The sequence below is a fragment of the Massilia sp. 01N417 genome (assembly GCF_056399645.1).
In genome coordinates this window covers 168,960-218,089 of sequence record NZ_JBFTRS010000008.1, presented here as the reverse complement: position 1 = coordinate 218,089, position 49,130 = coordinate 168,960, and the positions used below count along the sequence as shown (strand labels likewise).

At 66.4% G+C, this 49,130-nt stretch carries 51 protein-coding genes and 1 pseudogene (1 of these 52 only partly in view); 16 read left to right on the top strand and 36 right to left on the bottom strand.

All coding sequences use genetic code 11. The features are described from left to right. Nucleotides 1-1,140, bottom strand: a pseudogene (locus tag AC1DOQ_RS11575) (hypothetical protein); the annotation flags it as partial. On the opposite strand from AC1DOQ_RS11575, the gene AC1DOQ_RS11570 reads away from it, so the two are divergent. After that, nucleotides 1,133-1,558 carry a hypothetical protein gene (locus AC1DOQ_RS11570; RefSeq protein WP_477363587.1) on the top strand — a complete coding sequence of 142 codons (426 nt, stop codon included), beginning with the start codon at nt 1,133-1,135 and terminating at the stop codon, nt 1,556-1,558. The pseudogene AC1DOQ_RS11575 and the gene AC1DOQ_RS11570 overlap by 8 nt on opposite strands. 263 nt (nt 1,559-1,821) lie before the next feature. On the opposite strand, the gene AC1DOQ_RS11565 is transcribed toward AC1DOQ_RS11570, so the two are convergent. After that, nucleotides 1,822-3,156 carry a sigma-54 dependent transcriptional regulator gene (locus tag AC1DOQ_RS11565; protein WP_477363584.1) on the bottom strand — a complete coding sequence of 445 codons (1,335 nt, stop codon included), beginning with the start codon at nt 3,154-3,156 and terminating at the stop codon, nt 1,822-1,824. A 322-nt stretch (nt 3,157-3,478) separates the two neighbouring features. Here AC1DOQ_RS11565 and AC1DOQ_RS11560 point away from each other — a divergent pair, with 322 nt between their 5' ends. Next, nucleotides 3,479-3,928: a pyridoxamine 5'-phosphate oxidase family protein gene (locus AC1DOQ_RS11560; protein ID WP_477363581.1), complete on the top strand. Its 450-nt coding sequence runs from the start codon at nt 3,479-3,481 to the stop codon at nt 3,926-3,928. A gap of 59 nt (nt 3,929-3,987) precedes the next feature. Here the strand turns inward: AC1DOQ_RS11560 and AC1DOQ_RS11555 are convergent, their stop codons facing one another. The 14 genes from AC1DOQ_RS11555 to AC1DOQ_RS11490 form a co-directional block, all read right to left on the bottom strand. Next, nucleotides 3,988-5,958 carry a peptidase U32 family protein gene (locus AC1DOQ_RS11555; protein WP_477363578.1) on the bottom strand — a complete coding sequence of 657 codons (1,971 nt, stop codon included), beginning with the start codon at nt 5,956-5,958 and terminating at the stop codon, nt 3,988-3,990. 93 nt (nt 5,959-6,051) lie between these two features. Next, on the bottom strand, nt 6,052-6,303 hold the full coding sequence (locus AC1DOQ_RS11550; RefSeq protein ID WP_477363575.1) for a DUF6582 domain-containing protein: 252 nt from the start codon (nt 6,301-6,303) through the stop codon (nt 6,052-6,054). Further along, nucleotides 6,300-8,600 (bottom strand): FdhF/YdeP family oxidoreductase, encoded by a 2,301-nt coding sequence (locus tag AC1DOQ_RS11545; protein ID WP_477363573.1) that lies wholly within the window; start codon nt 8,598-8,600, stop codon nt 6,300-6,302. The genes AC1DOQ_RS11550 and AC1DOQ_RS11545 overlap by 4 nt, the downstream gene beginning before the upstream one ends. Nucleotides 8,601-8,689: 89 nt before the next feature. Further along, the gene (locus AC1DOQ_RS11540) at nt 8,690-9,040 is read right to left on the bottom strand and encodes a hypothetical protein (RefSeq protein ID WP_477363570.1); all 351 of its coding nucleotides are present in this window, start codon (nt 9,038-9,040) and stop codon (nt 8,690-8,692) included. 48 nt (nt 9,041-9,088) lie between these two features. After that, nucleotides 9,089-10,492, bottom strand: coding sequence for a serine hydrolase domain-containing protein (locus AC1DOQ_RS11535; RefSeq protein ID WP_477363567.1), 1,404 nt, complete (start codon nt 10,490-10,492; stop codon nt 9,089-9,091). A 12-nt stretch (nt 10,493-10,504) separates the two neighbouring features. Continuing rightward, nucleotides 10,505-11,413: a DUF2145 domain-containing protein gene (locus AC1DOQ_RS11530; protein WP_477363564.1), complete on the bottom strand. Its 909-nt coding sequence runs from the start codon at nt 11,411-11,413 to the stop codon at nt 10,505-10,507. Further along, on the bottom strand, nt 11,413-11,877 hold the full coding sequence (locus tag AC1DOQ_RS11525; protein WP_477363562.1) for a hypothetical protein: 465 nt from the start codon (nt 11,875-11,877) through the stop codon (nt 11,413-11,415). Before AC1DOQ_RS11525 ends, AC1DOQ_RS11530 begins: the two co-directional genes overlap by 1 nt. A 145-nt stretch (nt 11,878-12,022) precedes the next feature. Further along, on the bottom strand, nt 12,023-12,811 hold the full coding sequence (locus tag AC1DOQ_RS11520) for a transporter substrate-binding domain-containing protein (protein ID WP_477363559.1): 789 nt from the start codon (nt 12,809-12,811) through the stop codon (nt 12,023-12,025). A gap of 11 nt (nt 12,812-12,822) precedes the next feature. Beyond that, entirely contained in the window at nt 12,823-13,749 is a 927-nt protein-coding gene (locus AC1DOQ_RS11515; protein WP_477363556.1) for a glycosylasparaginase, read from the bottom strand. After that, complete coding sequence (locus tag AC1DOQ_RS11510) at nt 13,746-14,480, bottom strand: amino acid ABC transporter ATP-binding protein (protein WP_477363553.1); 735 nt, start codon at nt 14,478-14,480, stop codon at nt 13,746-13,748. The genes AC1DOQ_RS11515 and AC1DOQ_RS11510 overlap by 4 nt, the downstream gene beginning before the upstream one ends. 1 nt (nt 14,481) lies before the next feature. Next, nucleotides 14,482-15,153, bottom strand: coding sequence for an amino acid ABC transporter permease (locus tag AC1DOQ_RS11505; RefSeq protein WP_477363550.1), 672 nt, complete (start codon nt 15,151-15,153; stop codon nt 14,482-14,484). Nucleotides 15,154-15,164: 11 nt separating this feature from the next. After that, nucleotides 15,165-15,824 (bottom strand): amino acid ABC transporter permease, encoded by a 660-nt coding sequence (locus tag AC1DOQ_RS11500; protein WP_477363547.1) that lies wholly within the window; start codon nt 15,822-15,824, stop codon nt 15,165-15,167. Nucleotides 15,825-15,873: 49 nt separating this feature from the next. Next, entirely contained in the window at nt 15,874-16,605 is a 732-nt protein-coding gene (locus AC1DOQ_RS11495; RefSeq protein ID WP_477363543.1) for a copper homeostasis protein CutC, read from the bottom strand. Beyond that, complete coding sequence (locus tag AC1DOQ_RS11490) at nt 16,598-17,497, bottom strand: ROK family protein (protein ID WP_477363539.1); 900 nt, start codon at nt 17,495-17,497, stop codon at nt 16,598-16,600. Before AC1DOQ_RS11490 ends, AC1DOQ_RS11495 begins: the two co-directional genes overlap by 8 nt. A 67-nt stretch (nt 17,498-17,564) precedes the next feature. On the opposite strand from AC1DOQ_RS11490, the gene AC1DOQ_RS11485 reads away from it, so the two are divergent. Beyond that, the gene (locus AC1DOQ_RS11485) at nt 17,565-17,954 is read left to right on the top strand and encodes a hypothetical protein (protein ID WP_477363537.1); all 390 of its coding nucleotides are present in this window, start codon (nt 17,565-17,567) and stop codon (nt 17,952-17,954) included. Nucleotides 17,955-18,010: 56 nt separating this feature from the next. Here AC1DOQ_RS11485 and AC1DOQ_RS11480 read toward each other — a convergent pair whose 3' ends face one another. After that, nucleotides 18,011-19,174, bottom strand: coding sequence for a tyrosine-type recombinase/integrase (locus AC1DOQ_RS11480; protein WP_477363534.1), 1,164 nt, complete (start codon nt 19,172-19,174; stop codon nt 18,011-18,013). Between the two features lie 243 nt (nt 19,175-19,417). On the opposite strand from AC1DOQ_RS11480, the gene AC1DOQ_RS11475 reads away from it, so the two are divergent. Together AC1DOQ_RS11475 and AC1DOQ_RS11470 are read left to right on the top strand one after the other, a co-directional pair. Beyond that, the gene (locus AC1DOQ_RS11475; protein WP_477363532.1) at nt 19,418-20,629 is read left to right on the top strand and encodes a DUF2252 domain-containing protein; all 1,212 of its coding nucleotides are present in this window, start codon (nt 19,418-19,420) and stop codon (nt 20,627-20,629) included. A gap of 3 nt (nt 20,630-20,632) precedes the next feature. Continuing rightward, nucleotides 20,633-21,118, top strand: coding sequence for an MgtC/SapB family protein (locus tag AC1DOQ_RS11470; RefSeq protein WP_477363529.1), 486 nt, complete (start codon nt 20,633-20,635; stop codon nt 21,116-21,118). A gap of 15 nt (nt 21,119-21,133) precedes the next feature. Here AC1DOQ_RS11470 and AC1DOQ_RS11465 read toward each other — a convergent pair whose 3' ends face one another. Further along, nucleotides 21,134-21,583: an efflux RND transporter periplasmic adaptor subunit gene (locus tag AC1DOQ_RS11465; protein WP_477363526.1), complete on the bottom strand. Its 450-nt coding sequence runs from the start codon at nt 21,581-21,583 to the stop codon at nt 21,134-21,136. 1 nt (nt 21,584) lies between these two features. Then, nucleotides 21,585-21,893, bottom strand: a complete 309-nt coding sequence (locus tag AC1DOQ_RS11460) for a hypothetical protein (protein WP_477363524.1) — start codon at nt 21,891-21,893, stop codon at nt 21,585-21,587. Nucleotides 21,894-22,154: 261 nt separating this feature from the next. Between AC1DOQ_RS11460 and AC1DOQ_RS11455 the strand changes: the two genes are divergently transcribed. After that, nucleotides 22,155-22,433 carry a hypothetical protein gene (locus AC1DOQ_RS11455; protein ID WP_477363521.1) on the top strand — a complete coding sequence of 93 codons (279 nt, stop codon included), beginning with the start codon at nt 22,155-22,157 and terminating at the stop codon, nt 22,431-22,433. Between the two features lie 13 nt (nt 22,434-22,446). Then, entirely contained in the window at nt 22,447-22,833 is a 387-nt protein-coding gene (locus AC1DOQ_RS11450) for a hypothetical protein (protein ID WP_477363518.1), read from the top strand. On the opposite strand, the gene AC1DOQ_RS11445 is transcribed toward AC1DOQ_RS11450, so the two are convergent. The 4 genes from AC1DOQ_RS11445 to AC1DOQ_RS11430 all read right to left on the bottom strand — a co-directional run bounded on the left by AC1DOQ_RS11445 (nt 22,834) and on the right by AC1DOQ_RS11430 (nt 25,806). Next, nucleotides 22,834-23,178, bottom strand: coding sequence for a four-helix bundle copper-binding protein (locus AC1DOQ_RS11445; RefSeq protein WP_477363515.1), 345 nt, complete (start codon nt 23,176-23,178; stop codon nt 22,834-22,836). A 74-nt stretch (nt 23,179-23,252) separates the two neighbouring features. Further along, nucleotides 23,253-24,560 (bottom strand): Xaa-Pro dipeptidase, encoded by a 1,308-nt coding sequence (locus tag AC1DOQ_RS11440; protein WP_477363512.1) that lies wholly within the window; start codon nt 24,558-24,560, stop codon nt 23,253-23,255. Then, the gene (pnuC, locus tag AC1DOQ_RS11435) at nt 24,557-25,201 is read right to left on the bottom strand and encodes a nicotinamide riboside transporter PnuC (protein WP_477363509.1); all 645 of its coding nucleotides are present in this window, start codon (nt 25,199-25,201) and stop codon (nt 24,557-24,559) included. The genes AC1DOQ_RS11440 and pnuC overlap by 4 nt, the downstream gene beginning before the upstream one ends. Nucleotides 25,202-25,305: 104 nt before the next feature. Beyond that, nucleotides 25,306-25,806 carry a pyridoxamine 5'-phosphate oxidase family protein gene (locus AC1DOQ_RS11430; protein WP_477363506.1) on the bottom strand — a complete coding sequence of 167 codons (501 nt, stop codon included), beginning with the start codon at nt 25,804-25,806 and terminating at the stop codon, nt 25,306-25,308. A gap of 191 nt (nt 25,807-25,997) precedes the next feature. On the opposite strand from AC1DOQ_RS11430, the gene AC1DOQ_RS11425 reads away from it, so the two are divergent. The 6 genes from AC1DOQ_RS11425 (at nt 25,998) to AC1DOQ_RS11400 (ending at nt 33,239) form a co-directional block, all read left to right on the top strand. After that, nucleotides 25,998-27,239, top strand: coding sequence for a glycosyltransferase (locus AC1DOQ_RS11425; protein WP_477363503.1), 1,242 nt, complete (start codon nt 25,998-26,000; stop codon nt 27,237-27,239). Between the two features lie 12 nt (nt 27,240-27,251). Further along, complete coding sequence (locus tag AC1DOQ_RS11420; protein ID WP_477363500.1) at nt 27,252-28,424, top strand: glycosyltransferase family 4 protein; 1,173 nt, start codon at nt 27,252-27,254, stop codon at nt 28,422-28,424. Nucleotides 28,425-28,555: 131 nt separating this feature from the next. Beyond that, a complete protein-coding gene (gene nadB, locus AC1DOQ_RS11415; protein ID WP_477363497.1) occupies nt 28,556-30,184 on the top strand; it encodes an L-aspartate oxidase in 1,629 nt (542 codons plus the stop codon). Nucleotides 30,185-30,330: 146 nt separating this feature from the next. After that, the gene (locus AC1DOQ_RS11410; protein ID WP_477363494.1) at nt 30,331-31,230 is read left to right on the top strand and encodes a DMT family transporter; all 900 of its coding nucleotides are present in this window, start codon (nt 30,331-30,333) and stop codon (nt 31,228-31,230) included. Between the two features lie 96 nt (nt 31,231-31,326). Next, nucleotides 31,327-32,229 carry an NAD-dependent protein deacetylase gene (locus AC1DOQ_RS11405; RefSeq protein ID WP_477363491.1) on the top strand — a complete coding sequence of 301 codons (903 nt, stop codon included), beginning with the start codon at nt 31,327-31,329 and terminating at the stop codon, nt 32,227-32,229. Continuing rightward, nucleotides 32,226-33,239, top strand: a complete 1,014-nt coding sequence (locus tag AC1DOQ_RS11400) for an alpha/beta fold hydrolase (RefSeq protein ID WP_477363488.1) — start codon at nt 32,226-32,228, stop codon at nt 33,237-33,239. Before AC1DOQ_RS11405 ends, AC1DOQ_RS11400 begins: the two co-directional genes overlap by 4 nt. Nucleotides 33,240-33,242: 3 nt before the next feature. Here the strand turns inward: AC1DOQ_RS11400 and AC1DOQ_RS11395 are convergent, their stop codons facing one another. The 9 genes from AC1DOQ_RS11395 to queE all read right to left on the bottom strand — a co-directional run bounded on the left by AC1DOQ_RS11395 (nt 33,243) and on the right by queE (nt 41,236). Next, nucleotides 33,243-33,494: an NUDIX hydrolase gene (locus AC1DOQ_RS11395; protein ID WP_477363485.1), complete on the bottom strand. Its 252-nt coding sequence runs from the start codon at nt 33,492-33,494 to the stop codon at nt 33,243-33,245. A gap of 282 nt (nt 33,495-33,776) precedes the next feature. Continuing rightward, on the bottom strand, nt 33,777-34,655 hold the full coding sequence (gene nadC / locus AC1DOQ_RS11390; protein WP_477363482.1) for a carboxylating nicotinate-nucleotide diphosphorylase: 879 nt from the start codon (nt 34,653-34,655) through the stop codon (nt 33,777-33,779). Beyond that, nucleotides 34,652-35,794 carry a quinolinate synthase NadA gene (gene nadA, locus AC1DOQ_RS11385; RefSeq protein WP_477363479.1) on the bottom strand — a complete coding sequence of 381 codons (1,143 nt, stop codon included), beginning with the start codon at nt 35,792-35,794 and terminating at the stop codon, nt 34,652-34,654. The genes nadC and nadA overlap by 4 nt, the downstream gene beginning before the upstream one ends. A 102-nt stretch (nt 35,795-35,896) precedes the next feature. After that, nucleotides 35,897-37,498, bottom strand: a complete 1,602-nt coding sequence (locus tag AC1DOQ_RS11380) for an ABC-F family ATPase (protein ID WP_477363476.1) — start codon at nt 37,496-37,498, stop codon at nt 35,897-35,899. Nucleotides 37,499-37,617: 119 nt separating this feature from the next. Next, entirely contained in the window at nt 37,618-38,535 is a 918-nt protein-coding gene (gene ldcA / locus AC1DOQ_RS11375) for a muramoyltetrapeptide carboxypeptidase (protein ID WP_477363473.1), read from the bottom strand. Beyond that, nucleotides 38,532-39,455 carry an alpha/beta fold hydrolase gene (locus AC1DOQ_RS11370; RefSeq protein ID WP_477363470.1) on the bottom strand — a complete coding sequence of 308 codons (924 nt, stop codon included), beginning with the start codon at nt 39,453-39,455 and terminating at the stop codon, nt 38,532-38,534. The genes ldcA and AC1DOQ_RS11370 overlap by 4 nt, the downstream gene beginning before the upstream one ends. Before the next feature lie 173 nt (nt 39,456-39,628). Then, nucleotides 39,629-40,132, bottom strand: a complete 504-nt coding sequence (gene tadA, locus AC1DOQ_RS11365; protein ID WP_477363467.1) for a tRNA adenosine(34) deaminase TadA — start codon at nt 40,130-40,132, stop codon at nt 39,629-39,631. After that, entirely contained in the window at nt 40,125-40,571 is a 447-nt protein-coding gene (gene queD, locus AC1DOQ_RS11360; protein ID WP_442121390.1) for a 6-carboxytetrahydropterin synthase QueD, read from the bottom strand. The genes tadA and queD overlap by 8 nt, the downstream gene beginning before the upstream one ends. Before the next feature lie 29 nt (nt 40,572-40,600). Further along, entirely contained in the window at nt 40,601-41,236 is a 636-nt protein-coding gene (gene queE / locus AC1DOQ_RS11355) for a 7-carboxy-7-deazaguanine synthase (RefSeq protein WP_477363465.1), read from the bottom strand. Nucleotides 41,237-41,395: 159 nt separating this feature from the next. On the opposite strand from queE, the gene AC1DOQ_RS11350 reads away from it, so the two are divergent. From AC1DOQ_RS11350 to AC1DOQ_RS11340, 3 genes are all read left to right on the top strand, one after another. Next, on the top strand, nt 41,396-41,881 hold the full coding sequence (locus AC1DOQ_RS11350) for a hypothetical protein (RefSeq protein ID WP_477363462.1): 486 nt from the start codon (nt 41,396-41,398) through the stop codon (nt 41,879-41,881). Between the two features lie 170 nt (nt 41,882-42,051). Beyond that, the gene (locus AC1DOQ_RS11345) at nt 42,052-43,035 is read left to right on the top strand and encodes a sensor domain-containing diguanylate cyclase (protein ID WP_477363459.1); all 984 of its coding nucleotides are present in this window, start codon (nt 42,052-42,054) and stop codon (nt 43,033-43,035) included. Between the two features lie 84 nt (nt 43,036-43,119). After that, nucleotides 43,120-45,972 carry a M16 family metallopeptidase gene (locus tag AC1DOQ_RS11340; protein WP_477363457.1) on the top strand — a complete coding sequence of 951 codons (2,853 nt, stop codon included), beginning with the start codon at nt 43,120-43,122 and terminating at the stop codon, nt 45,970-45,972. Between the two features lie 66 nt (nt 45,973-46,038). On the opposite strand, the gene AC1DOQ_RS11335 is transcribed toward AC1DOQ_RS11340, so the two are convergent. The 4 genes from AC1DOQ_RS11335 to AC1DOQ_RS11320 form a co-directional block, all read right to left on the bottom strand. Then, nucleotides 46,039-47,727, bottom strand: coding sequence for a DUF2382 domain-containing protein (locus AC1DOQ_RS11335; RefSeq protein WP_477363454.1), 1,689 nt, complete (start codon nt 47,725-47,727; stop codon nt 46,039-46,041). 22 nt (nt 47,728-47,749) lie between these two features. Then, nucleotides 47,750-48,175 carry a YsnF/AvaK domain-containing protein gene (locus tag AC1DOQ_RS11330; RefSeq protein ID WP_477363451.1) on the bottom strand — a complete coding sequence of 142 codons (426 nt, stop codon included), beginning with the start codon at nt 48,173-48,175 and terminating at the stop codon, nt 47,750-47,752. Nucleotides 48,176-48,267: 92 nt separating this feature from the next. Continuing rightward, a complete protein-coding gene (locus tag AC1DOQ_RS11325) occupies nt 48,268-48,546 on the bottom strand; it encodes a hypothetical protein (protein WP_477363448.1) in 279 nt (92 codons plus the stop codon). Next, nucleotides 48,543-49,130 carry the 3' portion of a DNA/RNA non-specific endonuclease gene (locus tag AC1DOQ_RS11320; protein ID WP_477363445.1) on the bottom strand. 264 nt of this gene lie beyond the right edge of the window, so the window shows 588 of its 852 coding nt (coding positions 265-852); its start codon lies off the right edge, out of view; the stop codon is at nt 48,543-48,545. The genes AC1DOQ_RS11325 and AC1DOQ_RS11320 overlap by 4 nt, the downstream gene beginning before the upstream one ends.

Below are 49,130 nucleotides of genomic sequence, written 5' to 3'. Positions count from 1 at the left end.
GCCGGCAGCACCTGCACCGCCTGCGCCGCCGGTGCCGGCCGCGCCGCCGCTGGTGGTGCCGGCGGTCGAGCTGTTGGCGCCCGAGCTCACGGTGCCGCCGGTCGCGGTATGCGAGCCGCCGGTAGCAGCGCCGCTGGCGCCACCGGTGCCCGGGTTGGTGTCGGTGCCGCCGGCTGCGCCGCCTGCGCCGGTCGAGGCCCAGCCGCCGCCGGCACGGGTATTGCCGTTCGAGGCGCTGTTGTCGCCGGTCGACGAGCCGGCATTGCCGGCGTTGCCGCCGGCACCTGCGTAGCCGCCATTGCCGCCTCCACCGCCGGTGCCGCCGCTGCCGCCTGCCGCACCGCGACCGCCGTCGCCGCCCGCACCGCCGTTCGCCATGCCGGTACGGCCGCCGTTACCGCCGTCGCCGGCCCATGCGCCGCCGGCGTAGCCGCCGTTGCCGCCCGAGTTGCCGCCGGCATAGCCGCCATTGCCGCCCGAAGCCCGGCCGCCGTTGCCGCTGTCGCCGCCGTAGCCGCCGTAGGCCGACGAGCCGCCGCCGGCCGCACCCGCGCCGCCTGCRCCGCCGTAGCCGCCCGAGCCGCCCGAACCGCCGGCGCCGGTGGTCGATGCCGCGCTGCTGCCGCCTGCGCCGCCGGCGCCGGAGGTCGAGCCGCCCGAGGTGGCGCCGCCGGCAGTGGCCGAGCCGTTGGTGGCATAGCCGCCAGCCGCGCCGCGGGCGCCGTTGGCATTGCCTGCCGAGGCACCCGCGCCGCCGGTGGCGGTCACGCCGCCAGCCGAGCCCTGGGCGCCGGAACCGCCGTCGCCGCCGGCGMCGTTGGCGTCGCCGGTGTTCCTGGCGACGTTGCCGATGCCGTTCACATGGTTGTTAGCCACGGTGCCGGTCAGATTCGAAGTAGCGTTCGCGGTCGAGGTGTTATAGGCATTCGACAGGTTCGAAGTCGCGTTGCCGGTATTCGAAGCAGCAGCGCCCGCAGCCGAAGCGCGTGCGGCGCCGTTCCTGCCGTTGCTCTGGTCGCGGTTGTCGTGCGTGCTGTTGTCCGAATTGTCGGTGGTGCTCATGTCGCGGTTGTCGTTATTCGAATTACGCATGCTCATGTCGCGCGAATCGCTCGTGTTGTTCGAGTGATTCGTGCTCATGTTGCGGTTGTCGTTGTTCGAATCACGGGTGGTGTTGGTCGTGGTGTTGGTCGTGGTATTACGAGTGCGGTTGGTGCTGTTGTTGCTGCTGTCGCTGGAGTTGTTGCTGTTGTTGGTGCTGTGGTTGCTGCTGTCGCTGGTGTTGGTGCTGTTGTTGCTGTTGTCGGTGCTGCGGTTGCTGTTGTCGTTTTGCGACCCATTGAGGCTGCTGTTGCTGCGATTGCTGCTGTCGGTATTCGTTTGCGTCCACTGGCTATTGTCCGTGTTGTTCGTCGTGTTGGTACGAGTCGTAGTCTGCGTAGCAGTGCTACCGCCGCGGGCCACAACGGAATCATCGGCCTGCGCGCTCAGCGAGAAAGCGAGCGAGATGGCGGTTACGAGCAAAGTCTTGTTCATTCGATTTCCCCTCTGGGTCTGATTGGTTGGTGACAGGTCGGCCGTATCGCCGACTCATTTGTCTAATGCACAACCAATGCCAGCTTTACTGTAGTGTTCGCTAAGTCTCTGTTTTTGTTGACTTTGTCCGTTTCGTCCTACGACGCGATCAGCTCTTCTCCGGCACGATTTGCCGAATTTGACGACAAACTGTTTCAACGTTGGTACAGAGGTGTCAACTTTGGTACGGCAACGTACCTTCCAGTGCTTACACCTGTGTCACTTCCTGTTACAGGCGTGAGGCCGTCACGGCCGCATTCCATGCTTGCTCAGCAAGCGATACATCGTGGTGCGCGACACGCCCAGGTCGCGCGCCGCGCGGCTGACGTTCTGGCCGCTGCGGTCGAGGCAGTCGCGCAGGGCGACCCGCTCCGAACGCATGCGGGCATCGTCCAGTGCGGCCGGGGTCGGCGCCGGGATGCCGCGGCTCAGGCCGAGGTCTTCCGGCGTGATCAGGCGGCCGTCGGACATCACCAGCGCGCGCCTGACCCGGTTGATCAGTTCGCGCACGTTGCCCGGCCAGTCGTGGTCGAGGATGGCGGCGATCGCGCGGTCCGAGAAGCCCTTCAGGCGCGGCGCCTTCTCGCTCGAGTACATGAGGAAGAAGTGCTCCGCCAGCGCGACGATATCCTCGCGCCGCTCGCGCAGCGGCGGCACCGTCACCGGCAGCACCGCCAGGCGGTAGTACAGGTCTTCGCGGAAGTCGCCCGCGTTCACCGCCTGCTGCAGCTGTACGTGGGAGGCGGCGATGACGCGCACGTCGACGCGGATCTGGCGGGTGCTGCCGAGCCGGCAGATGGTCTTCTCCTGCAGGAAGCGCAACAGGTTGGCCTGCAGTTCCTTGGGCAGGTCGCCGATCTCGTCGAGGAACAGGGTGCCGCCGTCGGCGGATTCGATCAGCCCGGCCTTGCCGCGGGTGGCGCCGGTAAAGGCGCCGCGCTCGTAGCCGAACAGCTCCGACTGGATCAGGGTGGGCGCGATCGCCCCGCAATTGATCGGCACGAAGGGGCCGCCGGCGCGCTCGGACTGGGCGTGGATGGCCTGGGCGGTCAGCTCCTTGCCGCTGCCGCTTTCGCCCCAGATCAGCACCGGCGCCGCCACCTTGGCCACGCGGTCGACCTGGGCCCGCAGGCGCACGATCGCATCGCAATGGCCGATCAGCGGCGAGTCGGCGTGGGCATGGTCGATCAGCTGCTGGCGGCGGCGCTTCAACATCGCCCAGCCATGGGCGTGGCCGAGGGTGTGCGACAGGCGCAGTGGATCCACCGGCGCGGTGTGGTAGTCGCACAGGTGTTCGACCACCAGGTCGCGGCACGGCGTCGACTCGAGGTCGCGCGGATTGAACACACCGACCCACTGCATCTGGCTGTGGCGGCGCAGGAAGCCGTCTACTTCGCTGGGGCGCTGCTGTTCGCGGTCATGGACCAGCAGACCGACCAGGTAGTGGCTGTTTCGTAGTTCCCGCCCGGCTTCGGCGAGGCTCGTGACGCTGCAGATCTCCCAGTCCGGCATGGTGTCACGCAGCATCGTGCCGGTATCCGTATGCTCGGGGGCGATGCACAGCAGGCGTTTATGTGCCATCTATCCTCCATGTAAGGCGGTCGGCCGGCCCGTCTCTCACCGCGGCTGACGTGCATGAAGACCGGCCCAGCTGTCCCGCCAAGTGTAACTATCCGTAAGAAATTGAGTAGTTCAATAGCCAATAGGAAATAAACTTTCGTCAATTGACGTTTATTCAATATTATGCCGCGCGTTTCTGAACGGTGGCGGACGATACAATCCACGCGTGCAGGGGGAAGAAGCACAAACTCACCAGGAGGCGAGATTTCCTGTTGGTATCTTGTGGTTACAAATCCGACCGTTGGCAGCGCGCCACCGGCCGCCGAGTTGTGAAGGAAGTGTGATGGATAAGATACAGAACGACTTCGTCCTGCGGGTGCTGGACACCGCACAGGACCTGACGCTCGCGACCATTCGCCCGGATGGCTATCCGCAGGCGACCACCGTCAGCTTCGCCCACCGGGACATGACGATCTTCGTGGGCATCGGCAAGGCCAGCCAGAAGGCGGAGAACATCCGCCGCAACAGCAAGGTGTCGCTGACGGTGAACCTGCCGTACCACGACTGGCGCGAGATCCGCGGCCTGTCGATGAGCGCCACCGCCGAGCTGCTGGACGACCCGCAGGAAGCGGCGACGGCCGCCGCCTGCCTGGAGCAGCGTTTTCCGGCGGTGGAGGAATGGTGCGGGCCGGACATGGCGCACGAAGTCGCCTTCGTGCGGATCCGGCCGCAGATGGTGTCGGTGATCGACTACTCGAAGGGTTTCGGGCACACCGAGCTGGTGAGCCCCTGAAATGGCCTCATGGCGCCCCTGAGGCTAGTGCAGGGGCTCATGATGCGCCTGACATTGCTTCAGGCGCGCGGGCGCGTGCGGTGGAACACCAGCGGGCTGTAGGGAATGGCCGAAGGCGGCGGCGAGTTCAGGATGTGCGGTTTCATCGCGCCGATGATGTGCATCTCGCAGGGCTTGCAGTCGAACTTCAGGGTATAGCGTTCCTCGCCGCTGACCAGGGTCATCGGTTCGGCCTTGACCTGGCCCTGCACGCCTTGCACGCCCTTGGCCTGTTTCGGGCAGAGGTTGAAGGAGAAGCGCAGGCAGTGCTTGGTGATCATCAGCGAGACTTCGCCCGGCTCCTCGTGCGCCTCGTAGGCGGCGGCGATCAGCTGCACGCCGTGCTTGTGGTAGAAGGCGCGCGCCTTCTCGTTGTAGACGTTGGCCAGGTAGCTGAGCTGGGCCTCCGGATAGACCGCCGGCGGCTCGGCCGGCTGGGCGCGCTCGGGGCGCTGCCAGCTCGCCAGGCGCGCCGCTTCGTGGGCGGCAATCGCGTCGCGGCGCAGCGCGTTGATGGCGCTGGACGGCACGAACCAGGGCTGCGACAACTGCAGGTCGATGCTGCGCGCTTCGAACATCGTGTTGCCGAGCTTGCCCAGGCTGGTGCGCAAGCCGGCTTCGGCCTGTTCCGCCTGCTGGGCCGGCTGCAGCGCCAGCGCGGCATCGCGATGGCTTTCGACGCCATCTTCGTCCGTAATACTCAGGCGCAGCCCGTTCGGCAATTCCGACAATTTCAGCTCGACCGCCACCCGGCGTTCCGACGATTTCTTGGTCAGCGCCGCTTCCCACTGGTGGTCGCGGTTGCGGCTGATGACGGTGCCCACTTTCAAGCCCGCCAGGCTCGATACCGGCTCGTTCGGGAACACGCGCCAGCGCTGGCCCTCGGCATCCTCGCCCAGCTTCTGCACGGTGTTCGCCTGGATGCCGACCGTCTCGCGCTTGAGCATGTAGTTCAGGCCGTCGCCATTCGCCATCGGCTCGTTGGTCACCAGGTCGAAATTGTCGCCGCCGATGCGCGCGACGGTCCCCAGCTCCACGCCCACGTACTTGGGCGTATCGAAGGCGCCGATGGTCTGCTGGCGGCCCTGGGCGAAGTAATCGGTATGGCCGCGGTGGAAGTTCTTGTCGATATCCGGGGTGAACAGCACCTCGGTCCGCCCGCTGGAGGCGCGCGCCAGTTCCGGGCGGCGCTCCAGGATCTCGTCCAGCAACAGGCGGTAGTGGGCGGTGATGTTCTTCACATAGCCCATGTCCTTGTAGCGTCCCTCGATCTTGAAGGAGCGGATGCCGGCGTCGACCAGGGCTTCCAGGTTGCGGCTCTGGTCGTTGTCCTTCATCGACAGCAGGTGCTTTTCGAAGGCGACCACGCGGCCCTGGCCGTCGGACAGCGTGTAGGGCAGGCGGCAGGCTTGCGAGCAGTCGCCGCGGTTGGCGCTGCGGCCGTTGTCGGCGTGCGAGATATAGCACTGGCCCGAGAAGGCCACACACAGGGCGCCGTGGATGAAGTATTCGAGCGGCGTGTCGACCTGCGCGCGCACCGCCTTGATCTGTTCGATGGTCAGTTCGCGCGCCAGCACCAGCTGGGAGAAGCCGACCTGGGACAGGAACTTCGCCTTCTCGACCGTGCGGATGTCGCACTGGGTCGAGGCGTGCATCTGGATCGGCGGCAGGTCCAGCTCCAGCAGGCCCATGTCCTGGATGATCAGGGCGTCGACGCCGGCGTCGTAGAGCTGCCAGATCTGCTGCCGGGCGGTTTCGAGCTCGGCATCGTGCATGATCGTGTTCATGGTCACGAAGATGCGCGAACGATAGCGGTGCGCGAACTCGACCAGGCCCGCGATGTCCTCCAGCGGATTGCTGGCATTGTGGCGGGCGCCGAAGGCCGGGCCGCCGATGTACACCGCGTCGGCGCCGTGCAGGATGGCTTCGCGGCCGATCTCGGCGGTTTTGGCGGGGGACAGCAGTTCGAGCTGGTGGGCGAGCAGTGACATGGGCTTTCCTGGCTAATGGCGCGGGTGCGGGGACCGAAAGGCGGAAATTATAGCCAGATCAAGGGTTTATGTCACCGCTGCTCGAACGCGGCGCTAGGGTTTCTTGTTCTTGCCGAGTTCGCGCCAGCTGCTCTCGTTGACCTCGACGCCGAATTTCTTGGCAGCCGCGCGGATCCGGGTCCAGGCCTCGTCCCGTTCGTGGTCGCTCACGCCCTCCACCTGGTCGAAGCGGGCAATGGCGTTGCGCACGTGGCTCGCGTCTTCCAGCGGCTCCTTGCGTTGCTTGGGAAACGCGAATTCACGGCCGGACATCTCGTTCCGGTCTTCCTGGTCCAGCTTGCTCATGATGCCTCCTTTGAATGTGCCGCTTCGATCCGCACCGCAATCGACTTGGCCGCCGGCACGAAACTCTCCTTCGCATGGTGCCACAGCGGGATCAGCGGATTGCATTCGGGATAGTAGCCGGCGATGCAGCCCGGCGGTATCGGGTATTCCATCACCTTCAGGCCATCCACGCGGCGCTCGACGCCATCGTCGGTGACGGTATGGGCGCTGACGCGGACGCCGTCTTCCAGGCCGCGCGCTTCCATGTCGGCCTTCGACATGAACACCACCATGCGGTCGCCTTCGACGCCGCGGAAACGGTCGTCCAGGCTGTAGATCGTGGTATTGAACTGGCCGTCGCTGCGTACCGTGAACAGGCGCAAGGTGCCGGGGCGGTCGGGCAGGTCCGGATCGACGGTCAGGCTGTCCGGTACCGTGAAGTTCGCCTTGCCGGTCGGCGTGTTCCACTTGCGCTTGGCGGCCGCCACCGGTTTGCGAAAGCCGCCCGGCGTCCACATGCGCTGATTGAAGTCGTGAAAGATTTCCGGGTAGGTGGCGGCGATGGCGTCGCGGATCTTGCCGTAGTCGGCCACCCAGGCGTCCCAGTCGACCTTCGGGTTCGGCTCGAGCAGCGCCTTGGCGAGGCCGGCGACGATGGCCGGTTCGGACCGCAGCGTGTCCGCCGCCGGCTCGGCCATGCCGCGCGAACCGTGCATGCAGCCGGTCGAGTCTTCCATCGACACCGCCTGCTCGACGCCGTTCTGGCGGTCGATCTCGATGCGGCCCAGGCATGGGAGGATGTAGGCGGCCTGGCCATGCACCAGGTGGCTGCGATTGAGTTTGGTCGAGACCAGCACCGTCAGCGGCAGCGCGCGCCAGGCGGCGTCCATCTTGCCGTGGTCGGGCACGGCCCGCACCAGGTTGCCGCCCAGGCTGACCAGCGCCTTGACCTTGCCGTCCTGGATGCCCTTGCAGGCCTCGACCGTGTTCATGCCCTTGTCGCGCGGCGGTTCGAAGCCGTACAGTTCCTTCAACTTGTCGAGCGGCGCCAGCTCCGGTTTTTCCGTGATGCCGACCGTGCGCTGGCCCTGCACATTGGAGTGGCCGCGCACCGGGCAGATGCCGGCGCCCGGCTTGCCGATATTCCCTCGCAGCAGGAGCAGGTTGACCAGCATCTGCACGTTCTGGACGCCGTTGCGGTGCTGGGTCAGACCCATGCCGTAGACGCCGATCACGGCATTCGAGGCCATGTAGACGCGTGCGGCGTCGCGGATGTCCGCGCGGTCGAGGCCGGACTCCTGCTCGATCTCCTGCCAGCTCGTGGCGCGCACCTTGTCCGCGAATGCGTCGAGGCCGTGGGTGTGCTCGGCGATGAAGGCGTGGTCGAGCGCCGCTTCCTTGCCCTGCTTGGCGGCGGCGTCGTCCGCCTCGAGCACGGCCTTGCACAGGCCCATCAGTGCGGCCGTGTCGCCGCCCGCCTTGACCTGGTGGTACTGGGTGCTGATCGCCGTTTCATGGTGGGTCAGCATCTCGGTCGGCGATTGCGGGTTGATGAAGCTGACCAGGCCGCGTTCGCGCAGCGGATTGAAGGTGATGATGGGCACGCCCCGCTTGCGCGCGTCCTGCAGCTGGTGCAGCATGCGCGGGCTGTTCACGCCCACGTTCTGGCCAAAGAAAAAGATGCAGTCGGTGCGCGCGAAATCGTCCAGGACCACGGTGCCGATCGGCACGCCGATGCTTTTCGGTAGCGCGACCGAGGTGCTTTCGTGACACATATTCGAGCTGTCCGGCAGATTGTTGTTGCCGTACATGCGTGCCAGCAGCTGGTACATATAGGACGTTTCCAGCGAGGCGCGGCCGGAGCTGTAGAACACCACGCTCTTCGGGTCCAGCTTGCGCAGCGCGGCGCCGATCTCGCTGAAAGCCTGATCCCAGGAAATCTCGACATACTTGTCCGATGCGGCGTCGTAGCGCAGCGGCACCGTCAGGCGGCCGGCGTCTTCGAGGTCGTGGTCATGCCAGCGTTCGAGCTCGCGTACCGTGTGGCGGGCGAAGAAATCCGCGTGGATGTGCTTGCTGGTGATTTCCCAGGCCGTTGCCTTGGCGCCGCTCTCGCAGAATTCCGCCGGATGCGGATGCGCCGGCTTGGCCCACGAGCAGCTGACGCAGGCAAAACCGTCGGGCTTGTTCTGCTTGAGCAGGAGTGCGGCGCGCTGTGGCGGCACCCTTTCTTCGAGCAGGATGCTGCCGACTTCCTTCAGGGAACCCCATCCGCCGGATGGCATGTTCGGTTCGTGGCTGCTGCCTTCCTTGTCCATTCTGGTGGCCCTCCGTGACGCGCCGTCGCACGCGCGAAGCCGCCAGCGTATGACCGTCGCGCGGCGCCGTCTGTTCGGAAGTTCACATGTCAGGGACTGACCATCGCCAGTAATTCGCTGCGATCGTCCGCACGCTGGCATTGGGCCGTGGTGCGGTCCCACAGCAGGAACATGCCGTAGGCCCAGTTGGCCACCAGTTCGCCCTCGGAAGCCGGCTTGGCGGCCGCGCCATCCGTCAGGCGCAGGATCTCGGCACGGGTGAGGGCGGTCAATTGCTCATAGTTCCAGTCGTCCTTCGGCATCATCTTCTGGCGTGCCCGGTAGCGGCGGGCCCGCTCGGCGTCGCTGAGCTTGTCGGCCTTGGGCGGGCGGCCGCGCTTGCGGGCCGTGGCGGCCTCGAGAGCCAGTTCGATGGTGCGTTGGTCTTCCGCTTGTTTCATGGATGTGAGCGCTTGACAGAAAGATCGGATTATTCGTGATGCGTTACGTTAAGGCAAGCTGCACTGCGACATTCCGTGACCCGTCACGATCGCACCGCAGTACAAGGCATGCGTGATGCGTTCCTGGAAGCGCGCCTCGGACGAGAAGCGGCCGGGCTGCCGGTCCGGATCGGCGCCGACGCCGGTACTCACGTAGATCATGCCGTCATTCGTCGTCGGGTCGAAGACGAATAGCGCATTCAGGCCCCAGGACCAGCCGAGATGGCCGACACCCTTGAAGCCGCCGCCCTCGACCAGGCGGTCGCCGCCGGCATGGCCGTCCTTGACGATGCTGGTATCGGTAAATTGCTGGTTGCCCAGTCCCCAGGCGTGGTAGAGGCCGCGATAGCTGCCGCCGTCGCCGTTGGCGCTGCCGTTCGCGCCACCCGCATGCAGGGTCCACTGGCGGCTGAACATGGTGTCGATCGTCTGCGGCGCCAGGATCTGCTTGCCCTTGAACTGGCCGCGCCGCATCAGCATCAGCATGATCTGCGCCAGCTCGCCGGTCGAGATCCGCAGGCTGCCCTGCGGACCGAAGATCGTGCCGTTGCCGCCTGCCTTGTAGGCAGCGAGCCCCGGCGGCGCGGCTGGCGCTTCGTTGCCGAAATCGTCGGCCTGGGCAATCCACGGACCTGTCGGGTCCCAGGCCTCGTCGCCGTCTTTTTCGCGCTTGCGGTACAGGGTCGCGACGTCGTCGATCCTCGCCGGGGCAAAATCGGCCAGGTAGAAGCCGGCCTTCAGATCCATCGGATCGAAGACCAGCCTGCGCATCAGGCGGTCGAAACGCTCGCCGGTGGCGGCCTCCATCACCGTCGCGATCAGGCCCCAGTTGAAATTCACGTACTCGAACCAGGCGCCGGGCGCATGCGCGCCGTCCCACATCGCGCCCTTGCCGTAATGGCGCCCGCCCGGCAGCAGGACCTCCTTCAGGTCGACTTCCGGCGCGAACTTGAAGCCGCCGTCGTCGCGCAGCGAGGACGTGTGCGTGAGCAGCATGCGCAGGGTGATGGGCTGGTCGGGAAAATGCGGATTGCGCAGGCGGTAGCCGAGGGTGTCGCCAATGTCCGCGTCGAGCTGGAGCTTGCCTTGCTCGGCCAGCTTCATCGCGCCCAGCGCCGTCACGAACTTCGAGACCGAGGCGACGCGGAACAGGGTGTCGTCGTCGATCGGATGGGCGGGCTTGCCGGCGCCGGCGAGACGCTTGCTGCCGAAATGCCGGCGGTAGACGATCTCGCCGTGGCGGATCGCGACCACCGACAGGCCCGGGAGCGGCATGGCGGGATCGTCCGCAATGGCTTGCAACCGGCGCGTCAGGGCCGCCGCCTGGGGTTCGGGCAGCGGCGCGGCCGGTGCGGAACCGGCGGCAAGCGTCAGGGAGGCGGCAAGCATGGCGGCGATGTTCTTGTGATGCATCACATTAATTCTTCAGGATTCGAAAGGAATCACTTCATCGTCCGACATCGGTGTGCATCCCGGCCCCAGGGCTTCCCAGCCGCGGTGCACGACGATGTGGCGGCGGTCGTGGCACAGCTCGATCCTCCGGGCTTGCGGCGCACGGCGGCGAACGAAGTCCTCGATCGACGAGGGCACGCTGACGTGCAGTGCCAGCGCATAGATATCCTCGACCGGGTGGTCGTCCACGTGCAGCAGCGGCACGAACTGGCCGGCGAACATCAGCCAGTGCGACGGCACCTTCACCGGCCCGGCCGTGTAACCCTGCTCGCGCAGCCAGGACTGGGCACGTTCGCGCGCGGACTGCCGCTCGCGGAGCCCGCCCCAGGCGCTGGCCAGGATCTCGGCCACCCACTGGTTGCAGTTCTGGTAGCGGGTGCCGAAGGCGTAGGCATTCGCGCTGTAGCGCCCGGCCAGCAGGGCCAGCGCCAGCGGCTTGTCGCGCGCGGCCTGCTGCAGCCGCGCGCCGTTGTCGCCGTCGAGGAAAACCAGCGAGACGTGACCCTGCCCCGGCGCGTCGGCGCCCAGCGCGAAACCGGCCACGCCCTGGTCGAACAGGCGCGGACGCGCTTCGTCGCAGGCGTAGTACAGCTGGCGCACGGTCCAGGCGCCGTCCGCGTCATCCTTCAGCGCGACGCCGGCGTGCGAATACAGCAGCTTGAAGCGGCTCAGGTCCAGGCCCGCACGCGATATCAGCGCGACGCCTTCACCGGAGTTTTCCAGTTCCCGCTTGACGGTACCGGCAAAGCGCAGCACGCGGTCCTGGTCGGCGGCGCCGACTTCCTTGCCGCGCTCGCAGAACACCGGCATGCCGGCCCAGGCGCTTGCGCTCGCGCCCAGGCTCAACGCGGCCAAGGCTGCAGCCGCGAGCCGAGAGAACATCAGATGGTGACCTGGCGCGAACCCAGTTCGCGGTACCAGTCGTCCTGCAGGGCCAGGAAGAAGGGCTGCCTGGTATCCGCGTAGGCGAACTCGTAGCCGTACACGCGTTCGTTCACGTGGACGATGGCGCCGGCATCGACGGCACGCGCAGCCAGGGCGCGGTTCGGCACGTCGAGGGTGAATTCCTGGGCCGGCGTACCGGCGACCGGACGCAGGGTCAGGCGCGTGGTCTCGGACTTGCCTGGCGCCTGGGCGATGTCGATCACCTTGTAATCGCCGGCGGTGACGCGGCGGTCGCGGTTCGAGCTGTTGCTGGAGCCGCCGATCGAATCGGAGATGCTGGCGCTGGAGGCCGAGCCGGCGCTGGAGGCGGAGGAAGTGACGCTGTCGGCGTGGGCGGGGATGGCGCAGGCGGCGGCGAGTGCGGCGATGGCGAAAGCGTGGCGGAACGGGGAGCTGATCATGGCTATTCTGAAATCGGTTTGAATAGCGCATATCGTACATGCATAAGGCCGAGCTGCCCAGCGTGCGGCTCGTCATTTTCGTGACGCATCACGGCATGTTGCGCCGGCCTTACGTTTCCGCCATCACTGTGCCGTCACTGCGCCGTCACTGCGCCGTCAGCACCGGCGGCACCGCCCTGGCACCCCACCATTTCCTGTAGTTGGCGGCGTACGCACCGGACTTGATGTAATCCGCCACGAACCCGTTCACGAACTTCAGCATCGCCGGATCGCCCTTGGCCATCGCAATCCCGATCGGCGTATTGCCGTACATCGTCGGCAGGGTCTCGAGCTGCTCGTTCTTGCCGGCCAGGTAATCGAGCAGCGAGGCATCCTCGATACCCGCGTCGACGCGCTTCTGCTGCAGCAGCAGGACGCCGTCCGGCGCGAAGTTGTCGGTATAGACCGGCACGGCTTGCGGCGCCGATTTGCGCAGGAAGGCGTCGGCCGTGGTGCCGCGGCCGACCACGACGCGCTTGCCGTTCAGGTCCGCCAGCGTCTTGACGTGGGCGCTCTTCTGCGCGATCACGCGCAGCCCGGCCACATTGTAGGGGACCGAAAAATCCACCACGCGCGCGCGTTGCGGCGTGATCGAGACGTTCGCGACCACCAGGTCGAGCTGCTTCGACATCAGCATCGAGATGCGGGCGTCGCTGGAGACGTCCGAGAAGCGCACCGGCACCCCGAGCTTGGCGGCCAGCGCCTTGGCGACGTCGACGTCATAGCCGACCGGCTCATTGCTGGCGTTGCGAAAACCCACCGGTTCGCCGCCCAGCGAGACGCCGATGCGCACGTAGCCGCGCGCCTTGATGTCTTCGATGCGGCCGGCCATGGCGGCGCTGGCGGCCAGCATCAATACCGCGGCGGCGGCACAGCGTGTCAGGATTGGCTGCATGTTCTGTCCTTTCAGGGTTTGAGGATGGACGCGACGCGCAGCTCCGGCGCGCTCATGCGTTCGTCCCAGTACCAATAGCGTATCTCTTCGTCGCAGCGGTAGTTGACCACCTGGTGATTGCCTTTGGCGTCCATCGCGTGGATGACGACGCCGGCCAGGAAGCCGGTCTTCAGCTCCGCCAGTTCCTCCACCGCCAGCTTGACCGCGTCCTCCAGTCCGTGGCCGAGGCGCAGCGCCAGCACGATGCTGCGCGAGGTCCCGCAGCGCATCGTCATTTCGCCGGTGTGGGTGCAGGCCGCGGCGCCGTAGCGGCTGTCCGCGTAGAAGCCGGCGCCGGGAATCGGCGAATCGCCCAGGCGCCCCGGATACTTCCACGCCCAGCCGGAGGTTGAGGTGACGACGCCGATATTGTCGCCGGCGTCGCGGCCCAGGAAGACCGTGGTGTCGCGCACGCGTTCGGGATCGGTGATGGTATTGCTGAGCGGGGCCAGCGGAATATCGGGAAAGGCGGCCAGCTGTTCCGGCGTCATCTCCTTCTGCAGACGCTCCCACCAGACCCGCTTGCTGTCCGGGTGCAGGACCTCGTCGACCTCGAAGCCGCGTTCGGTGGCGAAGCGGCGGGCACCTGGACCGGTCAGCATCACGTGCGGCAGGTGCTTCATGACTTCGTGGGCCAGCCTGGAGACGGGCAGGGTGCCCGGGACCGCGCCGACCGCGCCGACGTCGCGCGTGGTGCCGTCCATGACGCCGGCGTCGAACTCCATCTCGCCGATCATGTTCGGCCAGCCGCCGTAACCGACGCTGCGCACCCTGGCTTCGCGCTCGACCCTGGCGATGCCGCCGACCATGGCGTCGATGCTTCCCTGACCCTGCTTCAGGAGATCGACCGAGGTCTCGAAGCCGGGCCAGGCTTCGGCGTTCGCTAACAACATTCTCATGACTTGCTCATTTTCGATAAAAATTGGGCGATGCGCGGCCGCGCCAGACCGCCGTCCTCGGCGAAGAATTGCGCCGTCGGCAGGTCGGCCAGCAGCCGGCCACGCTCGAGGAACACGATGCGGCTGGAGATCCGGCGCGCGAACTCGATTTCATGGGTCACGAACAGCATCGTCGTCCCGTTCGCCGCCAGTTTGGCGAGGATGGACAGCACGTCGGCCGTCATTTCGGGATCGAGCGCGCTGGTGACTTCGTCCAGCAACAGGTAGCGCGGCTTCATCGCCAGCGCGCGGCAGATGCCCACGCGCTGGCGCTGGCCGCCGGAGAGCTGGGCCGGATAGGCGTCCGCGCGCTCGAGCAGGCCGACGGAGGCCAGCAGCGCGCGCGCCTCGTCCTCGGCCTGGCGGCGCGGTACTTTCAGGACTTCGATCGGCGCCAGCGTGATGTTCCGCAGCGCCGTCATGTGCGGGTAGAGATTAAACAGCTGGAACACGGTGCCGCAGCAGCGGCGCGCAAGCTGCAGCTGTTTCGGATCGTCGACCCGGTGTCCGTCGACGGAAATCATGCCGCCATCGAGCTTTTCGAGGCCGTTGATGCAGCGGATCAAGGTCGACTTGCCGGAGCCGCTGGCGCCGAGGATGGACACCACTTCACCCGGCGCGATGCGCAGGTCGACGCCGTCGAGTACCGTGTTGCCGCCGAAGCGCTTGGCCGCGCCTTCGATATGAATCACGCTATAAACCCTTCCATTCACTATGCGCGCGCAGGCGCGTCTCGACGCGGGCGCAGGCCTTGGCGATCAGGCGCGCGATCAGGTAGTACAGCAGGCCGATCACGGTCCAGACCATGAAGGGCTTCAAGGTGCGCAGGTTCAGGATCGCGCCCGCCTTGGTCAGGTCGACCACGCCGATCACCGAGATCAACGAGGTCACCTGCAGCTGGTTGACCAGCAGCCCGGTCAGCGGACCGAGTGCGAAAGCGGCCGCCTGCGGCGCGACGATGCGGCGCAGGATCTGCCAGCGGCCCAGGCCGAAGACGCGCGCCGCCTCCAGCTGGTCGCGTCCCACCGATTCGATGGCGGACACCGCGATCACATAGATGAAGGCCGCCGTATTCCCGGACAGCGTGATGAGGGCGGCCTGCACCGGCGTCAGCTCCGTTTCCAGCAGGACCGGCAGGCCGAAGAACACCAGGAAGAGCTGCACCAGCACCGGCGAATTCTTCAGCAGCTCGGCAAGCAGGGCGGCCAGGGGCGACAGCAGCGGCGTGCGGTAATAGCGCAGCATCGCCCAGGCGAGGCCGATCGCCAGGCCGATGGCGGTGGTGGCGGCGAACAGCGCGACCGAGACGCCGAGGCTCTGCAGCAGCAGGACCAGGTCATGCGGGGTGAAATCGGTGTGTCGCATCAGCCCCGCTTTCAGTTCATTCGCCGATTCAGGCGCCGGTGCAATGCCGCGCTGGACAGCGAGACCAGCCAGGTCATCACCGCATAGATCAGCAGAAGAACCGCATACACCTCGAAGGGCTGGAAGGTGTCCGAGGCGACGATCTTGGCGCTGCCGGTCAGCTCATTGAGGGTGATCGCCGACAGGATCGACGAGGTCAAGACCAGGTTCACGAACACCGATCCGAGCGGGCGCACGGCGCTGCGCAGCGCAATGGGCAGCACGATGCGGCGGTAGATGGCGAGCCGCGACAGGCCGCCGACCTGGGCCGCCTCCAGCACGCCCGGTTCGATCGCCAGGATGCCGGAACGGATCACATCCGACGTGAAGGCGCCGCCCGCCAGCGACAGCGCCAGCACGCCGGTGCCGAAGGCGCTCAGCCGGATGCCGATCTCGGGCAGCCCGTAGAACAGGAAGAACAGCTGGACGATGAAGGGAACGTTGCGGAACACGTCGACGTAGATGTCGGCCGTGCGCCGGACCGGCGGCAAGGCTGACGTGCGCATCAGGGCGGCGACGATGCCCAGCGCCAGGCCGCCGGCCAGGGCCAGCGCGCAGGCGAGGGCGGTCAGCCGTGCGCCGGCTGCAAGGTCGCCAATATACGGTGCCAGTGGTGCAAGATCGAACGTCATCCGGCCGAGTGTCACACAGGCGGCCTTGCATTTCAAGCAAAAGACCGGATCAGGCCTGCAGTTTAGCGCTCAAGGCGGCGACTTTAGTGCGGCTGGTCTGGCGGCGGTTGCCGGAATCGAAACCGAAGGCGAGAACTTGCGGCGACGCCGCGGGCAGCGGCTCCGAACAGGATGCGTGGACGTCGGTCAGCGGCAGCCGCTCGCGCAGCAGGTGGACATTGTCGGCGGAGATGCCGGCGCCGGGCATGATGGCGATACGATTGGCTGCAGCCTCGAAGCAGCGCTGCAAATCGTCCAGTCCTTCGGGCGCGCTCCTGGCACCGCCGGAACTCAGGATGCGTTCGAAGCCGAGATCGATGGCCTGGCGCGTGGCCAGCGCCAGGTCCGGGCACAGGTCGATGGCCCGGTGCAGGACGCAGCGCAGGCCATGATCACGGGACCGGCGCACCAGCTTTTCCAGCGTCGCCTGGTCCAGGCGGCCGTCGGGCATCGATGCGCCCAGCACCACGCCTTGCAGGCCGGCCACGGCGACGGCGTCGATCTCGTCGAGCATCAGCCGGGTTTCCGACTCGTCGAAACAGAAGTCGCCGCCGCGCGGGCGGATCATCGCGACCACCGGCACCGGACTGCGCGAGGCGGCACGCAGCAGGCCTTGTGTCGGCGTCAGGCCGCCGATATCCAGCGCGCTGCACAATTCGATGCGGTCGGCGCCGCCGTCAAGGGCGGCGGCCAGGCCGTGGACGTTGTCGACGCAGACTTCCAGCGTAATTTTCTTAGCCATGCCGGCCGCCGAGCTTTTCCAGACCCAGCCAGGCCGCGCCGATCAGGCCCGGTTCCGCGCCGGACTGGCCGGGCACGATGATGGGCGTATCGGTCTTGCGCAGGATGGCGGCGCGCACGGCCCGGTCGAGCCTCGCGATCAGCGGCGCGCTGTTGGCCAGGCCGCCGCCGACCGGCAGGATCGACGCGCCGACGGTATTCACCAACATGGCCAGCGGTCCGCAGAGCAGGCCGGTCCAACAGGCGACCGTGCGTTCGGCATGGGCGTCGCCGGCCTCCCAGGCGGCGATGATGTCGCGGCTGTCCAGGGTTTGACTGTGCAGCGCCAGGTGCAGCCGTTCCAGGCCGCGGGCGCCGCCCACCGTGTCCAGGCAGCCGGTCTGGCCGCAGCCGCAGGGGAAGCGCATGAAATCGGACTGCGCCAGCACCGGGCCATGCCCCCATTCGCCGGCGAAACCGCCAGGACCGCCGATCAGGCGGCCGCCGATGACCAGGCCGCCGCCGACGCCGGTGCCGAGGATCAGGCCGAACACATTGGCATGGCCGCGGCCGGCGCCGGCCTGGGCTTCGGCGAGGGCGAAGCTGTCGGCATCGTTGATGATCCAGACCGGCAGTCCAAGGGCGGCGGAGAGCTCGTCCGCCAGCGTGCGGCCGTCGATGCAGGGAATGTTCGCGCATTTGATGCGGCCGTCGGCCGGATCGATGACGCCGGCAATGGAGATGGCGACGCCGCGCGAGGGGGCGCCGGCATCGATCAGCGCCCGCATGGCGGCACTGAAGGCGGTGAAGTCGTGGGCGGGCGTCGGCACGCGCTGGAGTTCGCCGATTTGGCCGTCGGCGCTGGCAACCGCGCACTTGATGGCGCTGCCGCCGATATCGAAACAGGTAATCATGGCGGGAATGATAAAGGGAAATCATCTGATAGAGTGCCGATTCTCGCCATAAACATTAGAGACGCAAATGATGAATGAGCAGCTTTGGGTGGAACCGGTAGGCGATCTCATACTGGCGCGCGTGCGTGGACGATGCGACGAGGCCGTGTTGACGGAGTGCCAGCGCCGCGTTTTCGAACTCGTGAAGGATACGCGCCAGGTCAAGGTCTTGTATGACGCGCTGGAGCTGGAAGATCCGACGGTGGACATGGCGCTGTTCCAGGACAGGATGGACGCCGAAGCACACGAACGGCTGGCGCCGATCGTGTTGCGCAGGGCGATCCTGGTGCCGAACACGCGGATCGCGTATCTCGCGCGGATCGCTTTCGGCCAATTCGGCGAGGGTGCGTACCGGGTTTTCTATAACGATATGGCGGCGGCGATCCTGTGGCTGGAGGAAAACCCGAATCGCGCATAATCTATATTATGTAAAATACGGTACGCGTAAAGCCCCCATCAAGGGGCAGCACAGCCTCACACGATGCTCTTCCCGTTCGCCGACCGGATGATCTCGTCATGTCGCTCGTTGTCGGTCTTGTGCAGATAGGCCGCCGTGGTGGCGATATTCGCATGCCCCGCCGTGTCCTGCAGGGTCTTCAACTGCACCCCATTGTTCGCGTGGTTGGTCAGCATGCTGTGCCTTAGCCAGTGCGCCGAGGCCTGGCGCAAGGTGGCGGCCGTATCCTGGTCGCCTTGCGCGTCGGCGGCGCGGGCGGCGTCCGCGAACACCGCCTTGATCGCTTCCGACGCCGCTTCGTCCGTGATGCGCGCCGGTTCGCGCGAACGGCTCGACAGAACGAGCGGCGTGCGGTCCGTGCGGCTGGTCTGCGGCAGGAGTTCGAAGGCCTGGCGATAGGCCTGGTAGGCGTCGAGCATGTCCGGCGGCACCGGCAGGCGGCGCGGCTTGTTGCCTTTGCCGAGGACGTCCAGCCACCAGCGGCCGTTGCCTTCGGTATAGATCGAGCCCATCGAGGCGCTGACGATCTCGTTCAGGCGGGCGCCCGTGTGCGCAAAGGCGACCAGCAGGAAGCGGTCGCGCGCGCGGCGCCTGAAAGCCGCCGGCGTGTCGGCCGGGCGGCTGGAAACCGTTTCGAGCGCGAGCGCGATCGCGCCCTGAGTCAAATAGCGCGTGATCCGGCTTGCCGACGGTGCACGGACGTTGCGCACCAGTGCGCCCGGGTTACGGCGCAGGTAGCCGGTCTGCTCGGCAAAGCCCATCAGGCCCTTCACGGCGATCATGGCCTGGCGCCGGCTGGGATCGGACAGCGGCCCCGTGAATGGCCGGTAGCGCGGATCGTTGCGCGGCCATTTGGTCGTCGAGATCCATTCCGGCGGCGGATTCTTGAGGAAGTCCTTGTAGGCGTTGAGGTCGGCGACGTTCAGCTGGGCCAGGGTCTTTTTGGCTTCCTCCCGGCACCAGGTCAGGAAGCGGTACAGCTCCTTCTGCGAGTTCTGGATCGATTTCGCGCTCAGTTCGCCGTGGGCGATGAATTCCCGGGCCAGTTCGATGTCGGTGGTGGCCTCGGTGATCGCATCTTCGGCGAGGCGGTACATTTTGACGTGCAGGCGGCTGCTCGGACCGCTTGTGATCTCTTCCGGTGCTGACGGGCCCAGGTCGATTGGGGTAAAGTTCGGCATGTTTCTGGCTGCGGATGCTGAAAAGGGCTGTATCTATGTACAGTATAGCACTTTGCCTGTTCGCAAACTGAAATCGACAATATATTTGGTAATGTCGAGTTAAAGACGGGGCGAAATTCGCTCGCGGTTTCGGGCTTGCGTCCGGTTCGACGCCGTCTTGCCGTAGTCGATCGCCTCCCTCCACGCCTCACTGCGCCGATGTATGATTGACAGCTCATCCGGCTTCCCTTCTCAAAGGTATCGATGAACATCGTCAAGCGCATCCTGAAGGCCAACCAGGGACGGGACCCCGAACGCCTGGCAATGAAATACCGTGCCCTTCGCAGCGGGCCCTTCCCTTTCCTGCGCGGCACTTGCCACCTGTTCTATGACCGCCTCGCCTCCTCCGGATTCGGGGCGTCGGCGCCACCGGTCTGGTGCTGCGGCGACCTCCACCTCGAGAATTTCAGCAGTTACAAAGGCGACAACCGGCTGGTCTACTTCGATATCAACGACTTCGACGAGGCGGCGCTGGCCCCTGCCACCTGGGAACTGGTGAGGCTTGCGACCAGCATGCACGTGGGCCTTGGGTCGCTGGGCATGCCGGACCAGCAGGCATCCGCCCTCGTCGCGCGGCTCACTGCCGACTATGCCCACGCGCTGGCGGCCGGCAAGGCCGGCTGGGTCGAGCGTGACACGGCCCAGGACGTGGTGCGCGACTTGCTGGACCAATTGCGCGTGCGCAACCGTGTCGATTACCTGAACGGCCGCACACGGCTGGTGCGCAAGCGCCGCCGGTTGCTGGTCGACGGCCGCCGCGCCCTCCCCGTCACGGAAGCCGAGCGCGATGCCGTGTGCGCGACCGTGCATGCCTTCGCCGCCGGCCGGCGGGACCCGGACTTTTTCCGCGTGCTCGACGTCGGACGCCGCGTAGCCGGCACCGGCAGCCTGGGTGTCGCCCGCTACGTGCTGCTGGTTGAAGGCGATGGCTCACCCGACGGCAACTATCTGTTCGACCTGAAACAGGCCGTCCCGTCGTCACTCGGCCGGCACTTCAAGGCGCTGCAGCCGCGCTGGCCGGACGAGGCGCACCGGATCGCGGGCGTGCAGCAACGCATGCAGGCGGTGAGCGCGGCTTGCCTGCACCCGCTGTCCCACGCAGGCCAGGGCTTCGTTTTGCGCGCCTTGCAGCCGAGCGGGGATCGCTTGCCTTTCGAGCGTTTCGGCACCGAGCTCGAGCACATCGAGACTGCCGTTTCGCTGCTCGCGAGGTGCCTGGCCTGGGCCCAGTTGCGGAGCAGCGGCCGCCAGGGCTCCGCCTCCGCCGACGACTTGATCGACTTTGCCGCCAGGAAGAAATGGCAGGGCCAGGTTGCCCAGGCGGCTGCGGCGATGGCCGCCCAGGTGAACGCCGACTGGGCCGTCTTCGCCGCGGCCTACGACGCCGGACAGTTCCAGGTCGCTTTCGGAGGCTAGGCCATGGACTACCCGGACATCCTGTTGCGCCTGAGTACCTCGGTCCTGATCGGCGGGCTGATCGGGCTGGACCGTAACCTGCGCGGCAAACCGAGCGGGATCAGGACCCTCGGCCTGGTCAGCCTCGGCGCTTGCCTGGCGACCATGGCCGGGATGAACATGCTGACCGCGCATGGGCAGGTCGATACCTCGGCGGTCAGCCGCGTGATCCAGGGGCTCGTCACCGGCGTCGGATTCCTCGGCGCAGGCGTCATCGTCCACGAGAACGGCGGCGACCGCATTCGCGGCCTCACCACCGCAGCGTCGATCTGGATCACCGCCATCCTCGGCATCCTGTGCGGCCTGGGGTCCTGGCAGATCGCCTGCATCGCCCTCGCCTTCGTTTTCCTCCTGTTCGTGCTCGGCAAACCGCTGGAGCGTGCGCTGCACCGGCGCTGGCTGAACAAACCGACCGACGAGCAGCGCGAGATCAACCTGCACGACGAGTGAGGGTGTCGGTGACGCTCATTGCGGCGCCCGCGCCAGCGACCGGAAAATCGCGCCTTCGGCGGCCACCTGCTCCCCTGCCAGCACACCCGACAGCACCACGCGCATATTGCCGCATTCGGCCCCCGTGCGGATCGTCCGCCGTGTGAAACTGCGCCCGTCGCTCGTGACGAACACCGTCATCGTGTTCTTGCCGTCGGCAACTACGGCATCGGCCGGCACCGCCAGTTCGGTCACTGCGGGCCCGGTGTCGATCGTGAAGGTGACCGTCATCCTGGGATGCAGCAGGTTGTCCGGGTCACGGACCTCGGCGCACACCACGGCGCGGCGGTTTTCCGGATCCGGCGAAGAGGCGATGCCGGCGATCGAGCCGCCGAAGTTCCGGTCCGGATAGGCCTGGACCGTCGCCCTGACGGCTTGCCCCAGCTGTAGCCCGGCCAGGTTGCTTTCGTCCGGATTGGCGGTCATCCTACAGGGCCTGTCCTTTCCGGATCGCGTCACGGGCCCGCACGGCAATCGACAGGATGTGTCCGGAAAAAGGCGGAAACAAGGGCAGCTCCCGCTCCTGGTCGACGTCGACATGGGCCAGTGTCTCGAGCGTCGGCTTGCATTGCACGGATTGCACCTGCGCCAGCCGGATATTCCTGGCTTGATGAGCGGGCAGGACGAGGGTGTCGTGAGGAAGGCCGGAGGCCGGATGGGCGCCCTCGGCGGCTGCATCAAGGCTTGTCGTTTGGCATCGGGTCAGGCCGGCTGCGCCGAGTGCCCTGGAAAGCATGCCATACCAGGATACAAGTCCAGTGCGCGATCGTGGGCGGGGCATGTCGGGTAGGCCTCAACTGGTGTTAGGCAAGTGCGTCACATGGGCTGGCTTCCGCGAGCCAAGGTCGTTTCGATGGTAGCACCGCGATCTTCCCTTCCACATTACGGACTCGTAATCATTGACCCGCCTTTCGCGAGCGCCGTTCGAACCGTGTTGGCGCTCCGACCGAACGTACGGGACAATACCTCCGAGCGAACGGACGACACGAGGAGCGCCATGAACATCACGGTAAAGAACACGACCCCGGACACGACCCGCATCACGCTGGTCGGCGAACTGCAGGACGGCAGCTTCAAGGCCAAGGTGATGCCGGAGACCGACGTCCCCTACACGCCGTACTGGGAGCACCAGCTCGAACAGCGCATGGTCTATATCCAGCCGGATCCCGAGCAGCTCAAGGCGATCGTCGCGGCACTCAACGACCGCCGCCTGACGCTGGACCAGTTGCAGAGTTTCGGCAGCGCCGGCGGCGGCGAATCCCAGATTCCGGTCTGAAAAAGGAGGTTTTATGAGCACGCAACAGGGCAAGAGCAGCGATGCGCCGACCATCGGCGTCGGCAATCTCACCAGCGGCGAAGCCGGCGCCACGCCGGACCACGAAACCATGGCCGAGACCGGCGGCAGCGGCGGCGAGGCGCTGACCAAGCCGCACAACGAAGAGACCGAGGGCCACTGGCAGTCCGGCGAGCCGATCAAGAACCAGGGCGACGCCTTGCAGCACGCGGTGGACACTGCGTCGGACAGCGAGGGCGCGGGCACCGCCGCCACCGCGAGCACGCGCGGCGCCCAGGACACCCACAGCCGGCAGGCCGGCATCAATCCGACGGGCCTCGGCACGCCGGAGACCGGCGGCAACCAGTCCGAGGGCGACCTGGCGCCGCCCTACCAAAAGTAACTAGACCCTGCCGATCATGGCTTCGCAGGCCTCGGCGCAGCGCGTGCAGGCCTGGGCGCAAGCCTGGCAGTGCTCCATCTGGTGCTTGCCGCACTCGGCGGCGCAGGCCGTGCAGATTTCGGCGCAGAGCCGGCACAGCTGGACGGCGAAGTCGCTGCCGCGCGCCATATAGGCCGCCGCCATCCGGCAGATGGCGGCGCAATCCATGTCGAGCGCAATGCAGCGCGCCATCATCTTGACGTCGTCCTCCTGCAGGCAGGCGGTCGAACAGTTGTCGCAAGCCGCCGCGCAGGCGTAACAGGCGTCGATACAGGCCTGGTATTCCGGGTGCTGAAAATTGGACATCGCATCCTCCATCGGTGGGTCGGCTTTCAGATTACCACCCGATGGAGAATGCTTTCGTATGAATGGACCGGCGCTCAGCGGGCTGCCTGCGCACCCTTCACCACCGCCCCGCCCTTCATCACGAACTTCACGCGGGTGAGCTCGGCCGGGTCCTTCAGCGGGTCGCCGGCGACGGCGATCAGGTCCGCATACTTGCCTGCCGAGACCGAACCGATACGGTCCTTCCAGCCCAGCAGGTCGGCGGCATTGATGGTGGCCGCCTGGATCGCCTGCATCGGGCTCATGCCGTACTGGACCATGTAATGGAACTGGCGGGCGTTGTCGCCGTGCGGGTAGACGCCGGCATCGGTGCCGAAGGCCATCTTGACGCCGCCCTTGAAGGCCTTGCGGAAGTTGTCGCGCTGGAGCTGGCCGAGGGCGCGTTCCTTGTCGAGCGACTCCTGCAGCATGCCGGCCTTGGCGCCTTCCTGCAGGATGTAGTCGTCGTTATAGATATCCATGACGAAGTAGGTGCCCTTCTCGCGCGCCAGGCGGATGCCTTCGTCGTCGACCAGGCTGGCGTGTTCGACCGAATCGACGCCGGCCAGGATGGCGTCGCGGATGCTGCTGGCGCCATGGGCGTGGGCGGCCACGCGCCGGCCCAGCTTGTGCGCTTCCTCGACGATGGCCTTCATCTCTTCCAGCGTGAGCTGCTGGGCGCCCGGCTCGTCGCCCTTGGACAGCACGCCGCCCGAGGCGCAGATCTTGATCACGTCGGCACCATACTTCGCCATCTCGCGCACCTTGGCGCGCGCCGCCCACGGACCGTCGGCGACGCCGTTCTCGGTGTAGTGGAAGTCGTGCGGCAGCAGGTTGTTGTCGCAGTGCCCGCCCTGGATGCCGATCGCGTAGCCGGCCGTGCGCATGCGCGGACCCGGCAGTTCGCCCTCGTTGATGGCGTCGCGCAGGGCAACGTCGCCGAAGCCGCTGGCGCCCACGTTCCGCACGGTGGTGAAGCCGGCGTTCAAGGTCGCCTGGGCCGAATGGGCGCCGTACAGGGCGGCGCGGATGTCGGACACGCCCAGCGACTGGTAGCCGTGCTGGTGCGGATCACCGGTCAGGTGGGTGTGGGCGTCGATCAGGCCCGGCAGCACGGTGGCGCCGGACAGGTCGACCACCTCGGCGCCGGCCGGCACCGCGATGCTGCCGCTGGGGCCGACCGCGGTGATGCGGTCGCCGTTGATCAGGATGGTCTGGTTGTCCAGCACCTTGCCGGCGACCACGTCGACCAGCTTGCCGGCGCGCACGGCCACCACATGCTGGGCGGCGCCGCTGGATTCGGCGTGGACGGAGGCGGCGATGCCCAGGATGGCCAGCGAGGCCGCGACTGCTTTCAGTTTCATGGACGGATGCTTTCGGTGGGGATGCTATCGGTGGATGGAAGCGCGGCCAGCTTGTGCCAGTTGCGCCAGGAAACCAGGGCGTTGATCCAGAAGCCGGCATACAGCACGGCGGTCAGGTACAGCCCGCGGCTGAAATACAGCGGCGTGGCGATTGTATTGACGAGCAGCCAGAAGACCCAGTTTTCCACGCGGCGCTGCATCATCAGCATCTGGCCGATGATGCTGAACACGAGCACGGCGGAATCGGGGAAAGGCGCGTAGGCGTTCGTGAAATGGTGGAGCATGGCGCCGTAGGCGACCGTGGCGCCCACGCCGAGGGGCAGGATGCGCAGCATGCTGGCCATGCCCGCGTGGGTGACGGGCAGCGCTTCGCCGTGCCGGCCGCGCAGCCACTTCCACCAGCCGATCAGGCCGGTGACCACGAAGAACAGCTGCAGGGCGACGTCGGCGTACAGCCGGTTCTGCGCGAACAGCAAGCCGAACAGCAGAGTGCCGACCACGCCGGTCCACCAGGTATGGATATTGTTGCGGCCGGCCAGCACGATGGCGACGGCCGTAAACACGTTCGCCGCCAGTTCGAGCGGCGCGGTCGCGCTCAGCGCCGTATAGACATCGGCCGCCAGTTCCTGCAACCCGATCATTGCTCCCGGCCCTGCCCTTCCAGTTCCATTGCCGCCCCTTCGTGAAGAAGCGTGTACTGTACGTCAGCGGGCCGGTTTATTGCAAGAGTGGAATTTTCTGGCGCTTAATCCAGGCGGATGGATTTGTGTTCGCTGTCCAGGTCCGGCTTGTCGCCGGTGATCGCGGCCTTGGCCATGGCGAAGATGCGGACCATCTTGCTGTCGTTCGAGTCCCAGTACTCGGCCGAGTGCGGATCCACGCGGATCAGTACCACGTGCTCGTCCTCGGGGCCGGCCGGGAACCAGGCCTGGACGCCGGTATTCCACATGGCGCGGATGCGTTCGCGGTCGACCACGCGCTCGGCGGTGCCGCTCACCGACACGTACAGGCTGTCGTCCTGGTCGGCGAAGCCCAGGTTGACCTGGGGGCGGTGGGCGATGCAATCCCACAGCGCGGTCAGGGTCGAGGTGTAGAACCAGATGCCGCCATCGGCATCGACCTGCTGCCGGGTCATCGGCTGGCTCAACAGGTGTCCATGCTGGTCCTGCCAGGTGAACATCGGAAAGCGCACGTCCTTGATCTTGTCGTGCAGTTTGGCCACTTCGGCGGCGTGGTGGGTAGTCATGGGCAGTCCTCGTGAATGGCTGATGTCCGTGCATCCTAGCGCCAGCCGGATGCCGGGTCGGTGCGCAAGCGAACATCGGCGCGGCGCTTTTTTGAGACTCGTCAACCATGCCGGAAAGCGGCTAAAACCCGGGTTTCGGCGCCATATAATCACGTGTCAGCCGCCGCCAACGAGCATGGAGTCCGTCGCGAATGCCTTCCACTCACCGCCGTGCACAGCCGTTTCCGGACGTCGCCGGCCTGGGCGCGAAGCATGCCGCCGCCCTCATCGCGAATTCCTTTGCCGGTGCTGCCGAACCGGCGCGGCTGGTGGTGCACGTGGTCGAAGCGCTGGACAGCGCCCACACGGAAACCGGCCTGCTGAACCTGATCCGTCATTTGCCGGCCGAGCGCTACCGCCACGCCATCGTCTGCCTGGGCGGCCAGGGCGACTACGAAGCCGGCCTGCGCGAACAGGGGGTCGAGATCGTCAAGCTGCACCGGCAGGAGCGCGGCCTGCTTCACTACCTGCGCCTCTACCGCGTGCTGCGCATGCTGCGGCCGGACCTGATCCACACCCGTAACCGCTCCGGACTGCCGGCCCAGCTGGTGGCGGCGCTGGCCGGCGTGCGGCTGCGGGTGCATGCCGAGCACGCGCGCGACCTGGGTCCGGACGGCGCGCCCTGCTTTCGCGGACAGGCCCTGCGCCGCCTGCTGCGTCCCCTGATCGACCATTTCATCACCGCAAATGGCGACCTCGAACAATGGCTGGTGGGGGCGATCGGCGCCGAGCCGGCGCGTGTCACGCAGATCGCCAACGGCGTCGACAGCGTGCAATTCCACCCGCGCCTGGGCCCGGCGGCGGCGGTCGGGCCGGCCGGATTCATGCACGACGGCGTGTTCGTGATCGGCAGTATCGGCCGCATGGACGACAGCGCCAACCATACGCTGCTGGTCGAGGCCTTCCTGCGGCTGATCGCCTCGCCGCATCCGGCCCACCAGCGCCTGCGCCTGATGATCGTCGGCGACGGTCCGGTGCGCGCCGAATGCCAGGCGATGCTGAACCGCGCCGGCGCCGCGGCCCGCGCCTGGCTGCCCGGCGCCCGCAGCGATACCGCCCAGCTGCTGCGCGCGATGGACCTGTTCGTGCTGCCCTCGCTGACCGAGGACCGCGCGAACGCGATCCTGGAAGCGATGGCCAGCGGCCTGCCGGTGGTCGCCAGCGCGGTCGGCTGCAATACCGAGCTCGTGCATCCCGGCTTTACCGGCATCCTGGTGCCGCCGACCTCGACCGAATTGCTGGCGGCGGCGGTCTCGGATTACTGCCGCATTCCCGAGATGGCGGCCCGTCACGGCGCGCGCGCCCGCAGCCACGTGATCGCCCGCCACAGCATGCCGGCGATGGCGCGCGACTACCTGGCCGTCTACGATGCGCTGACGGGTTTCGATAGCTAGGCGGGACAGCCGATGCGCGTGCTGCACCTGCTCGACCATTCCGCGCCGCGCCGCAGCGACTACAGCCGCCGCGCCCAGGCCCTGCTGGAAAAGCTGCGCGACCAGGGCGTGCAGACCGTCCAGCTCACTGGCACCAGGCAGCCGGCGGCGGAAGCGCATGGCGGCGGCTGGCATGTCTACCGCACGGCACCCCTCGGCCGGCGTCTCCCTTTCGTCCGCACCGCGGCGCCGGATTCCCGTCTCGGTGCGGCGATGTCGACGGCGGCCCTGGCGCTGCGCCTGCGCCAGGTGGCTAGGCTGACGCGGCCGGACCTGATCCACGTCCACCTGCCGAGCGCGAACGCGGTGGCCGCGTGGCCGGTGGCGCGCCTGCAGAAGCTTCCGCTGCTGGTCGAGGCCGAGCGCCGTGGACTGGCCGCGCCGGCTTATCCCTTCCCGCGCGCGGAACGCTGGGCCCTGGGCGCGGCCCATGCGATCGCGGCCGGGACAGCCCAGCTGCGGGCCGCCTTGCGTGCGGAGGGCCTGGCCGGGAGATCGATCGCCGTGATTCCGCCGGCGCCGGACCTGGTGCCGTGCGTGCTGGCCAGCGCCAGGATGACGAACCTGGTAGGGGCGCCGCTGCTGGCCTATGCGGGCGGTCTGGAGCCGGACGACGGTCTGGCCTTGCTGCTGGCGGCCCTGGCCCAGCTGCGGCGCAAGCACCCTGGATTGCGGCTGCTGGTCGCCGCCGGCGGCGAGCGCGAGGCCTGCTTCGAGCAGTTGCTGGCCCAGCCGGGTCTGCGCGGCCACGTCGTCTTCGCCGGTCCGCTCTCTTACCGGCGTGCGGCCGATGTGCTGCCGCGCGCCGATATCGCCGTATTTCCGGCGCTGGGACTTGCACCCTCCCTGCAGCCGTCCCGGCACCTGCTCAACGCGCTGGCGCAGGGATGTGCGGTGGTCGCATCCGACCTGGCCTGCCACCGCGAGCTGCTGGTGCACGGGCATAGCGGGATGCTGTTCGAGGCCGGCAAGCGTGCGTCGCTGGTGAACGCCATCGAGCGGGTACTGGCCGAACCCTGGCGCATCGATGCCATGGGGGCCGCGGCGCGCGACTTCATGAGCACGCGGCGCAGCTGGGAGTTGACGGCGGCGCGCTACCGGCGCATCTACGAAATGGTCGTCAATAAACGTGATGCATCACGTTAAAACACGGATGATAACGCGGACCGCCGCCAATGCCGCTCCAACAAGGCCGGCGCAAATCGTCTATAGTGATGCCTCTCCACAAAACTAAAAGGGCTTGAGACCCTCGGCAGGTTGATCAAGCCTCCACCATTATGAAATTCGATGTTGTAATCGTCGGCAGCGGCCTGGCCGGCCTGTCGGTTGCCCTCCACCTGGCGCAGACCCGCACGGTGGCCATCATCTCCAAACGCGAACTCCTCGACGGCGCCAGCAACTGGGCGCAGGGCGGCATCGCCGCCGTCCTCGATTCCGGCGACAGTCACGACCAGCACATTGCCGACACCCTGGTGGCCGGCGCCGGCCTGTGCGACGAAGCCGCCACCCGCTTCATCGTCGAACACGGCCGCGAAGCCATCGAGTGGCTGATCGAGCAAGGCGTGCCGTTTACCCGCGACGAGAGCGCGGAACTCGGCTTCCACCTTACGCGGGAAGGCGGCCACAGCCAGCGCCGCATCATCCACGCCGCCGACGCCACCGGCCACGCGGTCCAGGTCACGCTGGAACAGAAGGTGCGCGCGCATCCGAACATCTCGCTGTTCGAGCACCACTGTGCGATCGACGTGATCACCTCCGACAAGCTGAGCGCCGGCGGCGTGCATGGCGGCGCCCCGAGCCTGGTCGGCCAGCCGCGCTGCTACGGTCTCTACGTGCAGGATGAACAGAGCGGCAAGGTGCTGACCTTCGAAGCGGAGCACACCGTGCTGGCCACCGGCGGCGCCGGCAAGGTCTACCTGTACACGACGAATCCGGACACGGCCACCGGCGACGGCATCGCCATGGCCTGGCGCGCCGGCTGCCGGGTGTCGAACATGGAATTCATCCAGTTCCACCCGACCTGCCTGTACCACCCCTACGCGAAATCCTTCCTGATCAGCGAGGCGGTGCGCGGCGAAGGCGGCCTGCTCAAGCTGCCGCCCGAAGCCGGTCTTGCCGCCGGTACCCGCTTCATGCCGGCCCACGACGAGCGCGGCGAACTGGCCCCGCGCGACGTGGTCGCGCGCGCCATCGACTTCGAGATGAAGAAGCGCGGCCTGGATTACGTCCACCTGGACATCTCCCACCAGAGCCCGGAATTCATCAAGGAACACTTCCCGACCATCTACRCACGCTGCCTTGAGCTGGGCATCGACATCACCCAGCAGCCGATCCCGGTGGTGCCGGCCGTGCACTTCACCTGCGGCGGCGTGGTGACCGACCTGGCCGGCCGCACCGATATTCCGGGCCTGTACGCGGTCGGCGAGACCGCTTACACGGGCCTGCACGGCGCCAATCGCCTCGCCAGCAACTCGCTGCTGGAATGCCTGGTGGTGGGCCGCGCCTGCGCCCACCAGATCGCCGCCGCGCCGCCGTCCGAGCTGCCGAGCCTGCCGGCCTGGGACGAAAGCCGCGTCACCAATGCCGACGAAGAGGTCGTGATCGCCCACAACTGGGACGAACTGCGCCGCTTCATGTGGAATTACGTCGGCATCGTGCGCACCACCAAGCGCCTGGAGCGGGCGCACCACCGGATCCGCCTGCTGAAGGAAGAGATCGACGAGTATTACCGCAACTTCCGCGTCACCAATGACTTGCTGGAACTGCGCAACCTGGTCGAGGTGGCGGACCTGATCGTGCGCAGCGCGCTGTCGCGCCGGGAGAGCCGCGGGCTGCATTATTCGCGGGATTATCCGGATACCTTGCCGAAGGCGCTGCCGAGTGTGTTGACGCCGCGGCGGCGTTAACGTCATCCCCGCGTTCCAACGTCACCCCCGCGAAAGCGGGGATCCAGACTGAGCTTCAGAATTCGGCTGATTCGCGATAATTCGGTGCGTCCGAGTTCGAATGCTCAGCATGGGTTCCCGCCTTCGCGGGAACGACGACGAAATTCATGAACCAAAAACTCACCCCCTCCACCATCCTCCTCCTGACGATCCCGCCCCTGCTCTGGGCCGGCAACGCCATCGTCGGCCGCCTGGTGCGCGAAGCCGTGCCGCCGATGACCTTGAACCTGCTGCGCTGGACGATCGCGCTCCTCATCCTGCTGCCGCTGGGCCGCGCCGCGCTGAAACCCGGCAGCGGCGTACTGGCCAACTGGCGCCGCTATGCGCTGCTGGGCCTGGCCGGGGTCGGGTTGTACAACTCGCTGCAATACCTGGCCCTGCAGAGCTCGACACCGATCAACGTGACCCTGGTCGCGTCCGGCATGCCGGTGTGGATGATGCTGGTCGGGCGGCTGTTCTTCGGCGTGCCGGTGCGGCCGTGGCAGGTGGCCGGCGCGGTGCTGTCCATCCTCGGCGTGCTGGTGGTGCTGTGCCGCGGCGATATTCACCAGCTGCTGAACCTGCGGCTGGTCGCCGGTGACCTGTACATGATCCTGGCCACCATCGCCTGGTCCTTCTACAGCTGGATGCTGCTGCAGCCGAAGGACGCGCCGGCGCTGCGCGCGGACTGGGCAGCCTTCCTGGCGACCCAGGTGGCGTACGGCCTGTTGTGGTCGGCGCTGTTCACGGGGGTCGAATGGGCCATCGATGCGCATGCGATCGCCTGGAGCGGCAAGCTGGCCGCAAGCCTGCTGTTCGTCGCCGTCGGCCCGGCGGTGCTGGCCTATGCGCTGTGGGGCGCCGGCATCCGCCGCGCCGGGCCCGGCATCGGCGCCTTTTTCGTCAACCTGACGCCGCTGTTCGCGGCCCTGCTGTCCTCGGCTTTCCTGGGCGAATTGCCGCACACCTACCATGGCCTGGCCTTTGCCCTGATCGTCGGCGGCATCGTCGTTTCCAGCCGGCGCTGAGTCATGCTGCGGCGCAGCGCGATCGCTGGTATCGTGTGTCCGTCCCGTCAGTAAGGGTGTTACGATCCCGAGGGAAGACAAAGAGGAACCACCACAATGGCTGAAGGTTTTACCGTCCACGACCACGCGGCCCAGCTCGCCGAATTCCTGGACCGCCACCCGCGCGCCCTGGTGCTGACCGGTGCCGGCCTGTCCACCGCGTCGGGCATTCCCGACTATCGCGACCGCGACGGCACCCGCCGCGGCCGCCCGCCCATCCATGGGCCGGATTTCCGCAAGTACGACCACGTCCGGAAACGCTACTGGGCGCGCAGCATGATCGGCTGGCCGGTACTGTCCAGGGCGCGGCCGAATGCCGGCCATGTTGCGATCGCAGCATTGGAGAAACTGGGCAAGATCGGCTCGGTGCTGACCCAGAACGTCGACGGCCTGCACGGCCAGGCCGGCAGCCACAGCGTGCTCGAACTGCACGGCAATATCCACTCGGTGGTCTGCCTGGAATGCTCGGCGCTGTTTCCGCGCGCCTTCGTCCAGGGTCAGTTGGCCGAGCTGAACCCGCACATGCTGCATGCGGACGCGACTCCGCTGCCGGACGGCGACGCTTCGGTCGAGCCGGCCGAACTGGCGGATTTCCGCCTGCCGCAGTGCGTGTGCTGCGCCGGCACCCTGATGCCGAACGTCGTGTTCTTCGGCGATAACGTCCCGCCGGCACGCACCGCCATCGCCCTCGACCAGATGGAACGAGCCGACGGCCTGCTGGTGGTCGGCTCCTCGCTGATGGTGTATTCGGGCTTCCGCTTCGCCCGCATGGCGCGCGCCAGCGGCAAGCCGATCGCTGCGATCAACCTCGGCCGCACGCGCGCCGACGACCTGCTCGACATAAAAATCGAAGAATCCAGCGAGCGGGTCCTGCCCCTCGTGGCCGAGCTGCTCGCAAGGACTGGGGCTGGATCTGAAAGAGTCACGCCATCCATTCAACTCGACGGGGGAACATTGTGACGAACAACATCAAAGGCTGGCAGATCGGCGCCGCTGCGGCCGGGCTGGGACTGGCCGCATCTTTCTTTTACGTGCGCGCGAAAACGAAACAGGCCGAGGCCGAGAATCCGCCGCAGGGACGCTTCGTGAAGGTCGATGGCGTGCGCCTGCATTACATCGAGCGCGGCGAAGGCCCGGTGCTGGTCCTGCTGCACGGTAACGGCGTGATGGCCAACGATTTTGAGCACAGCGGCCTGCTGGACCGCGCCGCCGAGCACTACCGCGTGATCGTCTTCGACCGCCCGGGTTTCGGCTACAGCGAGCGTCCGCGCAGCAAGGTGTGGACGCCGCAGGCCCAGGCCCGGCTGCTGCACCATGCCTTGCGGGAGTTGGACGTCGAGTCCGCCATCGTCCTCGGCCATTCCTGGGGCACGATGGTGGCGCTGGCGATGGCGCTGGAGGCGCCGGACTTCGTGCGCGGCCTGGTGTTGCTGTCCGGCTATTACTACCCGAGCCTGCGCGCGGACGTGCTCACTGCGGCCCCCGCGATTCCGCTGGTCGGCGACTTGATGCGCTATACCGTCTCGCCAATCGTCGCCCGCATGCTGTGGCGGCCGATCGCGAAACGGGCCTTCGCGCCGCAGCAGGTCGACGCACGGTTCCGTGAACTGCCGGTCTGGATGATGCTGAGGCCGAAGCAACTGCGTGCCAGCGCCGCCGAAACCGCCATGATGATCCCGTCCGCGACCTCGCTGGCCAAGCGCTATCCGGAGCTGAAGGTGCCGGTCATCGTCATGTCCGGCACCAAGGACCTGATCGTCGACTTCGGCCACAATTCCGAGCGCCTCAGCGAGCGCATTCCGGACAGCGAGCTGCAGTTGCAGCCCGGCGTCGGCCACATGACGCATTACGCGCATCCGGACCAGATGATGGCGGCGATCGATTCGATCGCGGCGCGGGTGGGCGAGCCGGTGCTCATGCGCACGCCGCAGGCGGAGGCGATGGCGCGGGCCAGCGAGAGCGGGGTCTGAGCTTCAAGCCCGGCGGGCGCCCAGCCAGCCGCGGAGCGCGCGGATGATCGCCGCATCGTTCGGATGCACGGCGACTTCCGCCAGGCGGGCGGCCGGCACCAGGTGTACCGCCTGGGTTTCCCAACCCATGGCCGAGGGACAGCCGCCGATGCGTTTCGCGAGGTAGTAACGGGTATAGGTTTGCGTGCGCCGGACGTCCAGCAAGAAGGCTTGCAGGCGCACCGCGAGGCCGGATTCCTCGAACACTTCGCGCACCGCCGTCTGCTGCAGGGTGCCGCCGGGGTCGACCCGGCCTTTCGGAATTCAGGCCGGGCGGCAGGATGAACCCGGGCTCCTCCACCGTGCCGCCGTCATCGGCCGGGAGCGCGCACGGCGCCAGCATAATCCCATTCAGTTCGGCCGGCATCGCGCAAGCGGGTACGGCGGTCGCCTGCGCGCCGCAGTCCGCCCAGTGCGTCAGGGCGGTGGGCGAACTGGGCCGGTGGATGACGACCGGATCGCCGTCATCGTTGCGGCAGGGATGATGAACCAAGCCGTTCAGCCGACGATCCTGAGCGAATAGTCGGTCGCCCGCACATCCTTGGTCAGGCTGCCGACCGAGATGCGGTCGACGCCGGTTTCGGCAATCGCGCGCACGGTCTGCAGATTGATGCCGCCGGAGGCTTCCAGCAGCGCGCGGCCGTCGTTGATGCGCACGGCTTCGGCCATCATGTCGAGGTCGAAGTTATCCAGCAGGATCGAGACGGCGCCGGCGGCCAGCGCTTCCTCGAGTTCCGCGATCGACTCGACTTCGACCTGGATCGTCACGCCGGCATTCAATGCCGCCGCCGCGTTCAGGGCCGGCGTGATGCCGCCGGCCGCCGCGATGTGGTTTTCCTTGATCAGGATGCCGTCGTAGAGCGCCATGCGCTGGTTGGCGCCGCCGCCCACGCGCACCGCGTACTTCTGTGCCTGGCGCAGGCCCGGCAGGGTCTTGCGGGTATCCAGGATCTTCGCCCGGGTGCCGGCGATGACGTCGACATACTTGCGGGTGGCGCTTGCCACGCCGGACAGCAGCTGCAGGAAGTTCAAGGCGGCGCGCTCGGCCGTCAGCAGCGAACGCGGCGAGCCTTCGATCGTGCAGACCACGCTGTCCGCGGCCATCAGGTCGCCCTCGGCATACTGCCAGTCGATCTCGATGTCCTGGTCGACGGCCAGCATGATGCCTTCGAACCAGGGCGCGCCGCACAGCACGGCTTCTTCGCGGACGATCACGCGCGCCTTCGCACGCGGCTCTTCCGGTACCAGCTTGCCGGTCAGGTCGCCGGTGCCGACGTCTTCCAGCAGCGCGGCTAGGAGATTCTGTTCGAACGAGGCCTGCAGCTGTTCGTTGAAAGCGCCGCCTTCTTCCGCGAACGGGTTACGTAGTGTGGTCATGCTGGTCCAATCCCGGAGAACAGTTTGCTTTCCTGCTCCAGCGAACCGGTCGGCAGGGCCTTGGCTTTCTTGGCGGCGGCGAAATCGAGCATGCGGTCGATGGCTTTTTTCGCCTGGCGGCCGGTTTCCGGATCGACGTGGATCTCGTTGCGTCCGTCCGTCGCTTCCAGCACGGCGGCCAGGTTGACCAGGCCGTTCATCGCCATCCACGGGCAGTGGGCGCAGCTCTTGCAGGTGGCGCTGTTGCCGGCGGTCGGCGCATCGATGAAGTGCTTGCCCGGCGCGGCGGCGCGCATCTTGTGCAGGATGCCGTTGTCGGTGGCGACGATGAAGGTGGTCGCATCCATGGTGCGGGCGGCGTCGATCAGCTGGGTGGTCGAGCCGACCGCGTCCGCCTGTTCGACCACATTGGCCGGCGATTCCGGGTGCACCAGGACCTTGGCGTCCGGATACTGGGCGCGCAGCAGGTCGAGCTCGATGCCCTTGAACTCGTCGTGCACCAGGCAGGAACCCTGCCACAGCAGCATGTCGGCGCCGGTCTTCTTCTGGATGTAGGCGCCCAGGTGGCGGTCGGGCGCCCACAGGATCTTCTTGCCCTGCTTGTGCAGGTAGTCGACGATGTCCAGGCCGATCGACGACGTCACCATCCAGTCTGCGCGCGCCTTCACGGCGGCGGAGGTATTCGCGTAGACCACCACGGTGCGGTCCGGATGCTGGTCGCAGAAGGCGGCGAATTCGTCGGCCGGGCAACCCAGGTCCAGCGAGCAGGTCGCGTCCAGGTCCGGCATCAGGATGGTTTTTTCGGGGCTGAGGATCTTCGCGGTCTCGCCCATGAAGCGCACGCCGGCGACGACCAGGGTCTTGGCCGGATGGTCGCGGCCGAAGCGCGCCATTTCCAGCGAGTCCGAAACGCAGCCGCCGGTTTCCTCGGCCAGGTCCTGCAGGTCGGCGTCCACGTAGTAGTGGGCAACCAGCACGGCCTCCTTTTCCTTCAGCAGGCGCCGGATGCGGTCTTTCAGGGCTTCCTTTTCGGCCGCCTCGACGGGCGACGGCACCCGGGCCCAGGCTTCCGAAGTCGAGCACACGCCGCCTACGGGGCGGTCGTACTCGAAGGTTTTGATTGGAGCAATGGTATTCATATCAATGTCACCATGTTGCGTGGGCACGGGGTGCCCACCCTACGATCGCGTCACGCAGGGTGGGCACGCCGTGCCCACGTTTTACGTTCGCATCACGAAAATTTATTCGAGGCCCTGGCTCTTCAGGTAATCCTCGTAATTGCCCTGGAAGTCGACCACGCGGTCTTCCTTCACCTCGAGGATGCGGGTCGCCAGCGAGGACACGAATTCACGGTCGTGCGAGACGAAGATCAGGGTGCCGGCATACTTGTCCAGCGCGATGTTCAGCGACTCGATCGATTCCATGTCCATGTGGTTGGTCGGTTCGTCGAGCATCAGCACGTTGTGACGGCCCAGCATCAGCTTACCGTACATCATGCGGCCCTTCTCGCCGCCGGACAGCACGCGCACCGACTTCTTGACCTCGTCGCCGCCGAACAGCAGGCGGCCCAGGATCGAACGCACGGCCTGGTCGTCGTCGCCTTCCTTGGTCCACTGGCCCATCCAGTCGGTCAGGTTGAGGTCGGTGGCGAATTCCTCGGTCGGATCCTGCGGCATATAGCCCGGGTTCGCGTTCTCGGCCCACTTGATGCGGCCGGTGTCGGCGTCCATGCCGGTGACTTCGTGGCCACCGATGGAACGCAGCAGGGTCGTCTTGCCGGCACCGTTGGCGCCGATGATGGCGATACGCTCGCCGGCCTCGACCATGATCGAGAAGTTCTTGAACAGCGTGCGGTCGTAGGACTTGCTCAGGCCCTCGGCCTCGACGGCAAGGCGGTGCAGCTTTTTCTCGCCTTCGAAGCGCACGAAGGGATAGGCGCGCGAGGACGGCTTGAATTCCTCGATCTTGATCTTGTCGATCATCTTGAGGCGGGAAGTTGCCTGGCGGGCCTTCGACTTGTTGGCCGAGAAGCGGCGCACGAAGTCCTGCAGCTCGGCCACTTTTTCCTTGGCCTTGGCATTGTTCGCCAGCTGCTGGTTGCGGGCCTGGGTCGAGGCTTCCATGTAGTCGTCGTAGTTACCCGGATAGACCTTCAGGGTGCCGTAGTCCATGTCGGCGACGTGGGTACAGACCGAGTTCAGGAAGTGACGATCGTGCGAGATGATGATCATCGTCGAGTTACGCTGGTTCAGCATGTCCGCCAGCCAGCTGATCGTGTGGATGTCCAGGTTGTTGGTCGGTTCGTCCAGCAGCAGGATGTCCGGATCCGAGAACAGGGCCTGGGCCAGCAGCACGCGCAGCTTCCAGCCCGGCGCCACGGCGCTCATCGGGCCCTGGTGCAGGTCGGTGGCAATGCCCAGCCCCAGCAGCAGTTCGCCGGCGCGCGCTTCGGCCGAGTAGCCGTCGTATTCGGCGACCTTGCCTTCGAGTTCGGCGGCCTTCATGTAGTCGTCGTCGGTCGCTTCCGGGTTCGCGTAGATGGCGTCGCGCTCGGCGATCGCGTTCCACAGCTCGGTGTGGCCCATCATGACGACGTCCAGCACGCGCACGTCTTCGTAGGCAAACTGGTCCTGGCGCAGCTTACCGAGGCGCTCGCCCGGGTCCAGCGACACATTGCCGCCCGACGGCTCGAGGTCGCCACCCAGGATCTTCATGAAGGTCGACTTGCCGCAACCGTTGGCGCCGATCAGGCCGTAGCGGTTGCCGTCGCCGAATTTGACGGAGATGTTCTCGAACAGCGGCTTGGCGCCGAACTGCATCGTGATGTTGGCTGTAGATAGCACTTGGTAACCTTCCTGCGGAGTTAACGCGACTTGCGCGGTTCTATTCAATTAACCGCGCATTTTACCATTGCGTAGCTACAGAGTGAGCGGCCGGCCACTATGCAGACAGGCAAATCCTCTCAGCCGGCGCGAACGGTCGGATAATCGGACATCGTCAGGTGCCAGCCGGACGCGTCCGACACCAGATGCCCCTGCGCCCCGAAGGGAATCGTCACCCGGCGCTGGATATGCCCGAATTCCAGCCCGGTCAGCACCGGACACGGCAGGGTCGCGCGCAGATAGGCCAGCATTTCGTCGAAGTTATAGCCGTTATCGGCCGGCGCCAGCCGGTAGCCCGAGAAATCGCCCAGCACGATCGCGCGCTGTCGCGCCAGTACGCCGGTCTGCATCAGCTGCAGCAGCATGCGTTCGACGCGGTAGGGATGTTCGGCGATGTCTTCCAGGAACAGGATGCCGCCGTCGATCCGCGGGAAGTAGTCGGTGCCGGCCAGCGACATGAGCATCGCCAGGTTGCCGCCCCAGACGGTGCCGTTGACGTCCAGCGCCGGATTGCCAACGCCCTGCCCCGTCAAGGTGTGGGTCGGGCCCGCCAGGCAGCGCCAGAAATCACCCAGGGTGAACTCGTCCGGCTGCGGCGCGCTGAAATCGCCGGCGAACATCGGGCCGGCGTAGCTGATCGCGCCGCGCCGGGCGTAGAGGGCCATGTGGAAGGCGGTGATGTCCGAGAAGCCGACGAAGATCTTGCCGCTGTCGGCCATGCGGTCGAAGTCGATGTGCGGCAGCAGGCGGGTCATGCCGTACTGGCCGCGCAGCGCGATCACGAGCTGCACGTCGGGATCCGCGGCGGCCGCGCTCAGCTGCGCCAGCCGGGCTTCGTCGGTGCCGCCAAAGCGCAAATGACGCTTGTCGTGCTCGTAGTAGTTATGGACCAGGATGCCCTGGGATTCGAGGCGGGCGATGCCGCGTGCTACTGCTTCGGCATCGGGCGCGTAGCCGCCCGGCGCGACCAGCGCGATGCCAATTTTCGGAGTGATCACTGTTTGACGAAAAGCCGCGGTGTTGAGTCGGGCGTCATCTTACCGTGGGCATGGGCGTCGATCAAGGCGAGCAGCCGCTCCAGCAGTTGGGTGGGCAGGTCGTGGCCCATGCCTTCGATCACTTCCAGGCGGGCGTTCGGAATCGCCTCGGCCGTGTCCGCACCGCAGGCCAGCGGCACCATCGGGTCGGCCGCGCCATGGATCACCAGGGTCGGGGCGACGATGGCGTGCAGCTGCGGCGTGCGGTCGCCGCAGGCGGCGACGGCCAGGATCTGGCGCAGCACGCCGCCGGGGCAGCAGTTGCGCCGCAGCGCGCGCGCCACCCGGCGCCGCAATTCCTTTTCCGGGGTCGGGTAAGTCGGGCTGCCGATCGCCTGCAGCAGCTGGACGCCATGCTCGACCATGGCCTCGGCATCGTTCGGCTTGGGACGGCGCATCAGCGCGCGCTTCACGGCGGGTGCCGGACCCGGCAGGCCGCGCCGTCCGCTGCTGGACATCATTGAGGTCAGGCTCAGTATGCGCGAAGGATATTTGGCGGCCATCAACTGCGCGATCATGCCGCCCATTGACATGCCGACCACGTGGGCGCGCGCCACGCCGAGGGCCGACAGGACGCCGACCGCATCGTCGGCCATGTCTTCCAGGGTGTAGGGAGGGTGGATCGGCCAGCGTACCAGCGACTTCAGCCAGGCCAGGGCCAGGTTCGGGGTGCCGGCATGCTCGAACTTGGTGGACAACCCGGTATCGCGATTATCGTAACGGATCACATAAAAGCCGAGATCGACCAGGCCTTCGACGAACCCGTCCGGCCAGGCCGTCAACTGCAAGCCGAGGCCCGAGATCAGCAGCAAGGGTGCGGCTTTCGGATCGCCCGCGGTGTCGAAGGCGATGCGGATGCCGTTGGCGTTCAGGCTAGGCATGGCGGCAACACTCGCGTCGGTATCGCCCGCGCGAAGAACGGAAACGGAGGGAGTGCCGGGCGATGGTCGAATGGTCCACGTGAGTCTCCGCGCCACTATGCGGGTGGCGTAGATTCAGCATACCATTTTCGGCAGATCGTGGGCGCTACGGGATGTGGCGGAACGCGGCGGAACTAGGCCTTGCGCGCCGCGCGGCGCTCGGCAAAGAAGCCCTTCAGCATGGCGCCGGCTTCCTCGGCCAGCACACCGCCGACGACTTCGGTGTGGTGATTCAGTTCCTCGCGTGCGAACAGGTCGAGCACGGAGCCGCACACGCCGGTCTTGGGGTCGGTGGCGGCGTAGACCACGCGCGCCAGGCGGGCGTGCATCATCGCGCCCGAACACATGGCGCAGGGTTCGAGCGTCACGTAGAGTTCGCAGCCCGGCAGGCGGTAATTGCCGAGCTTTTCGGCGGCCGCGCGCAGGGCCACGATTTCGGCGTGCGCGGTCGGGTCGTGGCGCCCGATCGGCTGGTTGAAACCGGCGGCGATGATTTCGCCATCCTTGACCACCACGGCGCCGACCGGCACTTCGCCAGCGTCCCAGGCCTTGCGCGCTTCCCGCAGCGCCAGCGCCATGTAGGCGCCGTCACCGTCACGGGCGCTTGCGCTCGGCTCGGACAGCAAGGAATCAGGCATCGGTGATCTCGGCCCAGCAGTTCGGGGTTTCGTGCAGCACCAGCTTCTGCAGGCGCAGCCCGGTACCGTAGCGGTCGGTGTAGGCGGCTTTCAGGATGTTCCAGGCGACCTGCGCCAGGTTCTCGACGGTCGGGATGCGGTCGATGACGATGGTCTTGTGGCCCGGCAGGCTGGCCAGGAAATCGCGCACCTTCTCGTCCTTTTCGTAGACCAGGAAGGCGTGGTCCCAGACGTCGACCAGGTGCTCCTTGGCGAGCGCCTTGATGTCCGAGAAGTCCATGATCATGCCGTTGTCGGAATTGCCTTCCGAATCGATGACGGCGCCGGTGAGCGTGATCTCGAGGGTGTAGCGGTGGCCGTGCAGGTTGCGGCACTGGCTCTTGTGGTCGGGAATGCGATGGCCGGCATCGAATTCCAGCTTGCGGGTAATGGTCAGCATAAATGTGGGCAATACTGGCGCGGGAGCGCTCAGGGGATTTGCAGGAGTTTGTGGGTCTGGATGCTCAGCTTCCACTTCGGATGGCGGCGGCAGGTCTCGATCGCCAGGCGGGTGTTCTGGGCGGCCAGCAGGCCATCCATGGGCTGGACGTAGAAATTCTCGAAGTCGAGGTGCTCGTAGGCGGCCAGGTCCTGGCCGGCCTGCGGGATCACCACCTTGATTTCATTACCCTTTTCGACCACCAGCTTCGAACCCATCTTCGGGCTGACGCAGATCCAGTCGACGCCTTCCGGCACCGGCAAGGTACCGTTGGTCTCGATCGCGATGGTGAAGCCGCGCGCGTGCATGGCATCGATCAGGGCCTTGTCGAGCTGCAGCAGGGGCTCGCCGCCGGTGAACACGACATACTTGCTGGCGGGATAGCTGGCCGGCCACAGGCTGTCGATCTCGTTGGCCAGCAGCGCCGCGTCCTTGAATTTACCGCCGCGCTCGCCATCGGTGCCGACGAAATCGGTATCGCAGAACTGGCAGACGGCGCTGGCGCGGTCGCTTTCGCGCCCGGTCCACAGGTTGCAGCCGGAAAAGCGGCAGAATACGGCCGGACGGCCGGCGTGCGCGCCTTCGCCCTGCAGGGTATAGAAAATTTCTTTGATGCTGTAAGTCACGGTAAAAGTCCGGTTAAGCCTCTCGTCAACCTTCCATTATACCGCGCGCGGGTGCCGCTGCAGTAGACCCCGGATTTATTGACTATCGGCAAGATCTATCCATTCGGAAAATCGTAGATTTTCATGACGGAAAGTTCCTACGACCTTAGGAGGCCGACTATGAAGACAAGCATGCAATACGCCCGCTACGCCGTCTACGCCCTGAGCGCGATGCTGCTGCTGGCCGGGCTGTGGCGTGCAGGAAGCGGGGCCGAAGCAGTGCTGCCTGAACGTCTGCGTGCGGGCGCCTTCCTCCTGCTGGGCATGGCCGTGCTGTACGCGGTCCTGTTCCGGCGGCTCCGCAGCGAAGACCGGATCGCCGGCCTCGAGGCCGCGCTCTGCCGCGAAGAATCGGCCCGTACCCGGTCCGACCAGGCCTCCGCGGAAGCCGACCTGCTGCTGGCCCGCATGGCGGCACGCGCGAGCGGCGATTGCACCGGCGATCCGGAGGGCCAGCTGGTCATCATCCAGGCCGAGCTGACCCAGATCCAGCAGCGCTGCACCGCCGACCAGGCGATCCGCAGCCGCCTGGAACTCCTGCGCACCCGCCTCGACCGTCTCGGCACCAGCCTGCGCAGCAATTCCCGCGCCGCCGAGCCCGGGTAAGCGCTGCGGCTGATTGATGTCGTGCATTTCTAGGAAAATTCCTGCTTAGAAATCTTCTTGCCATTAATCAATAAGGCGCGTCTGCCGTCCCCCACAATCGGATCTTGTCAGCAATCAATTTATTGCTCAACAGACAAATCAGGGGACGGCTTATGACAGGCACGACCACAATGCCACGGCTCATCGACGGCGCCAGCGCGAACGGCGACCGCGCCTTCGCCCACCAGCTCATGGAAATGCTGGCGATTCCCGTATTCGTGCTCGACACCAGTTGCCGTGTGATGATCTGGAACCGCGCCTGCGAGCACCTGACCGGCGTGCCCGCCAGCGAAGTCGTCGGCACCCGCGAGCACTGGCGCAGCTTCTTCGACGAGCAGCGCCCTACCCTGGCCGACATGGTGGTACGGGAGCGCACCGGTGAAATTCCGGGCATCCATCCGCGCCAGGGCTACGGCATCCCGTCCGGCCAGCCCAGCCATCTGTCGGCCGAAAGCTGGTTCGACATGCCGCGCGCCGGCCGGCGCCGTTACCTCGCCCTGGACGCCAGCCCCATCTACGACGAGCGCGGCCGCCTCGCCGCCGTGATCGAGACCCTGCGCGACCTCACCGACGAGAAGATGGCCCAGATCGCCCTCGAGCAGCTGGCCACCCGCGACGGCCTCACCGGCCTGGCCAACCGCCGCTGCTTCGACGACACCCTGCAGGCCGAATGGTCGCGCGCGCTGCGCCAGCGCCAGCCGCTGTCGCTGCTGATGGTCGACGTCGACAACTTCAAGGCCTTCAACGACGCCAACGGCCACCTCGGCGGCGACGAATGCCTGAAGCGCATCGCCACCGCCGTCGCCAGCGAGATGCGCGCCAACGACCTGGTGGCCCGCTACGGCGGCGAGGAGTTCGCGGTGATCCTGCCGAACCAGTCGCTGAAGGGCGCCGCCAGCGTCGCCGAGCGCATCCGCACCCGGGTCGAGCAGTTGCAGGTGCCGAACCGCCTGGCGGCCGGCCAGCGCGTGACGGTCTCGATCGGCGCCGCCACCGCGCTGGCGTCGCCGGATACCTCCGCATCCGACCTGGTGGCCACCGCCGACGCCGCCCTCTACCGCGCCAAGCACATGGGCCGCAACCGGATCAGTCTGCCGCAGTCGGAACCCGCCTGAGCCGCATACATACTTGATTGTCCTATATCTTTCCTTGGGAATACTCTATGCTGTCGCGCACAGTATTTTTCCCAAGGAGATCGCGTGACTCAGTTGTCCAAGTTCGTCCCGCTGGCAGCCCTGCCCATGGCCCTGTCCATGGCGCTGCCGGCCCTGGCCGCGCCCGCTTCGGCGCCATCGAAATCCGACGTCCTCCCGTTCAAGGCCACTGAAAAACAGCTGCCGAACGGCCTGAAGGTGATCGTGGTGCCGACCGGCTTCCCGAACCTGGTCTCGGTCACCATTCCGGTGCAGACCGGTTCGCGCAATGAAGTCGAGCCGGGCAAGTCCGGCTTCGCCCACTTCTTCGAACACATGATGTTCCGCGGCACCAAGGCCTATCCGCCCGAGAAGTACCAGGAAATCATCACCAAGGCCGGCGCCCGCCAGAACGCCTACACCAGCGACGACCTGACCAACTATTACACGACCTTCGCCAAGCAGGACCTGGAAACCGTCCTGAAGGTCGAGGCCGACCGCTTCCAGCACCTGGATTATGCCGAGTCCGCGTTCAAGACCGAATCGCGCGCCGTGCTGGGCGAGTACAACAAGAACAGCGCCAACCCGATGCAGAAGCTGTTCGAGGTCCAGCGCGACGCCGCCTTCAACACCCACACCTACAAGCACACCACGATGGGCTTCCTGAAGGACATCGAGGACATGCCCAACCAGTACCAGTACTCGAAGGTCTTCTTCGACCGCTGGTACCGTCCCGAGCGCACCACCATCATCATCGCCGGCGACGTCGATCCGAAGAACGCGGTGGCGCTGGTCGAAAAATACTGGAGCGGATGGAAGCGCGGCTCCTACAACGTCGCGGTCCCGGCCGAACCGGCCGCCCAGGGAGCGCAGTACCGCCACGTGAGCTGGCAGAGCCCGACCCTGCCGCTGGTGACGGTGGCCTTCCGCGCCCCGGCCTTCTCGGACACGAAGAAGGACCAGGCGGCGCTGTCGATGCTGTTGTCGCTGTCGTTCGGCCGTACCTCGCCGCTGTACAAGCGTCTGGTGCAGGACGAGCAGAAGGTCGACCAGCTGTTCGACTACACCCCGGCGCGCGTCGACCCGTCGCTGGTGACCATCGGCGCGCGCGTCAAGAAGCCGGAAGACGCGCTGTACGTACGCAATGCCATCCTCGAGACGGTGGCGAAGCTGCGCGACGTCCCGGTCACGAAGCAGGCACTGGAAGATGCCCAGTCTTCGGAAAAGTACGGCCTGATCCGCAGCCTGGACAACACCGACACGATCGCCCAGACCCTGGCGTCCTACGTCCACTACGACCGCTCCTACGGCACCATCAACCGCTACTACCGCCTGATCGACACCCTGACCCCGGCCGACCTGCAGGCGGCGGCGCGCAAATACCTGGTCGACGACTCGATGGTGGTGACCACCCTGTCGCATGACGCCCTCCCGGCCGGCATCGAGGCCCTGCCGAAGCTGGCCGACATGGCGCCGAAGGCGGCCGACGCGAAATTCGACGTGCTGGTGCAGAAGACCGCCCTGCCGCAGGTGCGCTTCAAGCTGCTGTTCGAAGCGGGCTCCAGCCAGGACCCGGCCGGCAAGGAAGGCCTGGCCGCGCTGACCGCGGCCATGGTCGCGCGCGCCGGCTCTACCGAACGCAAGTACGACGAGGTGACCAAGGCCCTGTTCCCGATCGCCGGCGGCTTCGGCGAGCTGACCGACAAGGAAATGACCACCTTCACCGGCACCATCCACAAGGACAACTGGAACCAGTTCCTCGACGTCGCCCTGCCCCAGCTGCTGGCCCCGGGCTTCCGCGAGGACGACTTCCGCCGCCTGAAGGACGCCCAGAAGAACGCCCTGGTGCTGGACCTGAAGGACAATAACGAGGAAGAGTTCGGCAAAGAACGCCTGCAGGCGAATATCTTCGCCGGCACGCCCTATGGCCACCCGGTGCTCGGCACGGTGAAGGGCATCGATTCGATCACCCTGGACGACGTGAAGAACTTCTACCGTCAGGCCTATGCGCAAGGTGCGCTGCACGTCGGCATCTCGGGCGACGTCAGCCCGGAGATGACTACCCAGCTCAAGACCCGCCTGGCCGGCCTGCCGGAAGGCGCCGGCCTGCCGCGCATCGCCAAGCCGCAGGGCCACATGCCGCAGGGCCTGGAAGTCGAGATCATCGAGAAGAACACCCGCGCCACCGCGATCTCCTTCGGCCTGCCGATCGAGGTCAACCGTGCGCACCCGGACTTCGCGGCCCTGTGGCTGGCCAAGACCTGGCTGGGCGAGCACCGCGCCTCGAACTCTTACCTGTACCAGCGCATCCGCGAAGTGCGCGGCATGAACTACGGCGACTACGCCTATATCGAAGCCTTCCCGCGCGGCATGTTCGGCTTCTTCCCGAGCCCGAACCTGGGCCGCAAGTCGCAGATCTTCGAAGTCTGGATCCGTCCGGTCGCGCCGCAGAACGCCCACATGGCGCTGCGCATCGCGCTGACCGAACTCGGCAAGCTGATCGACCAGGGCCTGACCCGGGAACAGTTCGAAGCGACCCGCGACTACCTGATGAAGAACGTGTTCGTGATGACCGCCACCCAGGACGCCCAGCTCGGCTACGCCCTGGACTCCCAGTGGTACCGCACGCCGGAATTCACGCAGATGATGCGTGACGGCCTGTCGAAGCTGAGCGCAGCCGACGTCAACGCCGCGATGCGCAAGCACCTGTCGGCGAAGAACCTGTCGGTGGTCTTCATTACCAAGGATGCGGCCGGCCTGAAGGACAAGCTGGTGAGCGATGCCTTCTCGCCGATCAGCTATGACGCGACCAAGCCGCAGTCCCTGCTGGACGAGGACAAGGCGATCGGCGCGATGAAGCTGGGCATTCGTCCGGAGGCGGTGAAGATCACGCCGGCGGTGCAGGTGTTTGCGCAGTAAGCGCCCCCCGTTCGGACGAAAAAAACGCCGGCCTCAGCCGGCGTTTTTCATGGGACTACCTCCCGATCACGAAGTGACCTTGTCCCAGCCGTGGCGCACTGCCGCCTTCATCTTTTCCCAGGTCGACACGCCGTTGCGGCTGTAGCGGGTATCCCAGTCGCTGCGCAGGTCGGATTCGACCTCGTCCCAGTTGCGGCCCTGGTAGCGGGCGTCGCCGCGCATCTGGGAGCCGTAGCGGTAGGCCGGCGCGTAGTCGTCGTAGCTGCCGCCCGAGCTGGCGTAGTTGCTGTCGTAGTGGCTGCGGTAGGCGCTGTCGCTGTCCGTATCCGGGGTGATCTTGTCCCAGCCACGGCGGATGGCGGCCTTCATCTTGTCCCAGGTCGAGACCCCATTATTGCTGTAACGGGTGTCCCAATCGCTGCGCAGGTCGTTCTCGACGTCGCTCCAGTCGCGCTTGCTGTACTTCGCGTCGCGGCGCATCTCGGAACCGTAGCGGTAGGCCGGTGCGTAGTCGTCGTAGCTGCCGCCCAGGCTCGAGTAATTCGTGTTCCAGTCGTTGCGGAAGTAGCTGTCGTCGTCTTCCAGGCTGGAAGCGCGCATCGACGAGCGGTCCTTGTCCAGCGATTCGACCTGCACCTCGGTGTGGCGCACGGTGTCGCTGATGTTCTGCTGGCGCTGGGAGACTTCCTTGCCGACCAGGACTTCCTCCACCACGCGGGCGGTCTTCTGGATCAGCGGTTCCTCGGCGGTTTCGCGCATCTCGATCGTCTGCTCCTTGAAGGCGGTCGAGTCGGACGGCGAGATCGGCTGGTCGACCGGACGGCGTTCCACGTTCACGTGTTCTTCGCGCAGGTTGATGCTTTCGTTGACCGGGGTCTCGACCACGCGCGAGAACACGCGCACGCCGCCGCGCTGGACTTCACGCTTGCCGACCTTCAGGTCTTCCTGCACGACCGGAATCGCGGTGCTGCGCTGCTCGTTGAGCATTTCGCCCATGTCGCGCTGCATCGAACCGGACTGGCTGACGTCGCGCTGCACGGAACCGGTGCGGATGGTGCCGTCCAGCGAGCGAGCTTCCTCGTCCTGCAGAGGCTCGCTGCCCTGCAGGGATTCGCCGGCGCGCAGCCTCGTACCGGACTGGAGCGAGCCTGAGCCGCCCATCGGTTCCTGGTAGGTCTGGCCTCCGGGCACCATGTCGTTGTTGGTCTGGGTGGCGAACGGCGGACGGTCACTGATTTCGCCGCTCAGCGAGCCGGCGCCATAGGACGGTTCGCGGTATTCGCCCGATTGCGAGGAGATCGGCGCGGACTTCTGGATGCCGCTGCCCGCGCTGGCGCCGGCGGCCAGCATGGCCGGGTCCAGCGAGCTGGCCGAGCCGGTCAGGTCGTGGCGTTCGTCCAGGTCGACCGGACCGAAGCGCTCGAGGATGTCGGCGGCGCGCTCGACTTCCGGTTCCGATTGGGTAACGAGGGTCAGCACGTGGTGGCCGCGGGTGACGGCGTCCGAATAGCGCTCGACATGGTCGTCGTTGTCGGAGCCAAACAGGCCGGTAAAGAAGTGCTTGATCTGGGCCATGAAGCCCTCGTGCACTTCGCTGGTGTGGGGCGTGGTGCCGGTCAGGCTGTCGGTCTGTCCGGTCGGATCGGCGCTGGAGACGTTGACGTCGGTGCGGGTGAAGCCCGAGGCCAGCAGTTCGTCCATCGCATTCTGCGCGTCGCTACGGTTGTCGAATACCGCTACTAAGGTATGTTGCATGATAGATCCTCCGATTGACATATCATTCAGGTGGGCGGTCGCCGGCCTCGTCGAAGTGCTCCACGCTGACCTGCTCGGACTTGAGCATGACGGTTTCCGCGTGGTGCTCCTCGCGCCGGGTTCGGGTGATGCGGACTTCCTCCTTGATGCGCACGCGGCGTTCGACCACGAGGACTTCTTCGAGGATCGGCACCACCAGGGTATCGCCTTCGTAACGCGTGGCGGGTGCAGCGTCGAGCGGGACGATGCGGTCCACCGGGACGTGGCTGATTTCAAGCTCGTCGCGCGCCAGGCGTTCGTCGATGTGGCAGGGATGCTCGGCGACCGTCTTGTGGATGCGCACGCCGCGACCGGTATCGACAACCCGCTTGTCGACCTGCACTTCCTCGCGGACCACCGGCACCTTGAGTGGGTCCTGTGCGTTTGGTTGCGCTTGGTCAATTTGCACGGTTGATCTCCTCGAATCACGACGCTAGAGCAATCGAGGTTACCGCAAAAATTGACGGAACCCGCGCACCATTGACTATCTACAAACGTCAATCATGCGAATGGATTATCGACTGTTTCCACCGGCGGTGGCGGCAACTGGTCCGGCAAGTCCCGGCTTTCGAGGCTGGCGACGACCTGTCCCAGCAGCGCGTGCAGGCGCCGCGCCGCCTCCAGGCCGTGCTTGTCGGCGGTCAGGTCGACGTCGCCGGAAATGGTGATGCGGTCGAGGCGGTTTTCCAGCATCAGGCGGCCAATCTCGATCACATCGGCTTCGTTTGCGTAGGGAACGAAAGCGCGTGCGTCCTCGGGTTTGTTCATACTCTTGCTCATGAATTCCTCCTGTCGCCCTTGTTCTGGCGGATGTTCGGCAATTTCAGCATGCGCTCCTTCTCCTCGTCGCTGAGGGCCGGCAGCAGGTTGATGCCGATGATGCGTTCGAGTTCCGGGATCGGGATCACGTTCGGCTTGGCGTCGGCCGTGTTCTCGACGAACCAGGCGGCGCCGGCCTTCTGGCGCGGACTGTACACCAGTTTATACAGGTGGGTCGGCACCAGCACGTTGCCGACCTTGCGCAGGTTGGAGCCCAGGAAAGCGGGGCCGGTCACCACGTACAGGTCGCCTTCCTTCTTCGCCATCTTGCGCACCACGCCCTCGATGCCGGCCCACAGGTGGCGGTTGTTCTCGCCATCCTGAGGGACGATGTTGGCCAGGCTGAAGCTGTCGCGCTGGCTGTCGCGGTCGGGCATGTCGCCGTTCGGCGCCATGTGGCCGCGGTCGAAACCGCTGCGGGCATAGTCCGCGAGTTCGGCGCGCTGGCCGGCCGGCAGGCGCTGTTCAGCATGGAAGGAATTCTCGCGCGTCAGCTGCTGGGCCGATTCCACCTCGTGCGCTTCGAGGTGCTCGGCCGACCACAG

What these genes read in the sequence shown, in the direction of transcription:
- AC1DOQ_RS11565 (WP_477363584.1), bottom strand. Translation starts at nt 3,156, where the DNA reads ATGGCACATAAACGCCTGCTGTGCATCGCCCCCGAGCATACGGATACC.
- AC1DOQ_RS11560 (WP_477363581.1), top strand. Translation starts at nt 3,479, where the DNA reads ATGGATAAGATACAGAACGACTTCGTCCTGCGGGTGCTGGACACCGCA.
- AC1DOQ_RS11555 (WP_477363578.1), bottom strand. Translation starts at nt 5,958, where the DNA reads ATGTCACTGCTCGCCCACCAGCTCGAACTGCTGTCCCCCGCCAAAACC.
- AC1DOQ_RS11550 (WP_477363575.1), bottom strand. Translation starts at nt 6,303, where the DNA reads ATGAGCAAGCTGGACCAGGAAGACCGGAACGAGATGTCCGGCCGTGAA.
- AC1DOQ_RS11545 (WP_477363573.1), bottom strand. Translation starts at nt 8,600, where the DNA reads ATGGACAAGGAAGGCAGCAGCCACGAACCGAACATGCCATCCGGCGGA.
- AC1DOQ_RS11540 (WP_477363570.1), bottom strand. Translation starts at nt 9,040, where the DNA reads ATGAAACAAGCGGAAGACCAACGCACCATCGAACTGGCTCTCGAGGCC.
- AC1DOQ_RS11535 (WP_477363567.1), bottom strand. Translation starts at nt 10,492, where the DNA reads ATGCATCACAAGAACATCGCCGCCATGCTTGCCGCCTCCCTGACGCTT.
- AC1DOQ_RS11530 (WP_477363564.1), bottom strand. Translation starts at nt 11,413, where the DNA reads ATGTTCTCTCGGCTCGCGGCTGCAGCCTTGGCCGCGTTGAGCCTGGGC.
- AC1DOQ_RS11525 (WP_477363562.1), bottom strand. Translation starts at nt 11,877, where the DNA reads ATGATCAGCTCCCCGTTCCGCCACGCTTTCGCCATCGCCGCACTCGCC.
- AC1DOQ_RS11520 (WP_477363559.1), bottom strand. Translation starts at nt 12,811, where the DNA reads ATGCAGCCAATCCTGACACGCTGTGCCGCCGCCGCGGTATTGATGCTG.
- AC1DOQ_RS11515 (WP_477363556.1), bottom strand. Translation starts at nt 13,749, where the DNA reads ATGAGAATGTTGTTAGCGAACGCCGAAGCCTGGCCCGGCTTCGAGACC.
- AC1DOQ_RS11505 (WP_477363550.1), bottom strand. Translation starts at nt 15,153, where the DNA reads ATGCGACACACCGATTTCACCCCGCATGACCTGGTCCTGCTGCTGCAG.
- AC1DOQ_RS11500 (WP_477363547.1), bottom strand. Translation starts at nt 15,824, where the DNA reads ATGACGTTCGATCTTGCACCACTGGCACCGTATATTGGCGACCTTGCA.
- AC1DOQ_RS11495 (WP_477363543.1), bottom strand. Translation starts at nt 16,605, where the DNA reads ATGGCTAAGAAAATTACGCTGGAAGTCTGCGTCGACAACGTCCACGGC.
- AC1DOQ_RS11490 (WP_477363539.1), bottom strand. Translation starts at nt 17,497, where the DNA reads ATGATTACCTGTTTCGATATCGGCGGCAGCGCCATCAAGTGCGCGGTT.
- AC1DOQ_RS11485 (WP_477363537.1), top strand. Translation starts at nt 17,565, where the DNA reads ATGATGAATGAGCAGCTTTGGGTGGAACCGGTAGGCGATCTCATACTG.
- AC1DOQ_RS11480 (WP_477363534.1), bottom strand. Translation starts at nt 19,174, where the DNA reads ATGCCGAACTTTACCCCAATCGACCTGGGCCCGTCAGCACCGGAAGAG.
- AC1DOQ_RS11475 (WP_477363532.1), top strand. Translation starts at nt 19,418, where the DNA reads ATGAACATCGTCAAGCGCATCCTGAAGGCCAACCAGGGACGGGACCCC.
- AC1DOQ_RS11470 (WP_477363529.1), top strand. Translation starts at nt 20,633, where the DNA reads ATGGACTACCCGGACATCCTGTTGCGCCTGAGTACCTCGGTCCTGATC.
- AC1DOQ_RS11465 (WP_477363526.1), bottom strand. Translation starts at nt 21,583, where the DNA reads ATGACCGCCAATCCGGACGAAAGCAACCTGGCCGGGCTACAGCTGGGG.
- AC1DOQ_RS11460 (WP_477363524.1), bottom strand. Translation starts at nt 21,893, where the DNA reads ATGCTTTCCAGGGCACTCGGCGCAGCCGGCCTGACCCGATGCCAAACG.
- AC1DOQ_RS11455 (WP_477363521.1), top strand. Translation starts at nt 22,155, where the DNA reads ATGAACATCACGGTAAAGAACACGACCCCGGACACGACCCGCATCACG.
- AC1DOQ_RS11450 (WP_477363518.1), top strand. Translation starts at nt 22,447, where the DNA reads ATGAGCACGCAACAGGGCAAGAGCAGCGATGCGCCGACCATCGGCGTC.
- AC1DOQ_RS11445 (WP_477363515.1), bottom strand. Translation starts at nt 23,178, where the DNA reads ATGTCCAATTTTCAGCACCCGGAATACCAGGCCTGTATCGACGCCTGT.
- AC1DOQ_RS11440 (WP_477363512.1), bottom strand. Translation starts at nt 24,560, where the DNA reads ATGAAACTGAAAGCAGTCGCGGCCTCGCTGGCCATCCTGGGCATCGCC.
- pnuC (WP_477363509.1), bottom strand. Translation starts at nt 25,201, where the DNA reads ATGATCGGGTTGCAGGAACTGGCGGCCGATGTCTATACGGCGCTGAGC.
- AC1DOQ_RS11430 (WP_477363506.1), bottom strand. Translation starts at nt 25,806, where the DNA reads ATGACTACCCACCACGCCGCCGAAGTGGCCAAACTGCACGACAAGATC.
- AC1DOQ_RS11425 (WP_477363503.1), top strand. Translation starts at nt 25,998, where the DNA reads ATGCCTTCCACTCACCGCCGTGCACAGCCGTTTCCGGACGTCGCCGGC.
- AC1DOQ_RS11420 (WP_477363500.1), top strand. Translation starts at nt 27,252, where the DNA reads ATGCGCGTGCTGCACCTGCTCGACCATTCCGCGCCGCGCCGCAGCGAC.
- AC1DOQ_RS11410 (WP_477363494.1), top strand. Translation starts at nt 30,331, where the DNA reads ATGAACCAAAAACTCACCCCCTCCACCATCCTCCTCCTGACGATCCCG.
- AC1DOQ_RS11405 (WP_477363491.1), top strand. Translation starts at nt 31,327, where the DNA reads ATGGCTGAAGGTTTTACCGTCCACGACCACGCGGCCCAGCTCGCCGAA.
- nadC (WP_477363482.1), bottom strand. Translation starts at nt 34,655, where the DNA reads ATGACCACACTACGTAACCCGTTCGCGGAAGAAGGCGGCGCTTTCAAC.
- nadA (WP_477363479.1), bottom strand. Translation starts at nt 35,794, where the DNA reads ATGAATACCATTGCTCCAATCAAAACCTTCGAGTACGACCGCCCCGTA.
- AC1DOQ_RS11370 (WP_477363470.1), bottom strand. Translation starts at nt 39,455, where the DNA reads ATGCCTAGCCTGAACGCCAACGGCATCCGCATCGCCTTCGACACCGCG.
- tadA (WP_477363467.1), bottom strand. Translation starts at nt 40,132, where the DNA reads ATGCCTGATTCCTTGCTGTCCGAGCCGAGCGCAAGCGCCCGTGACGGT.
- queD (WP_442121390.1), bottom strand. Translation starts at nt 40,571, where the DNA reads ATGCTGACCATTACCCGCAAGCTGGAATTCGATGCCGGCCATCGCATT.
- AC1DOQ_RS11350 (WP_477363462.1), top strand. Translation starts at nt 41,396, where the DNA reads ATGAAGACAAGCATGCAATACGCCCGCTACGCCGTCTACGCCCTGAGC.
- AC1DOQ_RS11345 (WP_477363459.1), top strand. Translation starts at nt 42,052, where the DNA reads ATGCCACGGCTCATCGACGGCGCCAGCGCGAACGGCGACCGCGCCTTC.
- AC1DOQ_RS11335 (WP_477363454.1), bottom strand. Translation starts at nt 47,727, where the DNA reads ATGCAACATACCTTAGTAGCGGTATTCGACAACCGTAGCGACGCGCAG.
- AC1DOQ_RS11325 (WP_477363448.1), bottom strand. Translation starts at nt 48,546, where the DNA reads ATGAGCAAGAGTATGAACAAACCCGAGGACGCACGCGCTTTCGTTCCC.